A 49,187-nucleotide genomic window follows, 5' to 3' on the forward strand; every position below is an offset into this window, starting at 1 on the left:
AGAACTTGTAGTTTTTTACTATAAGTTAAATAAGCTGCTATTTCTTTTGTCTTTTTAATCATCATAAAGCTATATTAGTTTTTTACTAATTTAGTATACGAGGATATGACGTACCCACATACATTACTTTCTTTTTTGAAAGAATGTTTGATAAACTGCACATATTGTACATATTGCAGTTAAAACAATAGTTACATCCATAATTAATCAAATTTTGGAAACTCTGGAGAAGAACAATCCGTAGCCAAACATTTTGCTTCTTCTCCATTTTTCATTTTTATTAAACATTTCACTATACCCATACATTTTGTATTTATCTTATATATATCCGTAAATTTTTATTTATGGAAACAATTTTATCACGTTTGAAAAAAAAATATGTTTTATCACAAGTAATTCAACCGCTGTATAACCCTTCTTAAATTAATTGTTTAAATCTATATTTTCACTCATGATTTAGAAAGGACAAAAAAATCACTTGATTAAAACATCCTTTTACCAGTGTTTATCCATATCCGAAGGATAAATTTTGACAAACTTATCTTGATTGATAAAATTATTTACTGACACAATTATTTCCTTCGGAAAAAAAATATATAACACTAATACAGGTTGTTACATGCAATATGATGAGTTTCTACATCTAAAAACAGACTTTTATTTTGGCACTTTTTTACATAAAAAATCCCTTGAGATGTCTCAAGGGATTCATATCTTTAATTTTTATGTAGGAAGATCTATTTTTTGTCCGATTTGGATATGCATTTTCAACGGCAGAATGCACTTTACAGCGTGTTTTTTGAAGTAAAATCATTTATTTAAAACTGTACTCATTTAATATCAATAACTTAACTTTAGAAAAATGGTATATAATAATGATTATGTAAAGTGAGATTTATTTGTTTTTCTTATAATTTATTGTATTTTAGTACAAACGCTAAATTACTATGAATAAACACATTAAAGAAATCACTCTAATTAGTGGATGTATTACATCTCTACTATTTTCTTATGGATGCTCTGAAGAATTATTTGTGGACGAACAAAATAGGAACGAAAAAGAATTAATTGTAAAAGAACGAACTTCTACTCGAATTGAAAAATTGAGTAGTTTACCAGAGTTTAATTCTTTTTTAAATGAAAATATTATTCAAAATAAATTTTCAAAATCCGCTAAAAAAACTTCTCTTGATGGAGAGAAGAATGTATTTGTCGTAGAAAAAAATGGAACTACTTCTTATAGTATCATTTTTTACAATGAATATGGTTTTGATATTTTAGTTTACAATAAAGGAGAAAAAGAATCTTCTATGATTGTTAAATTTATCCCTGACAGTAAAACTAAAAATAATTCATTCGAAGATTTTACTGGTCTTGTAAAATATTTTACTTTAAAAGGTACTTTATTAGGAGAAAATAGATTTGAAAATGCTAAACCTATAACAACTCCTACTAATCCTCAAAAATCAAATAAAGGTAGTAGTAATTGTTCTTCTACCACTATAACTATAGCTTTCCCTTGTAATTCAGGAAAACATTACCCTGGAGAATCATGTGATTTGAGTGGTTCAGAGAGAGCTTATTATGAATACTATACTTACACGAATTGCTATGTAGACGAATTTCCTTATCCTGACGGAGGCGGTGGAGGATTTGGAAACCCTGGTGATGGACCTGGACCAGGAGGAGGTGGTGGCGGTTTTTCTGAATTTGCTTTTGCTATTTTTCTAAACACTAATACAGATCTATCTCAAAAATACATGACATTATCTGATGATAAAAAACAATACATAGAATATGTTTATAACTCTCAAGGAGAATATATAACTCAATTTGCTATTAATTTATTATCTTCCAACTCTTCTATTGAATTATATCAGTTTGTTAAATGGGTAGATTGGTATAAAGAGTATAAATTAAGTAATACAAATGTGGAAAGTTACTTTATGCAAAATCCACAGGATTTACAAATTTTATTTGCTTTAGGAGCAGATTTCTTTACTCAAAACCCTAATATTAGTTGGGATTATTTAGAAAATTGGTTTTTCAATGGTAATAATCTTAATTCTTCAGTAATGAATGAATATTTACAAGACTTAAAAAATCCTGACATCGTAAAACCTACTAAGAGATTTAAAAATAACACAAAAATAAATGGTATTTACAATCAAGCGAAAACAGCCTCTAATTTCAAACAATACTTAAAAAACTTTGAGCCTACATTTTCTGTTGCTCACCTCCTATTTGATATTGGTGAAACAACTCAAGGAAATTATGCTGTAACTTCTGTACCTAAAGACTACTGGATTAAGATAACTTTTAATCAAAGCGTAGATTGGAACAATACTCCCAAAATCATTATAGCAGACACTTTTATGCACGAAATGATTCATGCCGAAATTTTCAGAAAACTTTTATCTATAGGTTCAACTAATGGAAACATTGATGTTAATAAAATTACACAATATTTAAATACCCATAATTATCCTGGCTTATTTGATTATTATGTAGAAAGAACAGTAGGTGGAGAAAACTGGCAACATGAAGCAATGGGAGCTCATTATGTTAACATAATGGTTAATTTTCTAAAGCAATTGTATAATAATAAATATACAGATGTAGAGTATAAAACAGTCGTATGGATGGGGTTAAAAGGTACAATAGCTTGGAATTCTTTATCACAAACAGAAAGAACTTTATATGAAACAACATGGAACGAAAAATATTGGACATGGGAACTTTAAGTAGAATATTACTATTAGTAACATTTTTATTTTATTTTGATAATATAAATGCCCAAATAATAAACATAGAAAAGGGAGATTCTATTGAGTTAATTAAAAAAAATGAACTAAAAGATAATAATACCATCTTTTACAAAAATGAATATACATTAATCATTTATAATAAAGAGCATATTGAATACAATAAAAAAAATGGTTTTTCTTATAAAACATTTGCTGGAGGAAGAAAATATTGTGATGAATGTAAAAAAGAAAAATATGTTTTTAGTCTAAAAAAAATTAACTCTAATGAAATACCTAAATTAAATAAACTTGAAATATTTAATCAAAATTATCTTTTTAAAAATCTTAAAAAGTATCAATTTTCCTATGGATATTTTTGTGTAAACAATATCTATTACGAAAATTTAGGTATGCCAATTGAATAAAACAATAAAAATATCTATAACACCTTTTATGTAAAATAGACAACCTCAAAAATTTGAGGTCGTCTATTTTTTCTTCTATTTTGTCTACTTTTCTAAAAGGGTTATTACTGTCGTTTGGATTTTTATTTGCCCATTTTTTGAATTTTTGCATAAAAAGAGTATCATTCTCTGATAAAATGCGATGTTGATTATTTCAATTCATTGTAAAACTCATTTCTAATCTTCGCTTTCGCTTGAAACCCAAACTTAAAAGCAAAAAACAAAGCTGCTAACCCAATTACAGAAAAAACAACCGAATACAATGTAACATTAAACCCTATATAAGAATCATCTAAAGCTTTTCCTTTTTCATCAATACGATTGGCAATAATATGAACATGAGTTGCTTTCTTTTAAAAAGATGCCGACAGTAGTCTCTCAATGATTCAACTAACTAAGTTATTTCCATAAAGTTGGCAACTCGATTTGCTCAAACGAAATGGTTGTAAAAATCAATGGTTTTCTATCCATGCAAATGATAAGAAAGTTAGAGTGAGAAGTTATTCATATTAGTGTGGTAACAACGATTAGTATATTATTAATTCTTGAAAACTTCTTACGATCTGGAGATTTAGTTAAAACTTATGACTGTACTCATAAGTATCGTTTCTTTTGAGTAAGTAGTTTTGCAAGCAAATTTTAATTTTTATTATGCTTACAGATCAACATAAAGAAATCATTTTAGCAACTGTCCCTTTATTAAGAGAAAGTGGTGTTGCTCTAACTAAACATTTTTATAATCGAATGTTTACTCACCATCCAGAATTAAAAAACCTGTTTAACATGGAAAATCAAAATTCAGGAAAACAGCAAACAGCTTTGGCTATGGCTGTATTGGCTTATGCTGAAAATATTGTGAATCCAGTTGTATTAATGCCAGTTGTAGATATGATTGGACACAAACATACAAGTTTAAATATTCAACCCGAACAATACGATATTGTAGGAACACATTTATTGGCTTCTATTAAAGAAGTTTTACAAGATGCTGCAACCAATGAAGTGCTTGAAGCATGGAGATTAGCGTATAACCAATTGGCTAATTTGATGATTGGTCATGAACAGAAAATGTATGAAAGTAAAAAAGAAGAAGCTGGTAACTGGCTAGGATGGCGCACATTTATTGTGAAAAGTAAGGTTGAAGAATCTGCCGAAATTACTTCGTTTTACTTAAAACCAAAAGATGGAAAAGCTCTTCCAAAACATTTAGCAGGACAATATTTAAGTATCAAAATATTTTTACCTGAAATGAATCTTGAACAAATACGTCAATATAGTATTTCTTGTGCTCCAAATGATGAATACTTTCGTATTTCTGTGAAACGTGAAAAAGGTACGAATATCGCAGTAAATGGAATGATTAGTAACTATTTACATGATTACATTTTTGAAGGTGACGAATTGGAATTGAGCGCTCCTACAGGAAACTTCGTGTTACAAGAAACGAAAAACAAGAAGATATTTATTAGTGGAGGAATCGGTCAAACTCCTTTATTGTCTATGTTAGAAACTTTTGATTTAAACGAAAAAGTACAACATGATGTCGTTTGGATACACGCATGTCGCAATAAAGAAGTGCATGCATTTGCAGATAAAATAAAACTTATTCAAAACAACCATCCTAATGTAAGTAAATATCAATTTTACGATTATATAGAAGAGTCTATTGCAGATTCAAGTGTTTTGAAAGGCCATATTGACTTTAAAAAGATTGAAGACTGGAAGTTTGATAAAGATTCTGAATATTATGTGTGTGGACCACGCCCTTTTATTAAAAAAATGATTGAAGAACTAGAAATAAATCAAGTCAATAAAGAACAAATTTTCTTTGAAGAATTTGGACCAAAATCGTTATAATCAATAATTAAAATATGGAGAAGCAATGCTTCTCCTTCTACATGTATGAATTTTAAAAATCATGTATCAAAAAAAAACTATCGATGGGTTAAATGGAGTAGAATAGTTCTTTGTTCTATTTTAGTCGGAGTTTCTGTAGGTTTGCTTACCTTAATGTTTAAAAATTTAGTAGAACAATATGAGTATTTACTTTTAGATAAAGCAAAAAAAAATAATTTATTCTTTGTTATTTTTCCATTTATAGGATTAACATTGATTTATTTTTTGCGCCAGTTTGTTTTTAATAAAAAGAAAAATAAAGGTATTACTGAAGTATTGGAAGCTCTACGCTCTCAAAAAAAGATTCCTTCTTATAAAGTTTTTTCACATTTTTTTAATGGATTTCTTACCGTTATTTTTGGAGGAACAACAGGAATCGAAGTTTCCACTGTTGTTGCTACAGCTACTTTGGGTGATATGGCTTCCCGAAAAGATGTCATTTTCAAAAAATATCGTAAAGAATTTATGGGAGCTGCAATTGCGAGCGGGGTCACTATTTTATTTTGTAGTCCGTTGGCAGGAATCTTCTTTTCCTATGAAACGATAGGGAAACAAAAAAGCAACGTTTTTTGGTTTACACACATTCTTAGTGTTACATTTTCAACTATTATTCTATTTTTGATGAATGCTCATCCTTTGATAGATCTTAGTCAGCGTGTAAAAGAATGGCATTATGAAGCAATACCATTTTTCATTATTTTATGTGGTTCAACAAGTATTTATGGTGTATTCATGACGCGAATAGTCACCTATTCAAAGCGTATTTTATTATTTGAAAACCAACCCATACTTCAATTACTAATAGGTTCTATATTGTTGGGAATCGTTTTATATTTTTTACCCGAATTATATGGGTCTGGTTATCATACTATTGCTGAGTTAACCAAAGAAACAAATTATGTTGTAGAATTTGCTCTACTTGCATTATTTCTTGTAATTATAAAGCCGTTTACAACTGGATTTACTTTAAAACTGGGAGGTGACGGCGGTGTTTTTGCTCCGAGTATTTTTGCAGGTGCATGCTTGGGTTTGCTTGTAGGTGTTTTAACTAAAGTATATTTTATGCCTGATGTAATTGTTTTGAACTTTATAATATTGGGTGTAGCATTTACAGTAGCTGCGACTTTACATGCTCCATTTACAGCCATATTTTTAACTTTCGGAATTTTTAATTCTTACGTTTTATGGTTCCCGATTGTTGTATTAACTTTTATTAGTTATCTTTTATCAAAAAAAATATATCCTTATACTGTTTATACATTAATATTAAAAAATGACAAATAATTTTGATAAATTAATAGAGGAAGTTCGTGCATGTAAAGTCTGCGAACCTTTTTTGCCATTAGGTGCAAATCCTATTGTACAAGCAAATCCTATGTCTAAAATTGCTATTATTGGGCAAGCTCCAGGTTTAAGAGTTCATGAGACAGGTGTACCTTGGAACGATGCAAGCGGAAATGAATTGCGTAAATGGTTAAATGTAACAGTAGATCAATTTTATAATCCCGAACTTTTTGCATTATTACCCATAGGATTTTGTTATCCGGGAAAAGGGAAATCTGGAGATTTACCTCCAAGAAAAGAATGTGCACCTCTATGGCATACTAGTTTATTAGATGAAATGAAAGAAATACAGCTGATTTTATTAATTGGTCAGTATTCCCAAAAATATTATTTGAAGAATAAAATGAACAAAAATATTACTGAAAACATTTTAAATTTTAACGATTATTTGCCTGATTATTTTCCTTTGCCTCATCCGTCACCACGAAATTTTATTTGGATGAATAAAAACCCATGGTTCAAAGAAAATGTGTTACCTGAATTAAAAAATAGAGTTAAAAATATTTTATAAATAAGTACTTTTGGGTATATTGATTATTTAATTTATGCTATGATTAATCAAGATTTATTAATCCAATTTGGAGGAGAAATTAGAAATCTAAAAAGAGGAGAAATTATTTTTGAAATTGGACATTTTCCTATTTATTATTATCAAATAATAGAAGGTAAAGTTAAAATGAATAATTTTTCTGAAGAAGGTAAAGAATTTATACAGAATTTTTTTATTAAAGGTCAAAGTTTTGGAGAACCTCTTTTATTTATTGATGAGCCATACCCTGCTAATGCGATAGCGGTGACGAATGGAAAAATAATACAAATTTCTAAAGTATCATTCTACAAACTATTGCATTCGCGTCCAGAAGTATCTTTAGAAGTTAACAAGAGTTTAGCACGTCGTTTGTACTATAAGTCAATTATGGCCCCCGAAATATCGTCGCAAAATCCAGAAAGAAGATTGGTAAAACTATTCGATTATTTGCGTAGTCATAACCAAAATAATGAACCAGAATATTTAATTGATTTATCTCGTCAACAGCTGGGGGATTTAACAGGATTGAGAGTGGAAACTGTCATACGAACAATTAAACTCTTAGAAAAAAAAGGAGAACTTGAAATAAGAGGTGGTAAAGTAATTTTAATTGCTAAAGACTAAAATTTTCAATGATATAAAAAGCTGCCCAAGCCATAAATATTATAATAAAAACCCAAACCCAAATTGGTATTGTTCGTGGATTTTCGCTTCCTTTTATAATAAAACTTTGGTTTTTTCCTGTATCATAAGCATTAATCATTAATGGCAATACTCCATTCACTTTTTCATTATCAGAAAGCCCTTCTATATGAAGTATTGGCCCATTAGAAACGGTAAAACGAATAATTTTTAACCCTTCTTTTTGGTCAAACTTGCTTACTATTTTTAATAAATGTTCTCCATCCGTCAATTTAGTTGTATCTAACTTGAACGTAACTGGTGGAACCAATTCTGCAATAGGTTTTTCTTCTTTGTCAATGTACAAGTACACAGTTATATTTTTTTCTGACATAATCCCTTTTTTATTAAAATTTTAAAACAATATTTTTGATATGTTTTTTATCTTTTTCGCCAGGTTTAATAAGAAATTTAAACGAATAAAATAATGTATATAATGTAATTATAGTAATCAAGATCACAATGAACCAATTCCAATTTGATTCGGGACCAGTTCCATGTGTAAAATCTTGCGTAATTTTTGGTTGTTGAAGTTTACAGGCATCACATGCTTTTGCATAGCTATATAAACCTAACAATAATATTGTTTTATATTTTGTCTGTTTCATTTTATTTAATTTTGTCCATGATAGCTTTCACTTCTTCTACTGTTACTTTTTTTCCATTATTTCCCCAGCTTGCTTTCTCATAATTTATAATTGCAGTAACATCTTCTGGTGTAAAATGTGCATTTTCTCCTACAGCTGGCATAGAAGCATATTCTGGTCTTGGATCGTAACCTTTCATGATAATCGTAATATAAAGTTCTAAATTTTCTCCTAAAACAATTGGGCTTCCTTTTAATGGTGGAAATGCTCCAGGTAAACCTTCTCCATTTGTTTGATGACAAGTTGCACAGTTTGTTCCAAATAGTGCTTCTCCGTCAGGAAGATTTGAATCGGTTGAATTTCCTTCAGATTTTTTTTCTTTTTTATATAAAAATTTCACAGGCTCAACATCTTCTGTAAGTTTTACTTGTTGTAGACTGAAGAGATAAGCTACTAAATCTTTTGCTTCTCTTGAAGGAACAATTTTTCCTTTAATTCCTATTCTAAATTCATCTGGAACATTTACTTCTATCTCTCCTTCGTCCAAATAATCTTTTACATTAAATAACCATTTATAAGAAGGCATTACAGATTCTGGTACAACAGATCTTGGATTATATAAATGTGAATATTGCCATTCTAAACTTGGTTGCTTACGACCAATATTAGTTAAATCAGGTCCTGTTCTCTCTGTTCCCATTAGTGTTGCTGTATTCTGAAAAAAGCTAATACGTTTATTTCGTGCATAATCTGCAGCAATACTTGGTCTTTCTCCAAAAACCTGATCCATATCTACATTTCTGATCTGTTGTGTATGACAAGCTACACAACCTTCTCTTATATAAATTTGCTTACCACGAACTTCCTCTTCTGTAGAGACATTACTTCCTGGCAAAGGACGATTTATTTTCTGATTATTAAGTGCAGGTAGAATACAAATAATCAATGTTAGAAAAAGAAAAAATGCCAATGCGGAAAGAAAAAGCTTTTTATGATTATTAAAAAAATCCATTATAATGTTGTTTTTTCTATATTAATAATATCTAAAAGTTCAGCTGGTGATTGCGGTATTTTTATTTCCTTTTTTGGTTTTAACATTCTATAAAAGTTATAAGCGAAAATAAAATGAGATATCCACATCATTGTACCTCCTATAGCCCTCCATAACCAATAGGGCATCATTAAAATTATACCTTCAAGAAACGGTTTTTTATCCATCCATAAAATTCCTTTTTCTGTAGATCCTATCATCAACGAAACAGTATAAACAAGTAAACCTATTAATGCAAACCAAAAATGTAAACCAACAGTAATACTTGGTGGTTCATGAGAAGTAAGTCTCGGTACAAGTGTATAAGTAAATGACCATAACATAAATGTGATAATACCATACATAGTTAAATGAGAATGAGCAACAGTGAAGTCGGTAAAATGCCAAACAAGATTAGTTACCCGAAATGCTTCTACAGTTCCTTGCATTGAACCAGTGAAATAGAAAATAATTGAAACGACATAAAATGGTAGTACATAACTTAATTTTAATCTGTGCCAAGAACCTCGAATAGTCATCATAAAATTAATGCTTCCTGCAGCTACAGGTATTATCATACCTACGCTCGCTACAATTGCAATAGTTTGCATCCACCATGGAATAGCACTAAATATAAAGTGATGAGTTCCAATTAGAGTGTAAAATAAGATTTGAGTCCAAAAAGCAAGTATACTTAGACTATATGAGTACACTGGGCTATTAAGTTCTTGTGGAAGGAAAAAATACATTAATCCAAGATTAAAAAACATGAACCACATACCAACACCTTGATGCATAAAATAACCTTGTGTAATGGTTTCACCTAATCCATCTTGCCAAAACGGAAGATAAGCAACAAGTAATATGACAACAACAAACATCATTGCAGATACTATATACCAATTCGAGACATAAATTTCTTCTGTTTTTCTTGATGATATTGTTTGGATATGATTATAAATACTGATAATAATTCCTATTGCAAAAAGAAGCATAACTGGCCAAACATATTCTCTGTATTCTCCACCGCTATTATTTATCCCAACCATTAAACAAATACTTCCTAATAAAACAGCTGAATTCATTAAAATTAGTGAAGTATAAGCTATTTTTAAGCTAAAGATTTTTGTATTACCTACTCTTGGAATAACATAATACGAAAAACCGACCATAGCAACAGATGCCCAACCCCAGAAAACAATATTCGTATGTACGGGTCTTAATCGACCAAAGCTTAACCAACTAACATGATCAGCATCAGGTGCGACAAATTTTATTCCCAAATACTCTCCTACGGTTGTTCCTATAATAAGCCATAAAATACCACATCCTAAGAACCAAAGTATAAGTTTTTTTTCGTTGTTAGGAATAACTATATTTTTTCTTTCTTTTCGTTTGGTTTGTAAAAAACGAATATCATGTATTTCATTTGTTTGATCTACTAATCCACGTGGATCTTCAACAGAATTATTTAATGAAAGTTCGTTTCCTATTAGTTTAAACTCAAGTTCTATCTTTCGTTTTTCAAGAGCAGCCACTTCTCCTGGTTGAAGATTCTTTAAATCTTCATAGATTTTTTTTAATTCTTTTTTTCTTAACACATTTGATATAATGCTATTGATTTTAATTAAAATAAGAATCAAAGCAAAAAATACAGGAATAAAGAAAAACAAGATAGTCAATTGAAGACCAGGTTCATTTAATAAATTATCCATTATAGTTCTGTTTATATAATTTTGATTTTCTAATTTACATAGGATAGCGTAACAAGACTTATGCGTGTGGTCATAGGTGTGTTAAATAATTGTACTTGTGTCTTTTACAGAAATTATTTATTTAATATTCATCTTATGAAAAGAAGGAAGCCTTATGGAAGAATTATTATTAAATAGAAAAATAGAAGAGTCTTATCGTAGAAAATATTAACCAATAAATTAAAATTTAATTTCTGAAAATTTAATTCTCAATACTTATATCTACTTTTTACAATACTTTAATTTGCATCAAGATTTCTCGAAGGTCATATGAATTCATTTGAAAAATAATAAGAATAAAAAGAGAAAGGAAGTTTTACATTTTAAATTTAAAATCGTAATATTGCGATGTAATAAAAAGAGAAATGGGAATTACTAAAACAGAGATGTTTACAGAAGAACAAAATAGATTAGCCGTGCTGTTTAAGGTTTTGGGACATCCGGCTCGTATTGCTATTTTACAACATATTATCAATCAAAAAGCGTGTATTTGTAACGATTTGGTAGATGAATTGGGCTTAGCACAAGCAACTATTTCTCAGCATTTAAAAGAATTAAAAAATATAGGAATTATACAAGGTTCTATAGAAGGAAAGTCTGTTTGTTATTGTATTGAAGAAAAAGTATGGAATGAGATACAAAACGAATTAGTCACTTTCTTTAATCAAGAGGTGAAAGTTAAACAATGCTGTTAAAGGCATTTTTTTTTAATCTATATACATCGTAATATTACGATGAATAAAAAAGAAAATAAATTTAAAATTCAATTCATATGACACTTGAACAAATTAAAGAAATATTGCCAAATTTAGACAATGTTGAATTTCAATTAGAAGATGGAACATTTGTACCAGAACATTTCCATGTAACAGAAGTAGGGCAAATTACTAAAAATTTTATTGATTGTGGAGGAACAATACGAAACGAGAAAGCTGTGAATTTCCAACTATGGAATGCCGACGATTATGAACATCGCTTAAAACCAAATAAATTGCTTCATATCATCGAGCTTTCTGAAAAACAGTTGGGAATCGAGAACAGTGAAATAGAGGTAGAGTATCAAGCTGAAACAATTGGGAAATATGATTTAGAATTCAATGGTAAAAACTTTGTCTTAAAAAACAAACAAACAGCTTGTTTAGCAGAGGATGCATGTGGTATTCCAAATCAAAAACCAAAAGTGAAATTATCAGAGATTCAATCGTCTTGTTGCACACCAAATTCAGGATGTTGTTAAAATTCTAACTAAACAATGTATTCAATACTAAAAGAAAACATAATCAAGTTTCAAAATTTTGATCGAATATCTACCGACAGAAAGGCTGTTTTGCAGCCTTTGGTAGATTATATTCAACAGAAAATAAATGATAATCAAGCTGTAAATCTCAACTTTATTTGTACACACAATTCACGTCGAAGTCATTTTTCACAAGTTTGGGCACAGGTTTCTGCTTCGTTTTACAACATACAAAATGTATATTGTTATTCAGGTGGAACAGAAGAAACGGCGCTATTCCCGAAAGTAGTGGAAACATTAAGGAATCAAGGTTTTACTATTTTCAAAATTGAAGAAAGTACAAATCCGATTTATTCCATTAAGTTTGATGAAAATACACTTCCAATTATAGGCTTTTCAAAGAAATATGATCATCCATTCAATCCTAGAACATTCGCAGCTATTATGACTTGTTCGCAAGCAGATGGAGATTGTCCGTTTATTGCAGGAGCTGAAAAAAGAATACCGATAACATTTGAAGATCCTAAAGTTTCAGACCATACAGCAGAGCAATCAAAAGTGTATGCAGAAAGAAGTTTGCAGATAGCAACAGAAATGTTTTACGTTTTTTCTCGAGTTATATCACCCGATAATCGCTTTTTACCTGCTTCTAAAAATTCTTTATTCCACTTATAAAATTGAGATTGACTAATACTATATTTTCTACAAAGTTGGGCTATGGAGTTTCTGCTCGTTAAGCTTCCATTACAATTAAAATTTGTTCTTTGACTTCTTTTGCAAACTCAACACCATTACCATCAGGTAATTTTACATCACATAAAATAACTTCAGGAGTAAGTGTTTTAATTTTTTTTATCCCTGATTTTAAATTTTCTGCTTGATGTATTTCAAAACCTTCTAATTCGAGCTAGGAGTGTTCTGATTTTTGTTTTATCGTCTATGATTAAAATTGAATGCATTCTTATTACTTGTGAACAGAAGGTATTATTTTATGCATATAGCTTTTATAAACTCATTATTTTTTTCTTCTTCAAACTTTTTCAAGAATTCCAAAAATATATCGAATGTGGGATTGAGTAACTTTTGAATCCATTGAAAGGAATTTGATTATTTACTATGTTTTTTATAAATCAATCGTCCGTTCTATTTTTATTTGTTCCAAAAATGCTTCGTCGTGTGATACAACGATTAGCGTTCCTTGATATTCGTTTATAGCTTTTGTCAAAATTTCAATGTTCTGAATATCCAAATTATTGGTAGGTTCGTCCAAAATAATAATGTCAGGAGCTTTACTGTTTATTGTTAAACAACAAAGTAATAAACGCATTCTTTCACCACCACTCAACATTAAGCAAGGTTTCTCTCAGTCGTCTTTTGAAAATAAAAATCGGTTTAAACGAATCTTGATTTCATGTTCTTGTAATGCTGAGGTATTGAATTGTTGTGCTTGCTCATAAACTTTTAGTTTATTATTAAGTAACGAATAATCTTGGTCAATGTAAATGGATTTATTTTCTGCTCGATAAATTGTTCCTTTTTGCGGTTTTATCTTACCTAAAATAAGCTTTATCAACGTGGTTTTCCCTGAACCGTTTTTTCCTTTTAATGCAATGCGTTCGCGACTTGTAATCTCAAAATTTAAGTTGTTTTTCCAAATCAGTTTATCGTTATAACTAAAGTTAACGTTAGTTGCGGTAAATAAAACTTTTCCTTTATGTAAGTCTGAATGATCAAAACCAAATTTCATTTTATCTAAAGGAGATAAAGAGGAGCGAAGCGTTTGTAAATCTTGAGAAATTCCATTAATTTTTTCTGCATGAACACCTTTTAATTTTGATGTACTATTTTCGGCATTATTTCGCAAAGTGTTCATCATTATTCGAGCAACACCTGATTTTTCTTGTTTACTTTTTCCACGATTATCCAATTTTTGTTGTCGTTCTAAAGTATCTCGTTCTTTCTCTTTGGCTTTCCGCAATGCTTTTTCTTTGCTTTGAATATCTTGATTCAAGGCATTGTTTTCAATCTGTTTTTGAGCTTTATAAAAGTCGTAATTTCCACCATAAACTTTAATCCCGTTTTTACTTAACTCATAAACACTATTTAGAAGGTTTAGAAGTTTTCTGTCGTGGCTTACGATGATTAACGTGCTTTTTGTATCGAGAACTAGATCATATAAAAGTTGACGACTTACATTATCGAGATGATTGCTAGGTTCATCCAATAAAATTAATTCGGGCTGATGAATGGAAATTCCAGCTAAAAAAACTTTTGTTTTTTGTCCACCACTTAGAGTTTCCATTTTTTGATTCAAGTCCAAATCGTTGAGTTGCCAATAACTTAATGCTTCATTGCAACGGTCTTCGATTGTCCAATCATCATCGAGTGAATTGAAATTATCTTCACTTGTGTTTCCGTTTAAGATTTCGTTCAAAGCACTTAATTTATCTTCGATTTTCAGTACTTGAGCGATCGTCAACTGATTGAATTGTCCGAAAATTTGTGGAACATAATAAGGTTCAGTTTCAATGTTTATTAGACCATTTGATGGTTGATATTTTTTAGCGATAATTTTCAATAAAGTAGATTTTCCTACTCCGTTGTTACCAATTAAAGCAATTTTTTCTTGATTTTGTACTGTTAAATTAATGTCGCTAAACAGTATATTCTTGTTTGGATGTAGATATGAAATATTTTGTAAAGTAAGCATAATTCCTTTCTTTAGAAGTGAAACAATACAGCAACCGTTTTGAGGTTGTTGTTCTGATTTGTCTGAAAGAAATTATTTTTTACATTGTGTCTTACTTAAATTTTGATTTTGCGAATATACGAACTTTATTTAATGAATAAGAAATCAGAGGGAAGTTAAAGATTAGCTACATAGAAACATAAAATGCTAAAATATTTATTTTACTACTTTATACTCAACGCACCTGAAGGACATTGATGAACTTGTTTGATAAGTTCGTCACTACTTGCATTTTTTGGCTTTAGCCAAGGTTTTTCTTTCGGATTATATACATTTGGAAGTAGTTTTACGCAAATACCTACATGTTGACATAATTCAGGCTTCCAGATTATAGTGATTTCTCCGTTTGTATATTCGTGTTGACTCATTTTGATATTTTAGATGAATTGAAGTTACTTAAAAATTTTAAATATTCAACGTTAAAATAATCTTAGTTCCAATATTTTGGGTACTCTCAATTCGCATTTTAATGTCAGCTATTTTAGCTAACTGTGTCGCGATATTTAGTCCTAATCCAGAACCAGAAATATGGAATGTTGAATCATTTTTAATACGGAAAAATCGTTCTTGAACAAATTTTAAATCTTCTTGATTCATTCCAATTCCATTGTCTTCAAAAATCAATTCATAAGAATTGTTCTCGATGTTAGAAAGAATTGTTATTTGACCTTTTAAGTTAGAATATTTTATAGCATTTGATAAAACATTATCTATAATAATCTCAAAAAATTCTTGGTAATTATCAATTTCACAAGTTTGAAGTTGTTCTGTATCGACAGAAATTTGTTTTTCTTGTAATAAAACATCAAAACGTTCAATTGATTTTAAAACTTCGGTTTTTAGCTCAAATAAAGAAGTTTTCAACTCTAAACTATTATTTTCTACACGAGAAATCAACAAAAATTGCTCTACCAAACGATCCAAACGATTCACTTGTTTCAATGTGTAATCTATTTTTTCATTGTATTGCTCAGGCGTGCGTTCGTGTCGAATCAAAATTTCCAAGGTTCCTTTTATAATCGCCAAAGGTGTTCGAAGTTCATGTGAAGCATCAGCCGAGAACTGTTTAGCTTTTAAAATTTGAAACTCTAATCGATCTAAAAGTGAATTTATTGTCGCTGAAAGTTGAAATAATTCATCTTTATTTTTAGGTAATTGAATGCGTTCTGAAAGATTATTTTCGGTGATCGATTGCGCTGTATGAATAACATTGAAAACAGGTTTAATCGATTTAGCCGCAATAAAACGAGCTAAAAGAAACGTCAATAAAACCGAAATAGGAAAGATAATAAGTAAGGCGGTTTTTAAATAATCTAGCGCTAATTGATTGTGTTTTGTAGAAACGCCAACGACCAAATATCCCACAACTTCGCCGTGATGAATCAATTTTGCTTGAGAAATTAATAACTGAATTGAATTATATTCAGCGTAAAATGGCTTATTTTCTGGTTCTTCATTGTTCCAATCCAATTGATTTTGCACCATATTTGGAGAGCTCTCAATTAATTTGAAATTTTTATTATAAATCGAGATAAAAACAGGATTCAGTGCAATGTCTGTATGTTCAACTTCTTCCCATTCTCGCGGTTGAACAAAGTTCTCTAATGTTGGTTCGTGTAAAACATAATCAACGTGACTATTGATTTCTTCCTCCAACGTTTCGTACATCGTTTTGTTGATACCTCGGTTTACAGAAAAATAAATTAAATAAAATATAATCAGTAAAATAACCGAAAAAGTAAGGCTGTAGAAAAGCGCAATTCTATTTTTTACCGAGAATTTTTTAAGCATCTTTCGAAATGTAACCAACGCCACGAATGGTATGTAAGCGCGGATCGTCTTTTTTTAGATTCAATTTTTTACGAATCGCATTAATAAAAACATCAATCACACTTGTATCGTATTCAAAATGAATATCCCAAACGTTTTCAATGATTTCTTTGCGTGTACAAATTCGGTTTTTATTTTTGAAAAGATAAGCTAAAAGTTGAAATTCTTTTAGTGTTAATTCAACTAAATTATTGTCTAAAAAAGTTTGATGCGTTTCTGTATTTAATGAAATATTTCCGAAATTTAAAAGATTATTCGATTCATTTTGACGAAGATAAACGTTAATTCGCGCTACTAATTCATTGAAATCAAATGGTTTTTTGATATAATCATTTGCACCAGCATTCAAACCTTCAATTGTATCTTGAACTGTATCTTTTGCTGTAATAAAAATAATGGGTGTTTTTTTATTTGGATTTTCGGTAGATCGCGTTGTTAAACAAACTTCTAATCCAGAAATATTTAACATCATCCAATCCAATAAAATAACATCAAATTTCTCGTTATTTATTTTCACTAAGGCATCTTCGCCGCTTAAACAGTGCGTTGGCGATAAATTTTCTTCTTCTAAACCTTGAAGCATAAAATTGGCAATTCCCAATTCATCTTCAACAATTAAAACTTTTGGTTTGTTCATTTTCTAATTCGGAACAATAACATTTAAAGCATTCGGGACAATCGAAACTTCAATAGAATTTTGGTTAAAAATAACAGCTTCACCATCAACTTGTGCAATGGTTTTAGGTTGTTTGGAATTGAATTTTACGGAATTAACTTGCAACACTTTTGCTTGCTTCATTTTTTCAATTCGTTTTCCTAAAACATTCGCCGAAAACTGAATTTGTTGGATAAAATTAAGTTTTTTTACCGCAAGAAAGTCTAATTTTCCATCATTTAATTTTGCATTGGGCGAAAATGAGATGCCGTAACCCGCTTCGTTAGAGTTGGAGCAGAACACAAAATAAAAGTCATCATCTAATGTATGTTCATTGTCTAATTCGATGTTAAATTTTTTCGGTTGAAAGTTGAAAATGGCTTTTGTACTGGCAGTTACATATCCCAAAAAGTTTCTTGTTTTGGTTTGTGCGTAATTGTTAATCACATCCGCATCAATTCCCAATCCCATATTGCTAAAAAAGTAATTTTCGTTGATTTTTCCTGCATCAATTTTATTGATTTTAGCATTCAAAATCGTTTCAAAAGCTTTTTCAGTAGTTTTAGGAATATGCAAATTAGCCGCTAATCCATTTCCAGAGCCAATCGGAATAATTCCCAAAGCAACATTGCTACCAACCAAAGCTTGAGCGACTTCGTTTATTGTTCCGTCGCCGCCACAAGCTACTATTATATCAGGATTTTTTGTTAGAACTTGATTTGTAATTTCAGTTGCGTGACCAATACTTTCAGTCAAAAATGTTTCGAATTCAACATTTTTTTGATTAAAATAACTTTGAATTTCAGTTTCAATCATTCGTCCTTTTCCCTTACCAGCAATTGGATTGATGATAAAAATGATTTTATTTTTCATTTAATAAATGATTGCTAAATAAATAATCGGCTGTTTGATAATTAGATATGATAGAACGTTCGAAAATAGGATCAACCTTTGTATCAATTAAATTTTTATCAATCCATTTGTATTGATTGATTTTCTTTTGATCGGATAAAATCGAAACATCTTCGCCTTTTTTCATTCCTAATTTAATATACGTACCAACAAAAGAACGCGATTTGTATTGCGGATCGAAAATGTCTTTTCCATAAAATTGAGACGTATATTTCCAATTAAACAACGAAAATAATGTTGGAAAAATATCAATTTGAGAAACTTCTTTTGTGACATTTTCGTTGGCATGCGATTTCAAATTATAAATAAATGCCGGAATGTGATGATTCTTAACGTCAATCGCATCTTTACCTGCACTACTTGCACAGTGATCGGCAATAAACACAAAAACGGTATTGCTGAACCAAGGTTTTGTTTTCGCTTTTGCAATTAAATCTCCAATCGCATAATCGGCATATTTTACAGCTCCAGGACGACCAGTTCCAGACGGAATATCAATTTTTCCATCTTCGTACGTATAAGGTTTGTGGTTAGAAGTTGACATCACAAAAGCAAAAAATGGTTGTTTTGTTTTGTATTTTTCGTCCGCAACTTTGATTACTTTTCTGTAAATATCATCGTCAGCAATTCCCCAAGCATTTTCAAAAGTAACTTCATCATCATTAATATTGAAACGATTGGTGTTGATTCTATCACTTAAAACGCTACCACGACCTCGATCGTAAATGTCAAAACCATTTCCACCATAAAACGCATTCATATTATCAAAATATCCATCGCCACCATAAAAGAACATATTGTGATAACCTTTTGCTTTGAAAACATTCGAAATAGTATATAAATTTTGATTATCAACACGTTTCACAATACTGTTTCCAGGAGTAGGAGGAATTGATAATGTAACAGCTTCCATTCCACGTACTGTACGCGTTCCGTTGGCATACATATTCGAAAAATAGATGCTGTTATTTGCTATATCATTAAGGTTTGGAGTGATTGATTTTCCGTTGAATTGCTCTTGCAAAAATGAAGCGCTCATACTTTCCATCAACACAAAAATCACGTTTGGTTTTTGTTCTGCTTGAGACGGATTACTCGCTAAAATTGTTCTTCGTATTGGATTTTTGAATTGTTGATCGAAAACAGTTTTCGAATCTTGCAATTCAGATTTCATCACTGCAAAAGCATCTTCAATCGGAATAGATTTATAATGTTCGTCGTATTTTAAGTGATTATTTCGGAAAGCAGAAAAGAAAGAAAAAATTCCGGCTTTAGAAACTTCGTTGTTGTATCGATTTTCTGAAGTTGAACTACTATCATTATTTAAAAGAAACAATGAGCTAACCGCAAGTAGTAAATTGAACACAAAAACGCCAATTTTTTGACTTGTTTTTGGTTTGTTATGGAATGTGTTGTAAAAGAAATAACCTTTTTTTGTTGCGAAAATTGTCAAGCCTGTAATCAACACAATTCCGCCAATTAAAACTGGTAAAGGATATGATTCTTGAATATTTTTGACAACTTCGTAGGTATAAATTAAATAATCGACCGCAATAAAATTGAATCGGCTTTTGAATTCGTCCCAAAATGTAACTTCGGCAAAAAATGTAAAATAAATGATTACCAAATACAATGTATAAACGAAATACACGAAAGTTCGATCAAATAATGAATTGACGAATTTGTTTGGTAAAATCATAAAATAAAATGATAAGAATAACGTGAAACAGCTTACAACGCTAATGTCGTACACCAATCCATAAAAAATAGTGTGCAATAACGAGCCAATATTCCAATCGAAATCACTTTTTACCCAAATTGCAAAAATTAGGCGTAGAATAAATGAAATTAGAATAAATAACGAACTGAAAAATAGTAAAATACTGTAACGTCCTTTTAAATTATTTGTAAACATTTTGTTTTTGAATTATTGTTCAAATATCTTGATATTTAATAGATTATTAACATGGAAAAGTGAATCTTAAGCGAATCTTAAGTTTGCGATTCTTGAATGAAAGATAGAAACTGAAAACGTTAATAATTCGTGAAAAAATGGTTTTGATTAGAAATAGTTGTAAATTTGTAATTGGTTTATAAAGTAGGTAGAATGGAAGAGATATTAATCAATGAAAAAGAAGAAAAGTTTTTAACATATTGGGAGAAAAGATTCTCTACAATTTTTAAAGACAATACAAGTTGGACAACTTTGTTTATGACAGTTAACAAAGCTACTTTTCCAGATTCATTAAATATAGAAACGTTTTGCAAAAAGTTTATGCAAGATTTCAATATGAAATTATCATATAAATATGATGAATCAGACAACGAATACGATTTGACAATTACAAGATAATTACGGAAAACGAAAAATCCTTATCAATTTTGATAAGGATTTTTTTGTTGTAAAAAGGGACATTTGATTGATAATCATGCTTAAATTTTAAGAAAAATATTTAACCAAAAAATTAAATAAAATATTGTTGATTTAGATTTGATTTTACTAATTAAAATGTTTAATTTTGCAGTTCACTTTTAAAGGTGATTTAGTTTTTAAAGTTTACAACATTTGTATAGCTCATAATAAGGTTGAGCGTCTCTACGGCAGACCATAAAAAATTGCCACTACAAATGAATTTTTTTTCTACAAAATGAGTCTTGAACCACTCTCGTTAGAAAATAGTTTGTTTGTTGATGTAGATGATACAAATGGTTTAAACACATTAAACCAAATAGTACAGCAAACAATACAATGAACCACAGACTTTTCATTCAGAAGAAATCAAATTTTGACGTTATCAGTCAGAAGACTACAATAGAACTCAAAAACCTTGTACCTACAATTGTGTGCAAGGTTTTTGTTATTTATGATCTATTTAATATAGAAGAAAGCCAATTACAAGAGGTTCAAAATAAGGTGTTTGTCGATCCTGTGACAGACGTTGTTTTCAAATACGTAGAAGATGCAGTTAACGAAAGCATTCCTTATTCTAAAAATTATTTTGCAACCGAATTTTTACCAGGTCAATATAATCAACGCGATGATTCTTCGGAACAATGTTTAGTGTTGATGAATGTTGAAAATGTAACCGTAAAATCTGGTTTACTATATGTTTTCAATGATGATTTGTCTGTGGAAGATTTAAAGAAAGTAAAAGATTACTTAATCAATCCAATTGAGTCGCGCGAGAAAGATCTTTCAAAAATGGAAATTCCAGCTAATCCAGAAGCTACAGAAGTTCCAATTATTGAAGGTTTTATTTCTGCTGACGAAAATAAACTACAAGACATTTACAACCAATTTGGATTATCGTTAGAGATGGATGATTTAGTTTTTATTCAAGACTATTTCAAATCAATCAATCGTAATCCAACCGAAACTGAGTTAAAAGTTTTAGATACTTATTGGTCTGATCACTGTCGTCATACAACTTTTGAGACGGAGATTACAGATGTTCAATTTAATTCTAAATTTAACGAAACACTTCAAAAAACATTCGATTATTACCAACAAGTTCGTCAAGAATTAGGAATAACTAAACCAATTCGTTTGATGGATTTAGCAACTGTGATGGGAAAATATCTTTCTCGTACAGGAGTTGTGAAAAATATTGATGTTTCTGAAGAAATTAACGCATGTTCTATTGTCGTTCCAATCGATGTAGATGGTGTTGAAGAAGAATGGTTATTACAATTCAAAAACGAAACACATAATCACCCAACAGAAGTGGAACCATTTGGTGGAGCTTCGACATGTGTTGGTGGAGCAATACGCGACCCTTTGAGTGGACGTTCTTACGTTTTCCAAGCGATGCGTATTACAGGAGCTGCAAATCCTTTAGAAAAAATTGAAGATACGTTACCAGGTAAATTACCACAACGTAAAATCTCTAAAGAAGCAGCAAACGGATACAGTTCTTATGGAAATCAAATTGGTTTAGCGACAACTTTTGTGAAAGAAATTTATGACGAAGGGTACAAAGCAAAACGCATGGAAGTTGGTTTTGTGGCTGGAGCTGTAAAAAAAGAATATGTTCGTCGTGAAGAACCAGTTGCAGGTGACCGAATTATTTTATTAGGAGGAGCAACAGGTCGTGATGGAGTAGGAGGAGCTTCTGGTTCATCTAAAACACACGATGGTCTTAAATTAGACGATTTATCAGCAGAAGTTCAAAAAGGAAATGCAATTGTTGAACGTAAAATTCAACGTTTATTCCGTAATCCAGATGTTTTAGCATTAATCAAAAAATGTAATGACTTTGGAGCAGGAGGTGTTTCTGTTGCAATTGGTGAAATTGCACGCGGAATTAATGTTAATTTAGATTTAGTTCCATTGAAATATGCTGGATTAAACGGAACAGAATTAGCGATTTCTGAATCTCAGGAACGTATGGCTGTTGCGGTTGAGGCTAAAGATGTGGAAACATTTATCTCATTAGCAAAAGAAGAAAATCTTGATGCGACTTGTGTTGCTGAGGTAACGGGAGATGATACAATGACTTTGGTTTGGAAAGGAACAAAAATTGTTGAATTAGACCGTAAATTTTTAGATACAAATGGCGTTCGTAAACAAGCTAAAATCGAAGTTACGGACGAAGAATATACAAATCCTTTTGAGAATAAAGCCTTCAATAAAGAAGCGTTTATTGCAATGATGCAAGAGTTAAATCATGCGTCGCAAAAAGGTATGGTAGAAATGTTTGACAATAACGTTGGACGTTCTACTATTTTGAATGCTTTTGGTGGACAAACAATGGATACACCAGAAGATGTTTCGGTACAAAAATTCCCAACAGACGGATTTACAAATGCAGTTTCTATTGCTTCATTTGGTTACAATCCTACAATTTCTCGTTGGTCAAATTATCACGGAGCTTATTTTGCGGTAATTGATTCGATGACAAAAATTGTTGCTGCTGGTGGAAATTACGCTGATATTCGTTTAACTTTTCAAGAATATTTTGAAAAATTACGTGATGAAGCTACGCGTTGGGGAAAACCATTTGCGGCTTTATTAGGAACGATTGAAGCACAAAAACAGTTCGGAATTCCTGCAATTGGAGGTAAAGATTCGATGTCTGGTTCTTACCAAGATATTGATGTTCCGCCAACGTTGATTTCTTTTGCAGTTGCGCCTTCTTTGGCTGAAAAAATTGTACAAGGAACTTTAGTTGAAAAGAATTCTAAACTTTCAGTTTTTATTCCAACATTAACAGAAGATTATTTAATCGACGAAGCAAATACAAAAGCTATTTTTGATTTTATCGGAACAATTAATGCTGATGTAAAATCAATGATGACGGTTAAATTTGGTGGAATTGCAGAAACTGTAGCGAATATGGCTTTTGGTAATGAAATCGGATTTGAAATCAAAACTGATTTAGATGTAGCAAAATATTATCCAGCTTCGATTGTAATTGAACATTCAGATGATTTAAATATTCCTGCTGAAATCGCTCAAAATTATCATGTTTTAGGTCAGACAAATGATTCAACTTCGTTCAACTTTAATGGAGAAGAAATTAATTTGATTGAATTAAAACAACAATGGAAAGAAACATTCAATTCATTGTTTCCATATAAATCAACTACTGAAACTGTTGTTGAGGAAAAAGATTTAAAAGCAGAACAAATTTGTTTTGCCTTCGCCGATCATAAAGTAGAAAACCCAAAAGTTTTCATTCCAATTTTCCCAGGAACAAATTCAGAATATGATTCAGCAAAAGCGTTCCGTAGAGAAGGAGCAATCGTTTCGACTTTGCCTTTCCGTAATTTAACACAACAAGATGTTGAAGAATCAGTTGATGCTTTTGTAAATGAAATCAATCAAGCCAATATTTTCTTTGTACCAGGAGGTTTTTCAGCTGCTGATGAGCCAGATGGATCAGGTAAATTTATTGCAACGGTTTTACGCAATGAGAAAATCAAAAATGCAATTCACAATTTATTAGAGCGCGATGGTTTGGTTTTAGGAATCTGTAATGGTTTTCAAGCATTGATTAAATCAGGATTATTGCCTTATGGACGTATTCAAGATTTAGAAGAAGATACACCAACATTAACGTTCAATGAAATTGGTCGTCACATTACACAATTAGCGAAAGTGAGAGTGAATAAATCGCACTCACCTTGGTTAAAAGGAATGGAAGGTCAAGAATTCTGGATTCCATTTTCGCATGGAGAAGGTCGTTTCGTAGCAAATGAGGTTGAATTAGAAAAGTTAATTGATAAAGGACAAATCGCAACTCAGTTTGTAGATTTGGATGGAAAATTAGCTGGAAAAATGCCTTATAATCCAAATGGATCTACGTTTGCGGTAGAAGGAATTGTATCGCCTTGTGGAAAAGTTTACGGACGAATGGGACATCCAGAGCGTTACGAAGAAGGATTATTCAAGAACATTCCAGGAAATGGATATATGAATATCTTCAAAAATGCGGTGGAGTATTTTAGAGGGTAGATTATAGATATGAGATATTAGAAGTTAGATATGAGAAAATTTAACTTCTAAAAATTAAATAAAAAATGTCATTTAGAGTTTGTTGAGGAATCTAAAAAGATTTTTCATTACGCCAAGGCTTCATTCAGAATGACAATTGAAGAATAAAGTTTGAGTCATCCTGAACTTGTTTCAGGAACTCATCTTAAAAAAGTGAGAAGCTGAACTGAATTCAGCTTGACATTGAAAATAAAATAAGGAATTTTGAAGTTAGAAATAAGGTAGAAGAAAAAAAATCTAAATATTAAATATCTAACATCTAAATACTAAAAAAAGAAACAAACAACAAACTAATACCAATTTCGATCCTGAACCAATCGAAATTAATCTCGAAAGTTAACCTTGAACAAGTTAATTTTCAAAACAAACAACAAACACGAAGTGGACTTTTTCATTTCAAACAAAACAAAAAAACGATGTAATGAAGTTAGAAATAAGAAACTAGAAGTTAGATGAATTTTAACTTTGAATTTCGAAAATCGAGCTTCGAAAAAACAAACAACAACGATGAGCTTAACAAAAAAAGACTTCATTTACGAAGGGAAAGCAAAACAAGTTTACTCAACAGAGGAAGCAGACAAAGTAATTGTTTATTACAAAGATGACGCAACTGCATTTAATGCACAAAAGCGCGGAACTGTTGAGGACAAAGGAGAAATGAACAACAAAATTTCGACTTTAATTTTCAACTATTTGATTGAAAAAGGAGTTAAAACTCATTTCATCGAGCAGTTGAATGATCGTGAGCAATTGGTGAAAAAAGTATCAATTATTCCAATTGAAATGGTTGTGCGCAACTATGTAGCTGGGTCTATGGCTCAACGTTTAGGATTAGAAGAAGGAGCGAAATCTCCAGTTACAATTTTTGATATCTGTTACAAAAAAGATGAATTAGGAGATCCATTAATCAACGATCATCATGCGGTTTTATTAGGAGCTGCAACATATGATGAGTTAGATGAAATGTACACACAAACAGAAGTAATTAACGAAGCGTTGAAAGAATTGTTCTTAAAAGCTGGATTAATTTTAGCTGATTTTAAAATTGAATTTGGTAAAGATGTTGATGGTAATATCATTTTAGCTGACGAAATTTCTCCAGACACATGTCGTTTATGGGATGTTGAAACAGGAAAAAAATTAGATAAAGACCGTTTTCGTCGTGATTTAGGTGATGTTTCAGAAGCTTATCACGAAGTATATAATCGTTTGACAGAAGTTTTAAAATAAACATTTTTTTCATTCTATAATGATTGATAAAAAATTACATAAAAGCCAATTAAAAGCTGAATATTTAACGAATTTCTACGAAAGAAATTTATTAAAAAAATATGCAGCCGATACTGTGGATAGTGTAAACGAAGAATGTGGTGTTTTTGGGGTTTATTCGCCAAATAATATCAACACATATTCTATTGCACAGTTTGGTTTATTTGCGCTTCAACACCGTGGACAGGAAGCGTGTGGTGTTTCTTTCTTGAAAGATGGAAACATTAAAACGGTGAAAAAAACAGGATTGGTATTAGACGTTTTCAAAACAATGGAAGCCGAGATTGAAGAATACCAAGGAAATGCTGCGATTGGACATACACGCTACACAACTGCTGGAGGTGGAAGTCGTCGTAACATTCAGCCACTTTACACGTACAATATTTATGGAAAACCTCATTTCTCTATTGCTCATAACGGAAATTTAATTGAAGTTGAAGCATTAAGAGCTGAATTAGAAGCAGAAGGTTTACCATTTTTAGCAACTTCGGATACGGAGGTTTTATTACGTTCTATTCAAAAATATTCGCATTTAGATATTGTAGAAGCTATACAGAAAGGTACAGAAAAGGTAAAAGGAGCTTATTCGGTTTTGTTATTAGCGAATAATCAAATGGCAGCTTTTCGCGATCCAAATGGTATTCGTCCTTTATGTTTAGGAAAATTGGACGATGCCTATGTTTTCTGTTCAGAAACATGTGCATTAGACGCTGTCGGAGCTGAATTTATCCGTGATGTAGAGCCAGGTGAATTGATTGTTGTAAATGAACAAGGTTTGAAATCTTATTCATTAAATCAACCAACGCAGCGTAATATTTGTGCTTTTGAGTACATTTATTTTGCACGTCCTGACTCGAATATCGAAGGAAATGAAATCTACGATTTACGTGTAGAATCTGGTCGAAAATTATACGAACAATCTCCTGTTGCTGCCGATATTGTAATTGGTGTTCCAGATTCTGGGATCCCGTCTGCAATTGGTTATTCAGAAGCTTCGGGTATTCCTTACGAACCAATTTTGATTAAGAATCGTTATATGTCGCGTTCGTTTATCGTTCCTTCACAAGAAATGCGTGAACGTGTGGTCAACTTAAAATTGAATCCCATCAAAAATAAAATCAAAGGAAAACGTTTGGTTGTTTTAGATGATTCGATTGTACGTGGAACAACTTCGAAACTTTTAATCAAAATCTTAAAAGAAGCAGGAGCAAAAGAAATTCATTTTCGTTCTGCTTCGCCTCCAATTATTGCACCTTGTTATTTAGGAATTGATATGCCTTCTAAAGCAGATTTAATTTCAGGAAATAAGTCAATTAAAGAGGTTGAAGATTATTTGAATGTCGATTCGTTAGATTTCTTAACAGTTGATAATCTGATTGATTTATTAGGAAGTAAAGAACATTGTTTTGGATGTTTTACAGAAAAATATCCCGTAAATTATTCTAATGAAGAATGTAAAGAGGTAAAACCTTTGCATATAGATTAATAAGTTATACGAATTTCGAATCTCGTATTTCGAAAAACTAAATCATAATTAAAATGAGCAATACATATAAACAAGCCGGAGTAGATAAGGAAGAAGGTTATCAAACGGTATCGAAAATTAAAGATGCAGTTGCAGCAACACACAATTCAAACGTGTTGAATGGAATTGGAAGTTTTGGTGCATTTTACCAATTAGGAGGTTACAAAAATCCTGTTTTGGTATCAGGAACCGATGGTGTAGGAACTAAACTACGTGTGGCTTTAGATTCTAAAGTTTACGATACAGTTGGGATTGATTGTTTCGCGATGTGTGCAAATGATATTTTGTGTCATGGAGCAAAACCATTATTTTTCTTAGATTATTTAGCTTGTGGAAAATTAGATTCTGATATCGCAGCAGAAATTGTAGGTGGAATTGCACAAGCGTGTAAAGAAACTGGAACAGCATTAATTGGTGGAGAAACAGCAGAAATGCCAGGAATGTACCAAGTTGGTGATTATGATGTTGCTGGATTTTGTGTTGGAGTAGTAGAACGAGATGAAATTATCGATGGTTCTAAAATAAAAGCTGGACAAGTAATTATTGCGTTACCATCAAGTGGTTTCCATTCGAATGGATTCTCTTTGGTTCGTAAAGTTTTCCCAGATTTTAACGAAGAATTTGAAGGTAAACCTTTGTTCGAAACATTATTAGTTCCAACAAAATTATATCAAAATGATATTTTCAAAATCAAAGATGCTGGAATCGAAATGTCTGGAATTGCTCATATTACAGGAGGTGGATTAATCGAGAATGTTCCTCGTATTATAAATGACGGATTAACTGCTGTAATAGAAAAAGCAAAAATAAATGTACCAACAGTGATGCAAGAATTAGCTAAACGCGGAGGAATTGCAGAAAACGAAATGTTTGGAACATTTAATATGGGTGTTGGAATGGTTGTCATCGTTGACCAAACTGATGCTGAAAAAGTATTGAATATTATTGATGGAAGTGCGTTGATTGGAGAAATTCAAGAAGGTGCTGACAAAATTATATTGAAATAGTAGATTAAATAGTTTAAAAAAGCCGGATAAGATTTCTTATCCGGTTTTTTTATTTTTTGGGATTATTTGTTTTTGATTAAGATTGATCCTTGTTATAAAATTTTGTAGTTTTTTTCTTAAATAAAAAAGCTTAATTAAAATACAATAGCTTTTAAAGTTAATTCATTTTCTTTTTTTTAATTTATTAAGCATTTCCTCACCTCATTCAATCTTCGTATCTTTGCATTTCATTCAAAAAACTCCAAATTCACTCATAAGTTATGCAACAATCAAAGGCTTTGGCAATTCTAAAATCTGGTCGAAATGTATTTTTAACAGGTTCTGCGGGTGCCGGAAAAACTTATGTGTTAAATCAATACATTCAATATCTTAAACAACATGGCGTTCCTGTTGCTATAACGGCTTCTACGGGAATTGCTGCGACGCACATGAATGGTCAAACGATACATTCTTGGGCTGGAATTGGAATAAAAGATTATGTTTCTGATCGATATTTGGCTTCGCTTCGCGACAAGAAATATTTCCGAGATAAAATGGACAAAGTAAAAGTCTTAATTATTGATGAAATCTCGATGCTGCACCGAAATCAGTTGGATGCGGTTGATTATGTTTTGAAGTTTTTCAAACAAAACGATGAACCTTTTGGAGGTGTTCAAGTAATTTTTTCGGGTGATTTTTTCCAGTTACCGCCGATTGGTGAAGAGTGGGAAGAATCGAAAGATAAATTCTGTTTTATGTCCGATGCTTGGGTTCAAGCAAAAGTGCATATTTGTTATTTGACAGAGCAATATCGTCAAACAAATAATGCATTGAATGATATTTTGAATGAAATTCGTTCGGGGAATATTTCGCAAAAAACAGTTGATTTATTAGAAACTCGAATCGAATATTTTCCAGATGAAATAGATTCACAAACTCGTTTGTATACACATAATATGGATGTGGACCGAATTAATAAAGGTCAATTGATTAATATTGATTCATCTTCCAAAACATTTGAAGCAAAAGTTGCGGGAAATCCAGCTTTGGTTGAGGTTCTTAAAAAATCTGTTTTAGCAGAAGAAGTTTTAGAATTGAAGATAGGAGCGAAAGTGATGTTTGTTCGTAACAATTTCGAAGTTGGTTTTGTAAACGGAACGCTTGGAAATGTTTCGGGGTATACTGAAAAAGACGAGCCAATTATCAAAACATTAGATGGAGAATTTTACATTGCAAAACCAGAAACGTGGGCAATAGAGGACGAAAGCGGAAAAGCATTGGCTTCATTTACACAAGTTCCGTTGCGTTTGGCTTGGGCGATTACGATTCATAAATCACAAGGAATGACGTTAGATTCTGCGTTTATTGATTTATCAAAAGCGTTCGAAAAAGGACAAGGGTATGTTGCACTTTCACGTTTACGAGATTTAAATTCGTTGATGTTACACGGATTGAATCAAACAGCTTTAGAAATTGATTCACTTGCAATGAAGGCTGATAGACGTTTTCAGGTTTTATCGAATGAAATGGATGAGTTTCTAGATGAAAAAGAATTGCAAAACTCTTGGGCTGCTTTTATCCGATATTCTGGTGGAACTTTGGATAAAAAACAAATTGCAAAAAATATCGAAAAGAATAAAACCAAAGAAAAAGGACAAAAGAAATCGACTTACGAAATTACATTAGAATATGTGAAAGAAGGTTTGTCTTTAGATCAAATCGCAGAGAAAAGAGGTTTAACTACTTCAGCAATTGTCGATCATATTGGTAAAATCAAAGAAAGTGAGCCTGATTTGGATTATTCAAAATTTAAACCTTCTGATAAAATTATTGATAAAGTTCGATTAGCGTATAGTGAAATCGAATTTGAAGAGAATAAAGTTTTAAAACCAATTTATGATTATTTCAATGGTGAAATTGGTTATGAAGACATCAAAAAAGCATTACTTTTTATAGATTAAATAAAAATTGTCAGTTCAAAAATCTAAATAACTGACAAAATTGGTCAAATTATTCGAAAGGAATAGTTGTTGTTAAAAGATAAGTATTAAAAATGAACGCTTTTTAAAAGCATCCATAATTTACAATTTATGTCAATAGAAAACAATAATGTAGTTTCAGTAAACTACTCATTACATACCATCGAAGCGAATGGTGAAAAAGTATTTGTAGAACAATCAAATACAGAAGAGCCATTAACTTTTTTATTTGGAGCTGGAATGATGATTCCAAAATTTGAAGAAGAATTAAAAGAATTAACAATTGGTGATAAAAAATCATTCGTAATTACTCCAGCAGAAGGATACGGTGAAAGAGTAGAAGAAGCTGTTGCTCAATTACCTTTAGATATGTTCAAAGAATCTGGATTGCCACCAGTTGGAGCAATTTTACCTTTGACTGATGATGCAGGAAATCAATTCCGTGCTTCAGTTGTAGAAGTGACAGAAGAGGCTGTAATTGCAGATTTGAATCCTCCAATGGCAGGAAAAACATTAGAATTTGAAGTTGAAATTCTTAATGTTCGTCCAGCAACTGAGGAAGAATTATCTCACGGACACGCACATGGAGTTGACGGAACTCAAGGGCACTAAAAAATATTTTCAAAAGGCTATTTCAATTTGAGATAGCCTTTCTTGTTTTTAATTGTGAATAAATCATTAATAAATAGATTAAATCCACGTTATATTTTTCGACTTGCATCAACTAAAATCTTATCTTTGTAAAACAAACAAGATTACTTACAAACAAACATGAAAATAGCTGTATTTGTTTCCGGTGGCGGAACAAATCTTCAAAATATTATTGATGCAGTTGAAGACGGAACGTTACCAAATGTCGAGATTTCGATGGTAATGGCAGACCGAGATTGTTATGCAATAGAACGATCGTTGGATAAAGATATCCGAACGTATGTCTTAGACCGAAAAACTTTTTCGGAAGATGCTGAACATAATTTAGAAGGAGAAGAAATCGACCTTATTGTTTTGGCAGGTTTTTTAACCATATTATCTCCAGAATTTACCTCGAAATGGGGCTCGAAAATGATTAATATTCATCCTGCATTATTACCAAAATTTGGTGGAAAAGGAATGTATGGCGCGAAAGTTCACAAAGCAGTTTTAGAAGCTGGTGAAAAAACATCAGGAGCAACTGTACATTTTGTAACGGCTGGTGTAGACGAAGGACAAATTATTTGTCAAGGAATTTTTGAAATTGAAGAAGGTGATGAAGTAGCAGATTTACAGCGTAAAGTTGCTGAGGTAGAAAGTGAAATCTACATTAAGGCAATCAAGCAAATCAGCGAAGCATAAAATATAGAATGCCTCAATGTTGTGTACATTGAGGTTTTTCATTTCCAATAAAATAGTAAACAAACAATAAACTTTAAAAACTAAACACAATGCAAAAACAAGCGCTAATAAGTGTTTCGGACAAGTCGAACTTGTTAGAATTTGCAAAATTCTTGGTTGAACAAGATTACAAAATCTTATCAACTGGAGGAACATTCAAACATTTACAAGACAACGGAATCGAAGTTACAGAAGTAAAAGATGTAACTGGTTTTCCTGAGATTTTAGATGGTCGCGTAAAATCTTTACATCCTGCAATTCATGGTGGTATTATGGCGCGTCGTTCGGACGAAAATCATATGGCAACAATTGCGGAACATGGAATTAACCCAATTGATATCGTTATTGTAAATCTTTATCCTTTCTTCGAAAAGATGAATACAGGTCTTTCTGAAGCGGAAATGATTGAATTTATTGATATCGGTGGTCCATCAATGTTACGTTCTTCTGCAAAGAATTTTTATGATGTAACAGTTGTAACGGATGTGAATGATTATGAAGTAGTGATGAATGAAATTCGTGAGAATGGTTCAACTTCTATCGAAACGCGTAAATTATGTGCTGGTAAAGTATTCAACTTAACTTCTGCTTATGATGCGGCGATTTCTACTTACATTTTAGGAGAAGATTTTCCTCAATTTTTAGAGTCTTCTTACGAGAAAGTGATGGATTTACGTTATGGAGAAAATCCACATCAAAAAGCAGCTTATTATGTTGATAAAACGAAAAATGGCGCAATGAAAGATTTCGAATATTTACAAGGAAAAGAACTTTCTTTCAACAATATTCGTGATATGGATTTGGCTTATAAAGTGGTTTCAGAATTTGAGGAAACAACTTGTTGTGCAGTGAAACATTCAACGCCTTGTGGAGTGGCAATTGGAGAGAATGTTTTAGAAGCTTATGAAAAAGCGTATGAATGTGATCCAATGTCAATTTTCGGTGGAATCATCGCTTTCAATAGAGAAGTTGATGGAAAAACTGCGGTTGAATTAAATAAAATTTTCTTAGAAATTGTAATTGCACCTTCATTTACAGAAGAAGCGTTAGAAATTTTTAAACAAAAGAAAAATTTACGTATCATCAAAGTGAAGAATCCTGTGTCGGATAAAGTAACTTACGTAAAAGTTGATGGAGGATTAATTGTTCAGTCTACAGATAATCAGTTTTCAACAGATCTTAAAGTTGTAACAGAAGCTCAACCAACAGATCGTCAAATGACTGATTTAGTTTTTGCTCAAAAAATTGTAAAATGGGTAAAATCTAACGCGATTGTTGTAGCGACAAATGGTCAAGCTTACGGAATCGGTGGAGGTCAAACGAATCGTATTTGGGCGGCTCAACAAGCGATTGCACGTGCAAAAGAAAAAGTGGAAGATGATTTAGTTTTAGCTTCAGATGCATTTTTCCCTTTCCGTGATGTAGCTGATTTTGCAGCAGAAAATGGAATTAAAGCAATTATTCAACCAGGAGGATCAATCAAAGATCAAGAGTCTATCGATGCTTGTAATGAACGCGAAATTCCGATGGTTTTCACAGGAATGAGACATTTTATGCACTAAAATTCGATATGCGATATTCGTTTTGCGATGTTGGAATTTAAGATTAACTTAGTGTAAATGAGAAGTTATAGAAATTTAGACATATGGCAAAAAAGTTTGGAAATTTTAAGACTGGTTTATAATCTTTCTAATAAATTTCCAGAATCAGAAAAGTATGGATTAACTGTTCAAATAAAAAGAGCAGTTGTTTCAATTCTTTCAAATATCGCAGAAGGTTCTGGAAGAAATTCAAATCAGCAAATGATTAATTTTCTATCTATTTCAAAAGGTTCTGATTTTGAGGTTGAAGCTCAATTAATAATAGCTTTTGAGTTGAATTATATAACAGAGTCAGAATTAAATGAAGCTTTAGAATTAATTGATCATTATTGTAGAATGAATCAAAATTTTCAAAACTATTTAACAAAGAAAAACAATGGAACAAAATAATAGCGCAAACCGCGAATCGCAAACCGCAACTCGCATCTTAGTAATCGGTTCAGGTGGTCGTGAACATGCAATAGGATGGAAGTTTGCTGAAGATTTCAAGCAAAAAGGACAAGATTTAGAATTGTTTTTTATTCCAGGAAATGCAGGAACAGCTCAAATCGGAACAAACGTTTCAGTTTCTTCGATTGAAGAAATGAAAAATTTCGCGAAAGAAAATCAAATCGATTTAACTTTTGTTGGACCAGAAGCTGAATTAGCAGAAGGTATCGTTGATATTTTTCAGAAAGAGAATTTAAATGTTTTTGGACCTCATAAAGCAGCTGCGCAATTAGAAGCTTCTAAAGCTTTTGCGAAGGATTTTATGGATAAATATGGTGTGAAAACAGCAAAATATAAAAATTTTCAAGGACCAATGTTGGCGATTGATTATTTGAAAACACAAGATTATCCAATTGTAGTGAAAGCCTCTGGTTTAGCGGCTGGAAAAGGAGTTATTATCTGCCAAGATTTTGAAGAAGCAAAACAAGCTGTTTTGGATATCATGGAAGATAAAACCTTTGGTGATGCAGGAAACGAAGTGGTTATTGAAGAATATTTAGAAGGTTTTGAAGCCTCTATTTTGTCTTTCTTTAACGGGAAAAAAATCGTTCCATTTGTTTCGGCAAAAGATCACAAGAAAATTGGTGAAGGTGAAACTGGTCTTAATACTGGTGGAATGGGCGTTATCGCTCCAAATCCATTGTTTACGGAAGAGCATTTCAAAATGTTCGAAGAAGAAATTATGGAGCCAACAAAATGTGGTTTAATCAAGGAAGGATTGGAGTTTGCTGGCGTTATTTTCTTTGGATTGATGATTACGACAAAAGGAGTTTATTTGTTGGAGTATAACCTAAGAATGGGCGATCCAGAAACGCAAACAACTTTACCTTTGTTAGAAAATGATTTGGCTGAGGTTGTAAATAAAGCAATCAAAGGAGAAGATTTCGACTTGACTTTCAAAAATCTACATGCGTGTTGTGTGGTAATGGTTTCGGGAGGATATCCAGGAAATTACGACAAAGGTTTTGAGATTCGTGGTTTAGAAAATGTAACTTGTCCTAATTTTATTGCAGGTGCAAAATTATCAGGAGAACAAATTTTGACTTCTGGTGGACGTGTAATCAACATAGTTGGATTAGGAAATACATTAGAAGAAGCACGTGAAACTGCTTATGAAAACATCAAAAAAGTACATTTTGATTACGAATATTATCGAAATGATATTGGAGTAATTCAATAAAAAAATACAGTTTATATTATTAAAAAATGCGTTTCATTTGAAACGCATTTTTTTTAATTTATTCTGAAAATTCGACGTGATAAACATCGCTTTTATTTCGATTTATTTTTCGATATTCAAATCCTCCAGCTTGTGGAATAATTTCGACTAAATCAAATGATTGACAACTTTTTGGCAAACCATTAAAAATTAAAGTGAAATGAAGAGACGAACCTTCTTCGATATACGTCCAATTTGGATACATTGTAATTCCGTCCGCAAAAACCAATTGACAACGTTTTCCTGATTGATTATCAATAATAAAAGTAGAAGGCCAAATACGTGCAGCATTTGCATATTCATCTGCCGCCATACAACAATGTATAATAACCTGACTTTCTTCTTCGATATTGGTTAAGAGCTCAGAATCAATAAAAATCTTTTCTTCAAGAATAGTTGCACTCATTATTTTGCAATTTTCTTAATGTACAATTCTTCTACTTTTGCACGTGCCCAATCTGTTTTTCGAAGAAATTTCAACGATGATTTCAAACTTGGATTATCATTAAAACATCTGATGTTAATTTGATTTCCCAAACCTTCCCAACCGCCGTAATAAATTACTAATTCTTCGATAATATCGTCTAAACGTTTTCCGTGTAATGGATTATTTTTTTGACTTTCCATTTTGCAAATTTACGAAAATGTTTTTGGTGAATTTAGAATAGTTCAAGCTTTCTAAAATTCATATTTTTCTTCCAATTGTTCTGCTAAATGTAAAATATCATCCACTCGCGCTAATTGCTCAATCCAATTGGTCGGAATTGTTTCTGCATCATAATAAATCCCTGCAATTCCACCAGCAATACAAGCAATTGTATCGGTATCATGTCCTAAATTCACCGCTTTCAAAACACAATCTTTATACGAACTTGTATGTAGCAAACACCAAATAGAAGCTTCTAAACTATCCATGACATAACCAGTTGATTTAATTTCATCTTCTTTTAAATCAATTAGTTTTCCACTTAAAATTCGTTCGAAATATGTAAATTCATTTTTATAAATTTCATTTTCTTCTAAGAATAATTTTAACCAAAAATTTGTGTTCAGATAAGCTTCTTCTAGATTTTCGGCATCTAAAACGTTCAACGCAAATTCAATATAATAAATACACGCCAAAACAGAACGATTGTGCGCATGCGTGATAGAAGAAACTTCTTTGACGATTTCACAGCGTTCATCAATCGATAAATCTTTCGTGAAAATTGCTAAAGGAAGAATACGCATTAACGATCCATTTCCATTATCAGATTCGGATGTAGAACCAGCCTCAATTGGATTTTTTACAACTCGTAAACGATTTATTGCTTTTCGTGTAGAAATTCCAACATCAAAGACTTCTCCGTCAGCCGTCCAATAACCTTCGTGCATCCACATCTGAAATTTTTCTGCAATATCATTCACATTATAACCATTACACAACGATTCAGCCAAGCAAAACATCATCGAACTATCGTCAGAAAAAGTGCCAGGAGGCATATTGTATGTTCCATAACCCATCATATCTGTGACAGGATTTTGTTGTAAATATTGCCTACTTTTAAACTCAACTGGAACTCCTAATGCGTCACCAACCGCCGATCCAATTAATATATTTTTCGAAAAATTTTTTCTATTCATAACTTTCTTTTATAAATGAAAAATAATTGATTTTTTTGAATATATCCAAATTATTTTTGAAAATTTATGAATTAATCATAATAAATTTATCTTTTTCGGATAAAATATTAAAAGGTTTAAAATAGATAAAAAAGAATAAGTCGTATTGTCAGTTTTGAAAAAATTGGAACTGATTTTGATTAAATTACCACACAAACTTATTATTACTATGGCTTTTATAGATTATTATACAACATTAGGTCTGCAAAAGACCGCATCACAAGATGAGATAAAAAAAGCTTATCGGAAATTGGCACGTAAGTATCATCCCGATCTTAATCCAAATAACGATGAAGCTGCACAGAAATTTAAAGAATTAAATGAAGCAAACGAAGTGTTGAGCGATCCAGAAAAACGTAAAAAATACGATAAATATGGAGAAAATTGGCAACATGGTGAAGAATATGAAAAAGCTCGTCAGCAACAACAACAGCAACAATATCAATATAGTAATAGCGATTTTGATGGAGCTGAAGGTTTTGGTGATTTTGATGGCTATTCAGATTTTTTCAGTTCGATGTTTGGACGCGAAGGAAGGAGTAGATCAACAGGTTATAAAGGGCAAGATGTTAATGCCAGTTTGACACTAAATTTGACAGATACATTGACTTCGCATAAACAAACTTTTGCTGTGAATGGTAAAAATATACGAATTACAATTCCAGCTGGAGTAGAAGATGGGCAAACGATTAAGATAAAAGGTCACGGAGGAAAAGGTTATAACAATGGTCCAAATGGAGATTTGTATATCACGTTTCATATCGAAAATAATACGTCTTTTGAAGTTAATGGAGCAGATTTATCTACAATTGTTGAAATCGACTTATACGATGCAATTTTGGGTGGAGAAGCGATGATTGATACACTTTCTGGAAAAGTGAAAGTTCCAATAAAAGAAGGAACAGAGAATAATAAAAAGGTTAAATTGAAAGGAAAAGGTTTACCAATTTATAAGAAAGATGATCAATTTGGAGATTTGTATGTGACATTTTCAGTAAAAACTCCAACTAATTTATCAGCAGAAGAAAAAGAATTATTCGAGAAATTACGTTCACTTAAAAAAGCTTAAAACCATGAAAAATGTAACGATATCTGTTATTCAGTTTAGTAAATATCATCAGATTGAACCTCAATTTGTGATTGATTTGTATAAAAATGATTTGGTTGTTTTGCACGAGCGTAACCAAGAATATTTTATCGAAGAAAATGATTTGAAATTAATCGAACGATTTATTGAATTTCATTATAATTTGGGCGTTAATATAGAAGGTTTAGAAGTGATTCATCATCTTTTGAAACAAATCGAAACGCTACAAAAACAATTAAAATAAACGAATTCAAAAACAACCTTTGCAGAAAACTGCAAAGGTTGTCTTATTTTTGCATAAATATTTTTGTATGAATACTCCCGAAAAGAAGAGTAAATTAAAAAAATTACATTCGCGCAATCGTCATTTAGCGCCTTATAATTTCGAAAAATTGTGTGCGATTTATTCCCCACTTTCCAAATATATCAAACCCAATAAAGAGAACGAACCAACGATTAATTTCTCGGATAGAGAAGCTGTAAAAGCGTTGAATAAAGCGTTGTTGAAAACATATTATGATATTGATTATTGGGAATTGCCAAAAGATAATTTGTGTCCACCAATTCCTGGTCGCGCCGATTATATTCATTATGTTGCCGATATTTTGGGTGAAAGTTTTGATGGTGTAATTCCGCGTGGAAAAGATGTAAAAGTCTTGGATGTTGGTGTTGGAGCGAATTGTATTTATCCGATTATTGGAAATTACGAATACGACTGGAACTTTGTTGGCGCAGAGTTGGATTATGCTTCTTTCAAAAATGCGGAAGAAATTGTCAAGAAAAATGCTCGATTACGTAACAAAGTTGAGATTAGAATGCAATTTAATCCAAACAATATTTTCAAAAAAATCATCAAACAAGGCGAAAAATTTGATATTACAATTTGTAATCCTCCATTTTTTAGATCGAATCAAGAAGTGATGGAGCAAACAATGCGTAAACTGAAAAACTTAGGTCAAAAATCTGATCAAAAACCAATTCAAAACTTTGGTGGGAATAATTCTGAGCTTTGGTGTAGAGGAGGAGAGCGTCTGTTTATCACGAAAATGATAAAAGAAAGTGCGGATTATAAACATCAAGTAAAATGGTTTACAACATTGGTTTCTAAGAAAGAAAATGTTCGAATTTTGGAAGGTATTTTGAAACGTGAAAAAGTAAGAGATTACCGAATTGTAAATATGCAACAAGGGAATAAAATTTCGCGTTTACTAGTTTGGAGATTTTAATTGATTTATTTTTAATTCATTAAAGGTTTTATTTAAAATTATTCCAAATTTTTCTGAAGGGTTTATTCAGTTTAAGATTTGTTTTACCTTTTATAAACAAAATTATTACAAATGAAAACAAATAGAATAATGGTTTCTTTGGTAGTTGTAGCGTTGATGTTTAGTATTTTTTCGTTTACGACTTCTCGTCAAATTGACACAGGAAAAGCAATTTCAAGTTCAGAATGGAAAAATCTAAAAGTGTTACCACAAAACATTTCGGAAGATAGTTTGAAAGGTTTGATGCGCGGATACAACGCTGCTTTAGGAGTGAAATGTAATTTTTGCCACGCCGAAAATCCAGATACGAAAAAGATGGATTTTGCAAGTGATGCAAAAAAAGAAAAGGAATTTGCACGTCATATGATTGTAATGACACGTGATATTAACGCGAAAAATTTCAATTGGGAAAATGCAAAAAATCCTGAAATGATCAATGTTGTAACATGTGTAATGTGTCACAGAGGAAATGAAAGTCCTACAAAATCATTGATTGAGCCTGTAAACGCTGAGTTAAAAAACGTGAAAGATGTTGCAAAAGAAAAATTAGCTCCCACATCTGGTTCAACGAAAGTTGAGAAAAAATAAAGAATAGAAATATAAGCTCCATTTTTGGAGCTTTTTTTATTTTCAAAATTCAATAAATCGTATAACTTTGCTTTCATAATTTAAAGAAATAAAATGTTTAAATTTATTCGTAAGGTTGTAATTTATCTTTTTGTAGCTCATCTTGTATACATTGTTGTGTTAAAGTGGATTAATCCGCCGTTCACGATTACGCAAGTTCAGCAAGGTTTTGAACAAGGAAAATTTAAGCGCGATTATATTTCCTATGAAGAAATGGGACGAAATATAAAATTGGCTGTAATTGGTTCCGAAGATCAAAAGTTTCCTGTACACAATGGATTTGATATGGATGGAATACAAGAAGCGATCGAAAAAAATAAAGAAGGGAAAAAACTTCGTGGAGGTTCTACGATTTCTCAACAAGTAGCGAAAAATGTGTTTTTGTGGCAAGGTCGTTCTTGGTTGAGAAAAGGATTGGAAGTTTATTTTACGTTTATGATCGAAAAAATTTGGGGCAAACAACGTATTTTAGAAATGTATTTGAACACTTCGGAAATGGGAATTGGTGTTTTTGGAGTTGAAGCAGCTTCAGAATATTATTTTAATAAACCAGCTAAAGATTTAACCAAAAATGAAGCGGCTCGAATTGCAGCAGCTTTGCCATTGCCACGAAAATATAATGTGAATCCGCCTTCGTCTTTTATCAGTAGACGTGCTAGTCATATAGAGCGACAAATGCGAAATATACAAGGAAGCACTGATTTGGAAAAGGTTTTAGGAGAATAAAATAGAAAAGAGAAGTTAATAAGCTTCTCTTTTTTGTTTTATTACTCTCTCCAATTAATTTTAACCGCAGAAATTTTCTCTAATTCCAAACGAATTTCAGGAAGTAAATTGAAATCATTTTTCATGTAAAAAGCCAACGGAGAACAATAAGGCTCTCCATTCGCTTTTGTATCTTTTTCATGGTCGATTACCCAACCATTTAGTTCTGTCGAAAATGTTTTTAATCGATTAAGAATTTTACGTCCCAAACCAATTTGATGCAACTCGCTATCCACAATTATTGCAAACCATTTTTCATAATCTCTTTCAAAAATAACCGCCCAAGCTCGCATTTGATTGTTTTCATCTACAGCAAAAAAATGTTTCGCTTCAATCAAACTATTCAAATAATTTTCGGTGTCCTGTAAACTCTCAAAAGCCAAATTAATAGGATATTCGTTGTTCCAAATTTTAAAAATATACTCTTTATGAATTTGGTTCAATGTTGTAAATGAATAGATTTCGAATGAATTAAGTTGAGGCATAAAATGATTTCTTATTCCGCTAAATATACTAATTTATTTAGTCAAAATTTCTTTTAAAATCAAAGGTTTGTCAGTTGTAATATAATCAGCTTTCATATCGATCATTTCTTGCATCACTTTTGGGTCGTTAACTGTCCAAACATTAACCAATAATCCCAAGTTTTTCGCTTCTTTCACCCAAGTAGGATTTTTCTGAAAAATGCTGTAATGATAATCAATTCCATTCCAATTTCTCTCTTTTACTTCTTGAGGAGACAAATCTCCGGCTAAATAAGAAACGTGAAATTTTGGTGCTAATTTCTTAAATTCATCACAAATATTTTTACTAAATGAAATGATTTCAACTTGTTTTTCTACTTTATGTTTTTTGATGATTTCAATCGCTTTTTTTACTGCACGATCTTCATTTTCTTTTGATGAGTGAGGTTTTAATTCGAAAATTAATTTGACATTCTTATTCTTTTTTCCTTGTTCAAAATATTCTTCTAAAGTTGGCATGTTTTCGTTGTTAGCCAATTTCAACGTTTTTAAAAGAGAAGAATTTGTAGTTTCGATTGTATGACCTTGGTAATGATCATCATGATTCACCATCAAAACATCATCAGCACTAATTAATACATCAAATTCAGAACCATAAGCACCAATTTCTTGTGCAGATTTTAATGATTTAATCGAATTTTTTGCGTTGTTTTCGGTGTCCCAATAACCACGATGAGCAATAATTTTTTGAGCATTTGCCATGTTTGTAAGCATAAAGGTTGTTAAGGCAGTAAATATAATTTTTTTCATGATGAATTGTTTTTTCAAGGTAAAATTATTTCGATTAATCGGTTTTAAAGTTATGAAAATATTAAGTTCTTGGAAAACTATAAAAATCTACCTAAAAGAATGAAAAATGACGTGAATAAAATTGTGATTGCGCCGAATTTCACTTAATTTTGCACAAAGACAAACACAATGACGCAAGGAATTATTATTTTAGATTTTGGCTCGCAATACAATCAATTAATCGCGCGCCGAATTCGAGAATTTGGAGTTTATACAGAAATTATTCCCTACAACACTTCGATCGAAGAAATCAAAAAACACAATCCAAAAGGAATTATTTTATCAGGAGGACCTTCTTCAGTTTTTGGAGATGAAGCCGCTTTGGTAGAAAAAGAATTATTCGAAATGGGCGTTCCTGTTTTAGGAATTTGCTATGGAATGCAATTGATTTCGCATTTATTAGGTGGAGAAGTTAAGAAAGGAGAAAAAGGAGAATATGGAAAATCTGAATTAACAGTTTTAGCTCAAAACAGTTTATTCGCAGGAGTTCCAGAACAATCTACAGTTTGGATGAGTCACTTCGATGAAGTGATGACAGCGCCAATAGGATTTACAATTTCAGGAAAATCAAATATAGATATTGCGGCAATCGCAAACGAAGATAAAAAGATTTTTGCGGTACAATTTCACCCAGAAGTTACACATTCAGAATATGGTTCAACAATGTTAGAAAACTTTGTTTTCAATATTTGTCAGGCTGAAAAGAATTGGGTTTTAAAAGATTTTATCGAAACAGAAATTGCTCGTATAAAAGAAGTAGTTGGTGATAAAAAAGTGATTTTAGGACTTTCAGGAGGTGTTGATTCTTCTGTTGCAGCGGTTTTAATTCATCGTGCAATTGGCGATCAATTAACGTGTATTTTTGTTGATACTGGTTTATTGAGAAAAGATGAAGGGAAAAAAGTAATGGAAAATTACGGAAAGCACTTCAACATGAACATCAAAATGGTAGATGCTTCAGAACGTTTCTTAACAAACTTGAAAGGTATCGATGAACCAGAAGCAAAACGTAAATCAATTGGTAAAGATTTCGTGGCTGTTTTTGATGAAGAATCAAATAAATTTGAAGATGCAGCATTCTTAGCGCAAGGAACTATTTATCCTGATGTAATCGAATCGCAATCTGTAAAAGGACCTTCTGCAACTATTAAATCTCACCACAATGTTGGTGGATTACCAGAAGATATGAAACTTCAATTATTAGAACCATTACGCGAATTATTCAAAGATGAAGTACGTAAAGTTGGAGTAGAATTAGGTATTCCTCGTGAATTAGTTTACCGCCATCCTTTCCCAGGACCAGGTTTAGGAATCCGTGTTTTAGGTGAAGTAGACGAAGAAAAAGTACGTATTTTACAAGAAGCAGATCAAATTTTTATTGACGAGCTTTATGCACATAATTTATACGACGAAGTTTCTCAAGCTTTCGTGGTTTTATTACCTGTAAAATCTGTTGGAGTAATGGGAGACGAGCGTACGTACGAATATACGGCGGTTGTTCGTTCTGCAAATACGATCGATTTTATGACAGCAACGTGGTCAAAATTACCTTACGAATTCTTAGAATTAGTTTCGAATAGAATTATCAATGAGGTAAAAGGAATTAACCGTGTAGCTTACGATATCAGCTCAAAACCACCAGCAACTATCGAGTGGGAATAAGCTGAAAAATATATCAAAGCCAGCCAATGTGCTGGCTTTTTTTCTATGTAAACTTTAAAAAACTAAATATTAAATGGAACTTTTAAAAGAAAGAATTCTGAAGGATGGAAAAAGTTTCGATGGTGGAATTCTAAAAGTTGATAGTTTTATCAACCACCAAATGGATCCTGTTCTGATGAAAGCAATTGCGTCGGAATTTGTCCAGCGATTTTCGGATTTAAACATTAATAAAATCATTACAATCGAAGCAAGCGGCATTGCTCCAGCGATTATGGTTGGATTAGAATTGAATTTGCCTGTTGTTTTTGTGAAGAAAGCAAAGCCTAAAACAATGACAGATTTTTATGCGTCGCAAGTGTATTCATTCACGAAAGACCGAACGTACGATGTTTGCGTAAGTAGTCAATTTTTGAATGAAAATGATCATGTTATTTTTATTGATGATTTTTTAGCGAATGGAAATGCAGCGTTGGGTGTTGAAAATTTGATTAAACAATCTGGCGCAAACCTTTTGGGAATGGGCTTTATAATTGAGAAATCATTTCAAGAAGGACGCGATCGCTTATTGAATGAAAATATCAGAGTTGAATCTTTAGTAAGATTAAAATCTTTGGGAGACAACTCAATTATTTTTGAAGAATAAAAAATATCAACCAAAAGCCAATTTATATTGGCTTTCTTTTTACTTTTAAAAAACAAAAAACTTACCTTGATAATATGAAAATAAAATTACTTGCCTTAACGCTCTCTTTACTATTCTTTACAAATTGTAATTCGTACAAATCGGCGAATTCAGCATTGGTTTCTGGTAATTTTCAGCAAGCTTTTGAACAATCTACGCAAGCTTATTTCAAAAATCCATCGGAGAAAAATGGAATCAAATATGTTCCATTAATTTTTGAAGCTTATAACAAAGGACAGCAAGAAGATGAAAATAGATTGAAACAAATCGAAACGTTGACTAATCCTTCTAAATATCAGGAAGCGTATCAAATTATTAATCGTTTGCAAGAAAGACAAAAAACGATTGCTGGAATTGATGGAAGATCGATTAGCGGGAAAACGTATAATTTCAAAACAAAAGATTATTCAGTAGCTTATAAAACGATTCAAGAAAAGTATGCGCAATTTTTGTACGATGAAGGAAAATCTTTTCTAAATCAAGGAGGAAAACTGAATGCACAAACGGCTTATCAAAAGTTTCAAGTTTTAGAAAGTGTTTATTCAAATTATAAAGATACTCGTAGTTTGATGAATACGGCTCGTACAAACGGAATGTATAAAGTTTTGGTGCAATTGGTGAACAACACAGAAGTTGTTATTCCTAAACTATTAGAGAAAGATTTGTTAGATTTTAATTCGTATGGATTGGATTCTAATTGGACTGAATTTTACACGGGAAAATTAAATAGTTCTTATGATTATGTAATTCAATTAAGTTTTGAGACGATAAATGTTTCACCTGAACGAGAAAAAATTGAGGTGCATAATTTTGAGAAAAAAATTGTTGATGGTAAAGAAGAATTGGTGCAAAATGGAGTAGTGGTAAAAGATAAAGACGGAAAACCCGTGATGGTAGATCGTTATATTACAGTAAAAAGTCGTTTTGAAGAAGTACAACGCATCAAGGAAGCTGCAATTACGGCAAAATATTATTTGATCGATAATCAAAAAGAGCAAGCCATCGATTCTAAAAATTTAGCAAGTCAGTTTATTTTTAGAGATTCTTACGGAACTTACAAAGGTGATCGACGTTCTTTGGATCGAGATTATATAAATATGATTGGTAGAAGACCAGCTCCATTTCCATCAAATGAGCAAATGATTTTTGATTGTGGGCAAGATTTGAAACGTAAATTCAAGAACGAAATCATCCGTATGAAGCTTTGATAAAAAAAATGTAAAAAATTTAATCATTTTTTAAAATTCATTTTCAATAGCTTATCACATAAAACGTCTGTTTTAGCTAAAAACTTGTAAAATTAGTTTTGGTGAATTAAAAAACCTTTCTATATTTGCACAGCAATTAAGACATAGACCCATGGTGTAACGGTAGCACATCGGTTTTTGGTGCCGCTAGTTGGGGTTCGAATCCCTGTGGGTCTACAAAAGTCTTATGCCTCGATAAGTAATTGTTGAGGCATTTTTATCTAACCTAGTTAAGAGAAAAGTTGCAAAAATTGAAATAAAATTTAGTCAGACCCATGGTGTAACGGTAGCACATCGGTTTTTGGTGCCGCTAGTTGGGGTTCGAATCCCTGTGGGTCTACAATTTTTTCTTTTCAATTTTAACATAATAATCATGGACAGACCCATGGTGTAACGGTAGCACATCGGTTTTTGGTGCCGCTAGTTGGGGTTCGAATCCCTGTGGGTCTACAGATTTTAAGCTTCAATATTTTTATTGAAGCTTTTTTTATACTATATATTTTGTTATATTTATCATAATTGATTTAGTAAATGACATTAGAGGACATAATTTTAGAAGCTAAAAAAGGGAAACGAAATGCTCAGAACGCAGTGATAGAGGTTTTGTGGAACAAAGTTTATCATTATGTATTTTCTAAGATTAGAAACGAAGAAGAAGCCGAAGATATCGCTATAGAAACGTTTACGAAGGTTTTTACAAAATTGAAATTATATAACGAAGATTTTGACTTTACGACTTGGGTAATTTCTATCGCACATAATACGATGATTGATCATATCAGAAGATCTCCAAAACTGAATATTTCTCTTGATGATGAAACCAATTTTTTAGAAATTTTAGAAGATCATCCTTCGCCAGAAGAACATTTGATTTTAAAACAAGATAATGACACGCTGATAAAAGCTATTGCAAAATTGAGAGAACCTTATCAAAAAATTATAGAATTGCGTTATATCGAAGATAAAACATACAAAGAGATTGCTGAAGAACTCAATTTGACCTTACCAAATGTTAAAGTTCGTCTTTTAAGAGCCAAACAATTGTTAACAGAGGTGATGCAAGATAATATTTAGTAAATTTATTCGTTGAAAATTTGTTGAAGAAAACTGGATCGAAAATGAAGAAGCACATATACCTTACAACAATTATTATCGCAAGTTTATTCTTGACGTCTTGTGGAAGTAGTAAAGTAACTTCGTATAAGAAAACTGGTTCTAAAAAAGTTTATACTTCTTCCAAAAAAAACGAATCTACAGAGGTTTTTCGTTCTAAAAATGCTGATGATAGTGCGCCTCGTGATATAAATAAAATTCTAAAAACGGCAAAATCTTACTTAGGAACACCTTACAAATATGGTGGAGTTACGAAAACAGGTTTCGATTGTTCGGGACTGGTTTATGTAAGTTTCAAGGAAATGAATTTAGAATTGCCTCGTCGTTCGAGTGATCAAGCTGAATATGGAAAAGAAATTACAATCGAAAATGTTAAAATAGGTGATTTAATATTTTTTAATACTTCAGGAAATTCAATCTCTCATGTAGGTATTGTAGAAAGTATTAATCATGACGGATCAATCAGTTTTGTACATTCTTCAACTTCGAAAGGTGTCATCATTTCTTCCCTTGATGAAAATTATTGGAAAACTAGATTTGTAAAAGCGGTTAGACTTTTATAACTTGACGTGTGCTTAAAAAAAGAACTATATTATTAACTTTTTTTGGATTACTATTTTTTAGTTTATCCATAGTTGTTAATGCTCAAGAAGATAGTGTCAAAATTGATACAGTTAGAATTGAGAATAAAAATCATTCTAAGTTTAGAAAGTTTTACCAAAAATTATTATTCAAGAAAAAACCAACGAGTTTTCCTATTCAGCCCAATAATAATGTAGGTGATGGAAAATATCAAGGAAAAATTATTCGAAATATTTACTACAAAACACAAGACCCTTTCGGATATTCTTTGCAGGACACGACAAGAAAACCGACAAAATGGATTGAAAGAACTGGAAATACACTACACGGGAAATCTAAGCAATTTGTGTTGCGTCAAAATATGTTGCTGAAACTAGGAGATAAATATGATTCTGTAAAAGCAGCTGAATCTGAGCGTTTAATACGTACCAATCGTTCTATTCGTCGAGTAGAGATTAAGGAAGAAGCTGTCGGGAATGATTCGGTTGATTTATATGTCAATTCAATTGACTCTTGGAGTATGTTTATTACAGGTTCGGTTTCGAGTTCAAAAGCTGGAATTCGCATTAGAGAGCGAAATTTTTTAGGTTTAGGACATGTGTTTGATAATCGTTACCGTCACAATTACAAAACAGGAAATTCGTTATATCAATTTAATTATACGGTTCCAAATATTGCCCAAACTCGAATTATTGGGAATGTACGTTATTTCAAAAATGAAGATAATCATTATACAAAATCAATCAGTTTTGTACGACCTTTTTATTCGCCATTAGCACATTATGCAGGTGGAGTTTCGGTTGGACAAGTGTATTTTAAAGATTCATTAGATTTCGAAAAACCTATTTTGGTTGATAACCATTTCAAATATAATTACCAAGATTATTGGTTGGCAAGAGCGTTTAGAATTGATGATGGTCATTCAGAAAATATTACCAATTTTATTGTTTCAGGGCGATTTTATGATCGATCTTATACCGAAACACCAACTCCAGAAAACGATCCTGTGAACTTTTTTTCTGACCAAACGAATTATTTAGTAGGGATAGGAATTTCTTCAAAACGATATATCAAAACAAAATATATTTTCAATTATGATATTGAAGAAGATATTGCGATAGGGAAATCATTGGGCATTATAGGAGGAATTCAAAATATTCGTCAAACTGATCGTTATTATCTTGGCGGAAAAGCTTCTGCTGGAGGTTTTTTAAATACCGGTTTTTGGGGATTTGGAGTTGAGTTTGGAGGATTTTTTAATAAAGGAAAATTTGAACAAAAAACGCTGTCTGTAGAATTACAATATATGGCAAAGTTGATAAATTGGGGAAAATGGAAGTTCAGAAACTTCATGAAAACTAATTATCTTTTGGGACATGATCGTTTAGATTCTCCTGCGGATCAACTTTCGCTTCATGAACATGATTATTTGGGAATGGCAGGTTTCAAATCGGATAGAGGCTTAACAGGTCAACAGAAATTAATGTTCGAGTATCAATTGCAATCCTATACGCCTTACGAGTTTTTAGGATTTCGTATTTCGCCTTTTTTCAATGCGATGGTTGCGGCAATTGGAGATAACAAAAAATTTATACTGAATAATAACCCAATTTATTCGCGTTTTAGTATGGGTGTGATGTTGACAAATGATTATTTTGTGTTCAACAATATTCGTTTTTCATTGTCGTATTATCCATCAATTCCTGGACAAGGCGATAATCTAATCAAGACAAATTTATTGGATAATAGAGATTTTCAAATGATGGATTTTGACTTTTCAAAACCAAATTACATTCGTTGGAATAGGTGGGATTAAGACATAAAAAAAGCTT

The 49,187-nt window shown here is 31.5% G+C and carries 45 protein-coding genes, 3 tRNA genes, 3 pseudogenes and 1 riboswitch; of the genes and pseudogenes, 34 read left to right on the plus strand and 17 right to left on the minus strand.

Annotated features, from left to right (window positions below; genetic code table 11):
* The first annotated feature begins 947 nt into the window (after positions 1–947).
* The 6 genes from B4E59_RS00005 to B4E59_RS00030 all read left to right on the plus strand — a co-directional run bounded on the left by B4E59_RS00005 (position 948) and on the right by B4E59_RS00030 (position 7,604).
* On the plus strand, positions 948–2,744 hold the full coding sequence (locus B4E59_RS00005) for a hypothetical protein (RefSeq protein WP_291050512.1): 1,797 nt from the start codon (positions 948–950) through the stop codon (positions 2,742–2,744).
* Entirely contained in the window at positions 2,732–3,172 is a 441-nt protein-coding gene (locus tag B4E59_RS00010) for a hypothetical protein (RefSeq protein ID WP_291050515.1), read from the plus strand. Before B4E59_RS00005 ends, B4E59_RS00010 begins: the two co-directional genes overlap by 13 nt.
* A 681-nt stretch (positions 3,173–3,853) precedes the next feature.
* A complete protein-coding gene (hmpA, locus tag B4E59_RS00015) occupies positions 3,854–5,068 on the plus strand; it encodes an NO-inducible flavohemoprotein (RefSeq protein ID WP_349676111.1) in 1,215 nt (404 codons plus the stop codon).
* Positions 5,069–5,113: 45 nt separating this feature from the next.
* Positions 5,114–6,391 (plus strand): chloride channel protein, encoded by a 1,278-nt coding sequence (locus B4E59_RS00020; RefSeq protein ID WP_291050521.1) that lies wholly within the window; start codon positions 5,114–5,116, stop codon positions 6,389–6,391.
* Positions 6,381–6,962, plus strand: a complete 582-nt coding sequence (locus B4E59_RS00025) for a uracil-DNA glycosylase family protein (RefSeq protein WP_125349005.1) — start codon at positions 6,381–6,383, stop codon at positions 6,960–6,962. The genes B4E59_RS00020 and B4E59_RS00025 overlap by 11 nt, the downstream gene beginning before the upstream one ends.
* 39 nt (positions 6,963–7,001) lie before the next feature.
* Positions 7,002–7,604, plus strand: coding sequence for a Crp/Fnr family transcriptional regulator (locus B4E59_RS00030; RefSeq protein WP_291050524.1), 603 nt, complete (start codon positions 7,002–7,004; stop codon positions 7,602–7,604).
* Here B4E59_RS00030 and B4E59_RS00035 read toward each other — a convergent pair.
* The 4 genes from B4E59_RS00035 to B4E59_RS00050 are packed head-to-tail and all read right to left on the minus strand — an operon-like array spanning position 7,594 to position 10,993.
* A complete protein-coding gene (locus B4E59_RS00035) occupies positions 7,594–7,974 on the minus strand; it encodes a cytochrome C (protein WP_280048997.1) in 381 nt (126 codons plus the stop codon). The genes B4E59_RS00030 and B4E59_RS00035 overlap by 11 nt on opposite strands.
* Before the next feature lie 34 nt (positions 7,975–8,008).
* A complete protein-coding gene (locus B4E59_RS00040) occupies positions 8,009–8,269 on the minus strand; it encodes a hypothetical protein (RefSeq protein WP_125349008.1) in 261 nt (86 codons plus the stop codon).
* A gap of 1 nt (position 8,270) precedes the next feature.
* On the minus strand, positions 8,271–9,260 hold the full coding sequence (locus tag B4E59_RS00045) for a cytochrome c (RefSeq protein WP_125349009.1): 990 nt from the start codon (positions 9,258–9,260) through the stop codon (positions 8,271–8,273).
* The gene (locus B4E59_RS00050) at positions 9,260–10,993 is read right to left on the minus strand and encodes a cbb3-type cytochrome c oxidase subunit I (RefSeq protein ID WP_291050531.1); all 1,734 of its coding nucleotides are present in this window, start codon (positions 10,991–10,993) and stop codon (positions 9,260–9,262) included. The genes B4E59_RS00045 and B4E59_RS00050 overlap by 1 nt, the downstream gene beginning before the upstream one ends.
* A 404-nt stretch (positions 10,994–11,397) precedes the next feature.
* On the opposite strand from B4E59_RS00050, the gene B4E59_RS00055 reads away from it, so the two are divergent.
* From B4E59_RS00055 to B4E59_RS00065, 3 genes and pseudogenes are all read left to right on the plus strand, one after another.
* The gene (locus B4E59_RS00055) at positions 11,398–11,727 is read left to right on the plus strand and encodes an ArsR/SmtB family transcription factor (RefSeq protein ID WP_125349011.1); all 330 of its coding nucleotides are present in this window, start codon (positions 11,398–11,400) and stop codon (positions 11,725–11,727) included.
* Between the two features lie 77 nt (positions 11,728–11,804).
* Positions 11,805–12,269, plus strand: a complete 465-nt coding sequence (locus B4E59_RS00060) for a DUF6428 family protein (RefSeq protein WP_125349012.1) — start codon at positions 11,805–11,807, stop codon at positions 12,267–12,269.
* A 15-nt stretch (positions 12,270–12,284) separates the two neighbouring features.
* Positions 12,285–12,887: pseudogene (locus B4E59_RS00065) on the plus strand (protein-tyrosine-phosphatase); the annotation flags it as partial.
* Here the strand turns inward: B4E59_RS00065 and B4E59_RS14570 are convergent.
* The 8 genes and pseudogenes from B4E59_RS14570 to B4E59_RS00100 all read right to left on the minus strand — a co-directional run.
* A pseudogene (locus B4E59_RS14570) lies at positions 12,872–13,006 on the minus strand (helix-turn-helix domain-containing protein); the annotation flags it as partial. The pseudogenes B4E59_RS00065 and B4E59_RS14570 overlap by 16 nt on opposite strands.
* Complete coding sequence (locus tag B4E59_RS14610) at positions 13,003–13,155, minus strand: response regulator (protein WP_125349105.1); 153 nt, start codon at positions 13,153–13,155, stop codon at positions 13,003–13,005. The gene B4E59_RS14610 and the pseudogene B4E59_RS14570, both read right to left, overlap by 4 nt.
* Positions 13,156–13,392: 237 nt before the next feature.
* A pseudogene (abc-f, locus tag B4E59_RS00075) lies at positions 13,393–14,979 on the minus strand (ribosomal protection-like ABC-F family protein).
* A gap of 203 nt (positions 14,980–15,182) precedes the next feature.
* Positions 15,183–15,386 (minus strand): (4Fe-4S)-binding protein, encoded by a 204-nt coding sequence (locus tag B4E59_RS00080; protein ID WP_291049002.1) that lies wholly within the window; start codon positions 15,384–15,386, stop codon positions 15,183–15,185.
* A gap of 37 nt (positions 15,387–15,423) precedes the next feature.
* Positions 15,424–16,809 carry a sensor histidine kinase gene (locus tag B4E59_RS00085; RefSeq protein WP_291049004.1) on the minus strand — a complete coding sequence of 462 codons (1,386 nt, stop codon included), beginning with the start codon at positions 16,807–16,809 and terminating at the stop codon, positions 15,424–15,426.
* Positions 16,802–17,485: a response regulator transcription factor gene (locus B4E59_RS00090; RefSeq protein ID WP_280061601.1), complete on the minus strand. Its 684-nt coding sequence runs from the start codon at positions 17,483–17,485 to the stop codon at positions 16,802–16,804. Before B4E59_RS00090 ends, B4E59_RS00085 begins: the two co-directional genes overlap by 8 nt.
* A gap of 3 nt (positions 17,486–17,488) precedes the next feature.
* Positions 17,489–18,376 (minus strand): diacylglycerol/lipid kinase family protein, encoded by an 888-nt coding sequence (locus B4E59_RS00095; protein WP_291049009.1) that lies wholly within the window; start codon positions 18,374–18,376, stop codon positions 17,489–17,491.
* Entirely contained in the window at positions 18,366–20,330 is a 1,965-nt protein-coding gene (locus B4E59_RS00100) for an LTA synthase family protein (RefSeq protein WP_291049011.1), read from the minus strand. The genes B4E59_RS00095 and B4E59_RS00100 overlap by 11 nt, the downstream gene beginning before the upstream one ends.
* Positions 20,331–20,522: 192 nt before the next feature.
* Here B4E59_RS00100 and B4E59_RS00105 point away from each other — a divergent pair, with 192 nt between their 5' ends.
* From B4E59_RS00105 to purD, 11 genes are all read left to right on the plus strand, one after another.
* A complete protein-coding gene (locus tag B4E59_RS00105) occupies positions 20,523–20,768 on the plus strand; it encodes a hypothetical protein (RefSeq protein ID WP_038332385.1) in 246 nt (81 codons plus the stop codon).
* A gap of 193 nt (positions 20,769–20,961) precedes the next feature.
* A riboswitch (purine riboswitch) is annotated at positions 20,962–21,060 on the plus strand.
* Between the two features lie 104 nt (positions 21,061–21,164).
* A complete protein-coding gene (locus tag B4E59_RS00110; RefSeq protein WP_125349019.1) occupies positions 21,165–24,872 on the plus strand; it encodes a phosphoribosylformylglycinamidine synthase in 3,708 nt (1,235 codons plus the stop codon).
* A 546-nt stretch (positions 24,873–25,418) separates the two neighbouring features.
* On the plus strand, positions 25,419–26,141 hold the full coding sequence (gene purC, locus B4E59_RS00115) for a phosphoribosylaminoimidazolesuccinocarboxamide synthase (protein ID WP_038332381.1): 723 nt from the start codon (positions 25,419–25,421) through the stop codon (positions 26,139–26,141).
* Positions 26,142–26,160: 19 nt separating this feature from the next.
* The gene (gene purF / locus B4E59_RS00120; RefSeq protein ID WP_125349020.1) at positions 26,161–27,666 is read left to right on the plus strand and encodes an amidophosphoribosyltransferase; all 1,506 of its coding nucleotides are present in this window, start codon (positions 26,161–26,163) and stop codon (positions 27,664–27,666) included.
* Between the two features lie 53 nt (positions 27,667–27,719).
* A complete protein-coding gene (gene purM, locus B4E59_RS00125) occupies positions 27,720–28,712 on the plus strand; it encodes a phosphoribosylformylglycinamidine cyclo-ligase (RefSeq protein WP_114999539.1) in 993 nt (330 codons plus the stop codon).
* 260 nt (positions 28,713–28,972) lie between these two features.
* The gene (locus tag B4E59_RS00130; RefSeq protein ID WP_219034720.1) at positions 28,973–30,652 is read left to right on the plus strand and encodes a DEAD/DEAH box helicase; all 1,680 of its coding nucleotides are present in this window, start codon (positions 28,973–28,975) and stop codon (positions 30,650–30,652) included.
* 129 nt (positions 30,653–30,781) lie between these two features.
* A complete protein-coding gene (locus B4E59_RS00135) occupies positions 30,782–31,282 on the plus strand; it encodes an FKBP-type peptidyl-prolyl cis-trans isomerase (RefSeq protein WP_038332370.1) in 501 nt (166 codons plus the stop codon).
* Between the two features lie 159 nt (positions 31,283–31,441).
* The gene (gene purN / locus B4E59_RS00140) at positions 31,442–32,002 is read left to right on the plus strand and encodes a phosphoribosylglycinamide formyltransferase (RefSeq protein WP_038332368.1); all 561 of its coding nucleotides are present in this window, start codon (positions 31,442–31,444) and stop codon (positions 32,000–32,002) included.
* Positions 32,003–32,091: 89 nt separating this feature from the next.
* Positions 32,092–33,603 carry a bifunctional phosphoribosylaminoimidazolecarboxamide formyltransferase/IMP cyclohydrolase gene (purH, locus tag B4E59_RS00145; protein ID WP_280036526.1) on the plus strand — a complete coding sequence of 504 codons (1,512 nt, stop codon included), beginning with the start codon at positions 32,092–32,094 and terminating at the stop codon, positions 33,601–33,603.
* A gap of 57 nt (positions 33,604–33,660) precedes the next feature.
* Positions 33,661–34,032, plus strand: coding sequence for a four helix bundle protein (locus B4E59_RS00150; protein ID WP_291050536.1), 372 nt, complete (start codon positions 33,661–33,663; stop codon positions 34,030–34,032).
* Positions 34,019–35,311, plus strand: coding sequence for a phosphoribosylamine--glycine ligase (gene purD / locus B4E59_RS00155; RefSeq protein ID WP_291050539.1), 1,293 nt, complete (start codon positions 34,019–34,021; stop codon positions 35,309–35,311). The genes B4E59_RS00150 and purD overlap by 14 nt, the downstream gene beginning before the upstream one ends.
* A 58-nt stretch (positions 35,312–35,369) precedes the next feature.
* On the opposite strand, the gene B4E59_RS00160 is transcribed toward purD, so the two are convergent.
* The 3 genes from B4E59_RS00160 to B4E59_RS00170 are packed head-to-tail and all read right to left on the minus strand — an operon-like array spanning position 35,370 to position 36,973.
* On the minus strand, positions 35,370–35,756 hold the full coding sequence (locus tag B4E59_RS00160; protein ID WP_114999543.1) for a hypothetical protein: 387 nt from the start codon (positions 35,754–35,756) through the stop codon (positions 35,370–35,372).
* Positions 35,756–35,977 (minus strand): VF530 family protein, encoded by a 222-nt coding sequence (locus B4E59_RS00165; protein ID WP_038332359.1) that lies wholly within the window; start codon positions 35,975–35,977, stop codon positions 35,756–35,758. Before B4E59_RS00165 ends, B4E59_RS00160 begins: the two co-directional genes overlap by 1 nt.
* A gap of 51 nt (positions 35,978–36,028) precedes the next feature.
* On the minus strand, positions 36,029–36,973 hold the full coding sequence (locus B4E59_RS00170) for an ADP-ribosylglycohydrolase family protein (RefSeq protein WP_291050546.1): 945 nt from the start codon (positions 36,971–36,973) through the stop codon (positions 36,029–36,031).
* A 208-nt stretch (positions 36,974–37,181) separates the two neighbouring features.
* Between B4E59_RS00170 and B4E59_RS00175 the strand changes: the two genes are divergently transcribed.
* From B4E59_RS00175 to mtgA, 5 genes are all read left to right on the plus strand, one after another.
* A complete protein-coding gene (locus B4E59_RS00175; protein WP_114999547.1) occupies positions 37,182–38,081 on the plus strand; it encodes a DnaJ C-terminal domain-containing protein in 900 nt (299 codons plus the stop codon).
* Positions 38,082–38,085: 4 nt separating this feature from the next.
* Positions 38,086–38,343 carry a chaperone modulator CbpM gene (locus B4E59_RS00180; protein WP_135834956.1) on the plus strand — a complete coding sequence of 86 codons (258 nt, stop codon included), beginning with the start codon at positions 38,086–38,088 and terminating at the stop codon, positions 38,341–38,343.
* A gap of 67 nt (positions 38,344–38,410) precedes the next feature.
* Positions 38,411–39,325: a 23S rRNA (adenine(1618)-N(6))-methyltransferase RlmF gene (rlmF, locus tag B4E59_RS00185; protein ID WP_038332349.1), complete on the plus strand. Its 915-nt coding sequence runs from the start codon at positions 38,411–38,413 to the stop codon at positions 39,323–39,325.
* 111 nt (positions 39,326–39,436) lie between these two features.
* Positions 39,437–39,952, plus strand: a complete 516-nt coding sequence (locus B4E59_RS00190; protein ID WP_125349029.1) for a c-type cytochrome — start codon at positions 39,437–39,439, stop codon at positions 39,950–39,952.
* A 93-nt stretch (positions 39,953–40,045) separates the two neighbouring features.
* A complete protein-coding gene (mtgA, locus tag B4E59_RS00195) occupies positions 40,046–40,717 on the plus strand; it encodes a monofunctional biosynthetic peptidoglycan transglycosylase (RefSeq protein ID WP_291049037.1) in 672 nt (223 codons plus the stop codon).
* Between the two features lie 41 nt (positions 40,718–40,758).
* On the opposite strand, the gene B4E59_RS00200 is transcribed toward mtgA, so the two are convergent.
* Positions 40,759–41,241 carry an N-acetyltransferase gene (locus tag B4E59_RS00200; protein ID WP_286495800.1) on the minus strand — a complete coding sequence of 161 codons (483 nt, stop codon included), beginning with the start codon at positions 41,239–41,241 and terminating at the stop codon, positions 40,759–40,761.
* Positions 41,242–41,274: 33 nt separating this feature from the next.
* Positions 41,275–42,030 carry a glycerophosphodiester phosphodiesterase gene (locus B4E59_RS00205; protein ID WP_125349032.1) on the minus strand — a complete coding sequence of 252 codons (756 nt, stop codon included), beginning with the start codon at positions 42,028–42,030 and terminating at the stop codon, positions 41,275–41,277.
* Positions 42,031–42,198: 168 nt separating this feature from the next.
* On the opposite strand from B4E59_RS00205, the gene guaA reads away from it, so the two are divergent.
* From guaA to B4E59_RS00250, 9 genes are all read left to right on the plus strand, one after another.
* Entirely contained in the window at positions 42,199–43,731 is a 1,533-nt protein-coding gene (gene guaA, locus B4E59_RS00210) for a glutamine-hydrolyzing GMP synthase (RefSeq protein WP_125349033.1), read from the plus strand.
* Positions 43,732–43,804: 73 nt separating this feature from the next.
* Positions 43,805–44,374, plus strand: a complete 570-nt coding sequence (gene xpt, locus B4E59_RS00215) for a xanthine phosphoribosyltransferase (protein ID WP_219034709.1) — start codon at positions 43,805–43,807, stop codon at positions 44,372–44,374.
* A gap of 74 nt (positions 44,375–44,448) precedes the next feature.
* A complete protein-coding gene (locus B4E59_RS00220; RefSeq protein WP_286495801.1) occupies positions 44,449–45,621 on the plus strand; it encodes a hypothetical protein in 1,173 nt (390 codons plus the stop codon).
* A gap of 145 nt (positions 45,622–45,766) precedes the next feature.
* Positions 45,767–45,837, plus strand: a tRNA-Gln gene (locus tag B4E59_RS00225).
* A gap of 92 nt (positions 45,838–45,929) precedes the next feature.
* Positions 45,930–46,000, plus strand: a tRNA-Gln gene (locus tag B4E59_RS00230).
* Positions 46,001–46,039: 39 nt separating this feature from the next.
* Positions 46,040–46,110, plus strand: a tRNA-Gln gene (locus B4E59_RS00235).
* Positions 46,111–46,191: 81 nt separating this feature from the next.
* On the plus strand, positions 46,192–46,734 hold the full coding sequence (locus B4E59_RS00240) for an RNA polymerase sigma factor (RefSeq protein WP_038334626.1): 543 nt from the start codon (positions 46,192–46,194) through the stop codon (positions 46,732–46,734).
* A gap of 44 nt (positions 46,735–46,778) precedes the next feature.
* On the plus strand, positions 46,779–47,336 hold the full coding sequence (locus tag B4E59_RS00245) for a C40 family peptidase (protein ID WP_038334631.1): 558 nt from the start codon (positions 46,779–46,781) through the stop codon (positions 47,334–47,336).
* An 8-nt stretch (positions 47,337–47,344) separates the two neighbouring features.
* Positions 47,345–49,171 (plus strand): BamA/TamA family outer membrane protein, encoded by a 1,827-nt coding sequence (locus B4E59_RS00250; protein WP_291050549.1) that lies wholly within the window; start codon positions 47,345–47,347, stop codon positions 49,169–49,171.
* The last annotated feature ends 16 nt before the right edge of the window (positions 49,172–49,187 follow it).

The organism is Empedobacter sp. UBA2044, from assembly GCF_002333005.1.
GTDB lineage: Bacteria > Bacteroidota > Bacteroidia > Flavobacteriales > Weeksellaceae > Empedobacter > Empedobacter falsenii_B.

What these genes read in the sequence shown, in the direction of transcription:
- B4E59_RS00055 (WP_125349011.1), top strand. Translation starts at nt 11,398, where the DNA reads ATGGGAATTACTAAAACAGAGATGTTTACAGAAGAACAAAATAGATTA.
- B4E59_RS00160 (WP_114999543.1), bottom strand. Translation starts at nt 35,756, where the DNA reads ATGAGTGCAACTATTCTTGAAGAAAAGATTTTTATTGATTCTGAGCTC.
- B4E59_RS00060 (WP_125349012.1), top strand. Translation starts at nt 11,805, where the DNA reads ATGACACTTGAACAAATTAAAGAAATATTGCCAAATTTAGACAATGTT.
- B4E59_RS00110 (WP_125349019.1), top strand. Translation starts at nt 21,165, where the DNA reads ATGAACCACAGACTTTTCATTCAGAAGAAATCAAATTTTGACGTTATC.
- B4E59_RS00010 (WP_291050515.1), top strand. Translation starts at nt 2,732, where the DNA reads ATGGGAACTTTAAGTAGAATATTACTATTAGTAACATTTTTATTTTAT.
- purD (WP_291050539.1), top strand. Translation starts at nt 34,019, where the DNA reads ATGGAACAAAATAATAGCGCAAACCGCGAATCGCAAACCGCAACTCGC.
- B4E59_RS00135 (WP_038332370.1), top strand. Translation starts at nt 30,782, where the DNA reads ATGTCAATAGAAAACAATAATGTAGTTTCAGTAAACTACTCATTACAT.
- B4E59_RS00045 (WP_125349009.1), bottom strand. Translation starts at nt 9,260, where the DNA reads ATGGATTTTTTTAATAATCATAAAAAGCTTTTTCTTTCCGCATTGGCA.
- B4E59_RS00030 (WP_291050524.1), top strand. Translation starts at nt 7,002, where the DNA reads ATGATTAATCAAGATTTATTAATCCAATTTGGAGGAGAAATTAGAAAT.
- B4E59_RS00170 (WP_291050546.1), bottom strand. Translation starts at nt 36,973, where the DNA reads ATGAATAGAAAAAATTTTTCGAAAAATATATTAATTGGATCGGCGGTT.
- B4E59_RS00090 (WP_280061601.1), bottom strand. Translation starts at nt 17,485, where the DNA reads ATGAACAAACCAAAAGTTTTAATTGTTGAAGATGAATTGGGAATTGCC.
- B4E59_RS00130 (WP_219034720.1), top strand. Translation starts at nt 28,973, where the DNA reads ATGCAACAATCAAAGGCTTTGGCAATTCTAAAATCTGGTCGAAATGTA.
- purC (WP_038332381.1), top strand. Translation starts at nt 25,419, where the DNA reads ATGAGCTTAACAAAAAAAGACTTCATTTACGAAGGGAAAGCAAAACAA.
- B4E59_RS00100 (WP_291049011.1), bottom strand. Translation starts at nt 20,330, where the DNA reads ATGTTTACAAATAATTTAAAAGGACGTTACAGTATTTTACTATTTTTC.
- B4E59_RS00005 (WP_291050512.1), top strand. Translation starts at nt 948, where the DNA reads ATGAATAAACACATTAAAGAAATCACTCTAATTAGTGGATGTATTACA.
- B4E59_RS00085 (WP_291049004.1), bottom strand. Translation starts at nt 16,809, where the DNA reads ATGCTTAAAAAATTCTCGGTAAAAAATAGAATTGCGCTTTTCTACAGC.
- xpt (WP_219034709.1), top strand. Translation starts at nt 43,805, where the DNA reads ATGGAACTTTTAAAAGAAAGAATTCTGAAGGATGGAAAAAGTTTCGAT.
- B4E59_RS00165 (WP_038332359.1), bottom strand. Translation starts at nt 35,977, where the DNA reads ATGGAAAGTCAAAAAAATAATCCATTACACGGAAAACGTTTAGACGAT.
- B4E59_RS00080 (WP_291049002.1), bottom strand. Translation starts at nt 15,386, where the DNA reads ATGAGTCAACACGAATATACAAACGGAGAAATCACTATAATCTGGAAG.
- guaA (WP_125349033.1), top strand. Translation starts at nt 42,199, where the DNA reads ATGACGCAAGGAATTATTATTTTAGATTTTGGCTCGCAATACAATCAA.
- B4E59_RS00240 (WP_038334626.1), top strand. Translation starts at nt 46,192, where the DNA reads ATGACATTAGAGGACATAATTTTAGAAGCTAAAAAAGGGAAACGAAAT.
- B4E59_RS00175 (WP_114999547.1), top strand. Translation starts at nt 37,182, where the DNA reads ATGGCTTTTATAGATTATTATACAACATTAGGTCTGCAAAAGACCGCA.
- B4E59_RS00200 (WP_286495800.1), bottom strand. Translation starts at nt 41,241, where the DNA reads ATGCCTCAACTTAATTCATTCGAAATCTATTCATTTACAACATTGAAC.
- B4E59_RS00245 (WP_038334631.1), top strand. Translation starts at nt 46,779, where the DNA reads ATGAAGAAGCACATATACCTTACAACAATTATTATCGCAAGTTTATTC.
- B4E59_RS00205 (WP_125349032.1), bottom strand. Translation starts at nt 42,030, where the DNA reads ATGAAAAAAATTATATTTACTGCCTTAACAACCTTTATGCTTACAAAC.
- mtgA (WP_291049037.1), top strand. Translation starts at nt 40,046, where the DNA reads ATGTTTAAATTTATTCGTAAGGTTGTAATTTATCTTTTTGTAGCTCAT.
- B4E59_RS00050 (WP_291050531.1), bottom strand. Translation starts at nt 10,993, where the DNA reads ATGGATAATTTATTAAATGAACCTGGTCTTCAATTGACTATCTTGTTT.
- purM (WP_114999539.1), top strand. Translation starts at nt 27,720, where the DNA reads ATGAGCAATACATATAAACAAGCCGGAGTAGATAAGGAAGAAGGTTAT.
- B4E59_RS00025 (WP_125349005.1), top strand. Translation starts at nt 6,381, where the DNA reads ATGACAAATAATTTTGATAAATTAATAGAGGAAGTTCGTGCATGTAAA.
- B4E59_RS00150 (WP_291050536.1), top strand. Translation starts at nt 33,661, where the DNA reads ATGAGAAGTTATAGAAATTTAGACATATGGCAAAAAAGTTTGGAAATT.
- B4E59_RS00190 (WP_125349029.1), top strand. Translation starts at nt 39,437, where the DNA reads ATGAAAACAAATAGAATAATGGTTTCTTTGGTAGTTGTAGCGTTGATG.
- purH (WP_280036526.1), top strand. Translation starts at nt 32,092, where the DNA reads ATGCAAAAACAAGCGCTAATAAGTGTTTCGGACAAGTCGAACTTGTTA.
- rlmF (WP_038332349.1), top strand. Translation starts at nt 38,411, where the DNA reads ATGAATACTCCCGAAAAGAAGAGTAAATTAAAAAAATTACATTCGCGC.
- B4E59_RS00020 (WP_291050521.1), top strand. Translation starts at nt 5,114, where the DNA reads ATGAATTTTAAAAATCATGTATCAAAAAAAAACTATCGATGGGTTAAA.
- B4E59_RS00095 (WP_291049009.1), bottom strand. Translation starts at nt 18,376, where the DNA reads ATGAAAAATAAAATCATTTTTATCATCAATCCAATTGCTGGTAAGGGA.
- B4E59_RS00220 (WP_286495801.1), top strand. Translation starts at nt 44,449, where the DNA reads ATGAAAATAAAATTACTTGCCTTAACGCTCTCTTTACTATTCTTTACA.
- B4E59_RS00105 (WP_038332385.1), top strand. Translation starts at nt 20,523, where the DNA reads ATGGAAGAGATATTAATCAATGAAAAAGAAGAAAAGTTTTTAACATAT.
- B4E59_RS00040 (WP_125349008.1), bottom strand. Translation starts at nt 8,269, where the DNA reads ATGAAACAGACAAAATATAAAACAATATTATTGTTAGGTTTATATAGC.
- B4E59_RS00180 (WP_135834956.1), top strand. Translation starts at nt 38,086, where the DNA reads ATGAAAAATGTAACGATATCTGTTATTCAGTTTAGTAAATATCATCAG.
- purF (WP_125349020.1), top strand. Translation starts at nt 26,161, where the DNA reads ATGATTGATAAAAAATTACATAAAAGCCAATTAAAAGCTGAATATTTA.
- purN (WP_038332368.1), top strand. Translation starts at nt 31,442, where the DNA reads ATGAAAATAGCTGTATTTGTTTCCGGTGGCGGAACAAATCTTCAAAAT.